Raw genomic sequence first — 51,457 nt, 5'->3', positions numbered from 1 at the left:
CTGCTTCGAGATGAGGACTCCCACCCCCATGAGGGGTTAAGGCCCCCTGTAGACGACGGGGTTGATAGGCCGGATCTGGAAGCCCTGTGAGGGGTGGAGGTGACCGGTACTAATAGGCCGAGGGCTTGTCCATAGCTGCTTGCGTCCACTGTGCGGGTTCTGAAACAACAACCCGCCCACACCACACCAGTCGTGATCTGGGTGGGGTGGTGTGGGGGAGAGTTTCATAGTGTTTCGGTGGTCATAGCGTTGGGGAAACGCCCGGTCTCATTCCGAACCCGGAAGCTAAGCCCGACCGCGCCGATGGTACTGCACGGGGGACCGTGTGGGAGAGTAGGTCACCGCCGAACAATTCTTGGATTCAACCCCTGGGCTGGCGCCCAGGGGTTGAGTCATTTCCCGGGGCCTTGCAGACTGGGGCAATGGTCGAGGAGATAGCCGCGCTTCGCTGGGATGAACCGTCGGACGGTGACGGCGCCCCCGCTGTCGTCCTGCTGGATCAAACTCGACTGCCCACCGACGAGGTGGAGTTGGTCTGCGCCGATGTGCCGGCGCTGGTGCGGGCGATTCAGACGCTTGCCGTGCGGGGTGCCCCTCTCCTCGGTATCGCCGGGGCGTACGGCGTCGCCCTGGCGGCTGCGCGGGGCGATGACGTCGACCAGGCGGCGGAACTGCTCGCCGGCGCGCGCCCGACCGCCGTCAACCTGGCGTATGGCGTACGGAGGGCGCAGGGCGCCTTTCGCGCCGCCGTGGAGGCGGAGAAGGATCGCGCCGGGGCGGCCGCTGCCGCGCTTGCTGAGGCGCGGGGATTGCACGCCGACGATGCACGGGCCAGTGCGCGAATGGCGGAGCACGGGCTGCGGCTGCTCCGCGAGCTGGTGCCCCGCGGCGGTTATCAGGTACTCACGCACTGCAATACCGGTCGACTCGTGTCCGGTGGTGGGGGTACGGCGCTGGCCGTCGTGCTGGCCGCGCACCGGGCCGGGGAGCTGCGGCGGCTGTGGGTGGACGAGACCCGTCCGCTGCTGCAGGGCGCCCGGCTGACGGCGTACGAGGCCGATCGGGCCGGCATGCCGTACACGCTGCTGACGGACAATGCGGCCGGGTCGCTCTTCGCGAGCGGGCAGGTGGACGCGGTCATCCTCGGCGCGGACCGGATTGCGGCGGACGGTTCGGTGGCCAACAAGGTCGGGACGTACCCGCTGGCGGTGCTCGCCCGCTACCATCGGGTTCCGTTCCTCGTCGTCGCGCCGACGACGACGGTGGACGTCAGTACGCCGGACGGCTCGGCCATCGAGGTGGAGCAGCGGGCCGGGGGTGAGGTCACGGAGTTCTCCGTGCCGCACGCCGCGGGCTCCGGTGCGGGGCGGGCCGCCGTGGCGTACGCGGTCGCACCTGCGGACACGCAGGCGTACAACCCGGCGTTCGACGTCACCCCGCCGGAGCTGGTGACGGCTCTGGTCACGGAGCGTGGGGTGGCCTCGCCGGTGACGGGGGATTCACTCGCGGAGCTGGTTGCGCGTTGACCGTGGGTGATCGTCAGGGGAAGAGGCACGTCGCGGCGGTGGCCGGGGCGTGACCTGGGACACGGGATTCTCTCTATGGGATGTGTAAATGGGATGATGTCGTCATGAAGGGACGCGTTCTCGTCGTCGATGACGACACCGCACTGGCCGAAATGCTCGGCATCGTGCTGCGCGGGGAAGGCTTCGAGCCGTCGTTCGTATCCGACGGTGACAAGGCGCTTGCCGCGTTTCGCGAGTCGAAGCCCGACCTGGTGCTTCTGGACCTCATGCTGCCCGGCCGGGACGGGATCGAGGTCTGCCGCCTGATCAGGGCGGAGTCAGGTGTGCCGATCGTCATGCTGACGGCGAAGAGCGACACCGTGGACGTGGTGGTGGGCCTGGAATCCGGGGCCGACGACTACATCGTCAAACCGTTCAAGCCCAAAGAGCTGGTGGCCCGTATCCGGGCCCGGCTGCGCCGGTCGGAGGAGCCGGTGCCGGAGCAACTGGCGATCGGCGATCTGGTGATCGACGTCGCCGGGCACTCGGTGAAGCGCGGCGGCGAGCCGATCGCGCTGACGCCGCTGGAGTTCGACCTCCTGGTCGCGCTGGCGCGCAAGCCGTGGCAGGTCTTCACCCGTGAGGTGCTGCTGGAGCAGGTCTGGGGCTATCGGCACGCCGCCGACACGCGCCTGGTCAACGTCCACGTGCAGCGGCTGCGCTCGAAGGTCGAGAAGGACCCGGAGAAGCCGGAGATCGTGGTGACCGTCCGCGGTGTCGGCTACAAGGCGGGACCGAGCTGACGTGTTCCGCGTGCTGCCGCGGGAGGGCGTGCCCGGCGGGCCGGTGCAGCCGTTCGTCCGGCTGTGCGTGCGCTGGGTACGCCGCCCGTTGCACATCGCGACGAAGCTCTACCGGCGGAACATCCAGTTGCGGGTGGTCGCCACCACGCTGCTGATGTCGCTGGGCGTCGTCGTGCTGCTCGGCATCGTCGTCATCGGGCAGGTCCGCAACGGCCTGCTGGAGGCGAAGCTCGGTGCGGCGCACGGGCAGGCGCAGAGCGGCTTCGCACAGGCGGAGATCCGGGGCGCCTCGGGGGAGCCCGGCAGCGGCGGCGAGACGTCGGCGGCCGTGAACTCCGCGGAGTGGCGGGCGGCCCTGGTGGAGCAGCTCATGGGCAGCGGCCAGGGGGTGGTGTCCGTCCTGGTGATGAGCTCCAGCGTGAACAACGAGGCCACCGGCTCGTCCGACAATCCCCGCGGCTCGCTGGTCTCCGACGACACGTCGGTGGACAGCATTCCCGCCGATCTGCGGGAGAAGGTCGACCGCGGCGGCGGTTCGGGCATCTACGAGCAGTACGCGCGCGTCTGGAAGCGCGGCTCCGACCAGAGCGAGCCGTCGCTGATCATCGGCAAGCGGCTGAACGACCCGAACAACAACCCTTACCAGCTCTACTTCGTGTTCCCCTTCACGCAGGAGGAGAAGACGCTGAGCCTGGTGAAGGGCACCCTTGCGACCGCCGGGGTGTTCGTGGTGGTGCTGCTCGGCGCCATCGCCTGGCTTGTCGTACGGCAGGTGGTCACGCCCGTGCGGATGGCCGCCGGCATCGCCGAGCGGCTGGCGGCGGGCAGGCTGCAGGAACGGATGAAGGTCAGCGGCGAGGACGACATCGCGCGGCTGGGCCAGTCCTTCAACAAGATGGCGCAGAACCTCCAGGTGAAGATCCAGCAGCTTGAAGAGCTGTCGCGGATGCAGCGCCGCTTCGTCTCCGACGTCTCGCACGAGCTGCGCACCCCGCTGACGACGGTACGGATGGCCGCGGACGTCATCCATGAGGCGCGCGAGGACTTCGATCCGGTGACCGCGCGCTCCGCGGAGCTGCTGCTCGACCAGTTGGACCGGTTCGAGTCGCTGCTCTCCGACCTGCTGGAGATCAGCCGCTTCGACGCGGGCGCCGCGGCGCTGGACGCCGAGCCCGTCGACCTGCGGGAGATCGTGCGGCGCGTCGTGGGCGGGGCGCAGATGCTGGCGGACGCCAAGGGCGGGCGGCTGCTCGTCAAGGGCGACGAGCAGCCGGTGATCGCGGAGGTCGACGCGCGGCGCGTGGAGCGCGTGCTGCGCAACCTGGTGGTCAACGCCGTGGAGCACGGCGAGGGCCGCGACGTCGTCGTGCGTCTCGGCGGGTCGGAGAGCGCCGTGGCGGTGGCGGTGCGCGACTACGGCGTGGGATTGAAGCCCGGTGAGGCGACGCGGGTGTTCAACCGCTTCTGGCGTGCCGATCCGGCCCGTGCCCGGACCACGGGCGGGACCGGTCTGGGACTGTCGATCGCCCTGGAGGACGCCCGGCTGCACGGCGGCTGGCTGCAGGCGTGGGGCGAGCCGGGTGGCGGGTCGCAGTTCCGCCTGACGCTGCCGCGGACGGGTGGGGAGCCGCTGCACGGCTCCCCGGTGCCGCTGGAGCCGGAGGACTCGCGGGCGCGCCGGGCGGCGCGCACGGTGCAGGAACCGGGTGCGGTGAGGGTGGTGCCGGCCGGCGGGACGGCGGGTGGCGGACTGCTGGGGACCGTACCGGCGCAGGGCGGGCGCGGGACGGCCGCCACCGCGCGGACGGCGGCGCCGCGGCCTTCGGCGCGGGCGGAGGCGGATCCGACGGCGCTGCCGGGCAGCGGGCGCCGGGTCAGCGGGTATGCCGCGGCGGCCGACGAGTCGCCGGGAGCCGAGGGTGGGGATGGGTCCGGGAACGGGTCCGAGGGCCCGCCCGGGAGCGGCGAGGGCGGCGGTGAGGTCCCGAGTGAGGTCGGCAGCGAAGGGGAGCGCGGTGGTCGCGTCTAGGCGTACGGGAGGGACGTCGGGGGTACGAGGGCGGGGGCGCCGGACGGCGGTCCGGACCCCGGGGCCGTACCGGCGGCGGGGGACCCGTACGCGCCGCTACGCCACGGCCGCGCTGCTCGGCGCCTTCCTGCTCCTCGCCGGCTGCGCGTCGATGCCCGACAGCGGGGGCGTGCACCAGGTGCCGCTCTCGGAGCAGCGCGATGATCCACGCGCGCGTACGTACGCGGAGCGGCCCGAGCCCGGTGCCCGGCCGCAGCGCATCGTGTCCGACTTCTTGGAGGCCCTGCGCAGCGACGACTACGCCACCGTCGCCAAGGCGTATCTGACGAAGAAGGCGCGGACATGGAGTCCCGGCGAGACGACGGTCCTCGCCGAGGCGCCCACGGTGGCGGAGCAGCAGCCGGCCGGGCCCAAGCCGGTGAACGGCGACAAGATGACCACGGCGGTCGTCCAGCTTCGCGGCGACAAGGTCGCGTGGCTCAACGACGCCGGCACATACACGCCGGACGAGCGTCCTTACAGCCTGAACATCGAGCTGTCGCGGGAGGGCAAGTCGGGGCAGTGGCGGATCGCGGATCCGCCGCGGGGACTGGTGATCAGCCGGGCGGACTTCGAGCGGACCTTCCAGTCGGCCAGTACGTACCACTTCACGGCGCGCAGCGGGGACACGCTGGTGGCCGACCCCGTGTACGTACGGCGGCGGATCGACCCGGTGACGGACGCGGTGCGCACGCTGCTCGACGGGCCGGGCGGGCTGATCGGGTCGGTGACGGAGACGACGTTCCCCGCGCGCACCACGCTGGCGAAGCACCAGCGGCTGGCGGTCGACGAGGAGGGCACGCTGCGGGTGCGGCTCGCGCTGGAGCGGAAACCGGGGCTGCACACGTGCGAGCGGATGGCGGCGCAGGTACTGCACACCGCGGAGAGCCAGGAGGGCGTGCGCGTCAACCACGTGGAGCTGCTGACGGCCAGGGACACCAAGATGTGCGACCTGAGCGCGGCGGCGGGCGAGCGCTATGCGCCGGACGGACGGGCGCGGCATCCCTCCTCGCTGTACTTCATCGACGGCGAGAACCGGCTGGTCCGGACTTCCTCGGGGCCGGACGGGGGCGAGGCGGGGCCGGCGACGGTGATCAGCCCGCTGGGCGACGGCAAGCCGGCGATCGGCTCCGCGGCGGTGGCCCGTTCGGAGAAGAAGGCGGCCGGGGTCACGGCCACGGGGCGCGCGCTGTACGTGTCGTCGCTGAACGAGTCCTCCGCGCTGGGTGAGCCGTTGCTGACCAGCGACGCCACCGAGAAGCAGGCGGAGCGCGGCGACGGGCTCACGGCGGCGAGCTGGGACGGGCTGGGCGACCTGTGGGTGGCGGACCGCGTCGGCGGCGAGTCGCGGCTGTACTGGATGAAATCCGGCTCCGGGGACCCGGTGCGCATCGGCGTCACAGGGCTGGAGGGGCGGATCGAGGCGCTGCGGATGTCGTCGGAAGGGGCGCGGATCGCGCTGGTCGTCAGCAAGGGGTCGGAGAGCCGGCTCGTGCTGGGGGCGGTGTCCGTGAAGGACGGCGTGCCGGTGGTGGCGCAGTTGCGCGACACGGGGGCGCTGGAGGAGGTGCGCGCCGTGTCGTGGGCCGGCGAGAGCCGCCTGCTGGTCGTGGGGCGCGAGTCCGAGGGCGTGCAGCAGATGCGCCTGGTGTCGACGGACGGGTCGGCGCCCCCGGCGGCGGAGCTGGGGCAGGGGCTGACCGGGGTGACGGCGGTGGCGGCGGCGGAGGACGGCACGAAGCCGCTGGTGGCGGCGGTGGACGACGGGATCGTGCGGCTGCCGCAGAACGCGTACTGGAAAGCGGTGCTGGGCGGAGAGGGCGGCACGGCACCGGTGTACCCGGGGTAGGCGCCGCGGGCGTCGGCCGCCGGGTTGTCCACAGCCGCAGGGTTATCCACAGGGGTCGCGGGTGTCGGTGGCGGCGGGCACGGTGGACGCATGCGGGGGACAGGGCGGGAACTGGCGGGGTTGATGCTGCCGGACGGCTGCGCGGGATGCGGGGCCGGGCGGGGCGCGGGGGTGCTGTGCGCGGGGTGTGCGGCGGAGCTGACGGCGGGGGCGGTGCGGCGCGTGGTGCCGCGGCCACGGCCGGCGGGACTGCCCGCGGTGTACGCGGCGGCGGCGTATGCGGGCGCGGTCCGGGCGGCGCTGCTGGCGCACAAGGAACGCGGTGCGCTGTCTCTGGCCCGCCCGCTGGGCGCGGCTCTGGCTGCGGGTGTGCGGGCCGCGGAGGCCGCCCAGAGGGCTCGGGGCGGGGCGGGCGTACGGGCCCGGCCCGGTTCCGGGGCTTCGCCGGCTGCGGGTGGCTGCCGCGCCCGGGTGCCGGCTCGCGGTGAGGCGCCGGCCCGCGACGCGTGTGCCCCGGCGGCGGGCACCGGTGCGGGGGCTCCGGGGTCCGGGCGGGCGCGGCGGCGTGGCGCGGTGCGGGTGAGCGGGGCGAGGGGGGAGCGCGTCGTGCTCGTGCCGGTGCCGTCGGCGCGGGGGGCCGTGGTGCGGCGGGGGCACGATCCGGTGCGGCGTCTCGCGCTCGTGGCCGCGGAGCGGTTGCGGCGTGGCGGGGTACGTGCAGAGGTGCTGCCCGTGCTGCGGCAGCGGCGGGCGGTGGCGGACCAGGCGGGGCTGAGTGCGGTGGCGCGGCGGCGGAACCTCTCCGGGGCGCTGGAGGTGGTGCGGGGCGGCGCGCTGCGGTTGCGGGCGCCAGGATGCCGTGCCGTGCTCGTCGATGACGTCCTGACGACCGGGGCGTCGCTCGCCGAGGCTGCGCGGGCCGTGCGGGCGGCAGGCTTCGACGGCGGGCTCGCGGCGGCCGTCGTGGCCGCGCCGTGCAGTGCGTTCGAAGCCGGTCGCGCGTGTCCGCTCCCTTGACTTCGATCTTACGTTTCCGCAGGTAGAAACGGGGGAGAAGCACCCGATCGGAGCACAGTGGTCTCAGGGGGTGCCGCAGCATCTCAGGCGAGCTATGTTCGATTGTGAGGAGGCTGTGAGGACAGTGGATGGGCCGAATCCGCTGGATCCGATGGGGTGTCGATCTTGTCGGTGGGGGAGGAGGAGGTGAAAGCCGGTCCTCCGTGAGAGGGGCCGGCGGCAGAGAACCCCGAGGCTCCGGCACCCACCGGAGCCCCAGCTAGCGCACCAAGGGACCGGCTTCGCCCGTCAGCTAGTGGTACGCGGAGCCGTTCCAGAACGGAGTTCTGCGTGGACATCGTCGTCAAGGGCCGCAAGACCGAGGTTCCCGAGCGGTTTCGTCGGCATGTGGCCGAGAAGCTGAAGCTGGACAAGATCCAGAAGTTCGACGGCAAGGTGATGAGCCTTGACGTCGAGGTGTCCAAGGAGCACAACCCGCGGCTGGCCGACCGCTGCGACCGGGTGGAGATCACGGTTCACTCCCGGGGGCCCGTGGTGCGCGCCGAAGCGGCCGCGGCTGACCCGTACGCAGCCCTGGACCTGGCGACGGCCAAGTTGGAGGCGAGGCTGCGCAAGCAGCATGACAAGCGCAAGAGCAGGCGGCCCGGAAAGGCCCGCCGCACGGCCGCGGAGGTGGGCGAGGTCGTCGCGAACGCGGCGCAGCTCACCGACGACGGGGAACTGGTGACCCCGGCCATGGAGACGCCGGCGGAGAGCGAGCCACGGCAGAACGGCTCCCGGCTCCGTCGCCGCGGACCGCTGGAAGTGGACGGCGACGGCCCGCTGGTGGTGCGGGAGAAGACCCACGCCGCACCGCCGATGTCGCTGGACCAGGCGCTGTACGAGATGGAACTCGTCGGGCACGACTTCTATCTCTTCGTCGACTCCGACAAGAAACTGCCCAGCGTTGTCTACCGGAGGCACGCCTACGACTACGGCGTGATCCACCTCGACCCGTATCCGATCGAGGAGTCGCTGCCCGACGGTGCGGGAGACGCCCTGGGCGGCTGAAAGCCGACGGTAGGCGGGCGGCGGGGGCGTCCCCCCGCCGCCCGGGCGTGAAATCATGTGCGCGCACGGCAAAGTCGGTGCCTGGGGGCAAGTGTGGCGGAGTTCGAGCTGAGCGGAGCTGGCGAGCCGAAGGCGACGGTCGGTCCCCGCGAGGAGCCGATCCGGGTCCTCGTCGTGGACGATCATGAACTCTTCCGCCGTGGCCTGGAGATCGTCCTCGCGCAGGAGGAGGACATCCAGGTCGTCGGTGAGGCGGGTGACGGCGCCGAGGCCGTGGACAAGGCCGCAGACCTCCTTCCCGACATCGTGCTGATGGACATCCGGATGCCGCGGCGCAGCGGCATCGAGGCGTGCACGGCGATCAAGGAAGTCGCCCCCAGCGCGAAGATCATCATGCTGACGATCAGCGACGAGGAAGCCGACCTCTACGACGCGATCAAGGCGGGCGCGACCGGTTATCTGCTCAAGGAGATCTCCACCGACGAGGTCTCCACCGCGATCCGCGCCGTGGCGGACGGGCAGTCGCAGATCAGCCCGTCCATGGCGTCGAAGCTGCTGACCGAGTTCAAGTCGATGATCCAGCGCACCGACGAGCGGCGTCTCGTGCCGGCACCGCGGCTGACCGACCGGGAGCTGGAAGTGCTCAAGCTCGTGGCCACCGGGATGAACAACCGCGACATCGCGAAAGAGCTGTTCATCAGCGAGAACACGGTGAAGAACCACGTGCGCAACATCCTGGAGAAGCTGCAGTTGCACTCCCGGATGGAGGCCGTCGTGTACGCGATGCGCGAGAAGATCCTCGAAATCCGCTGACGCCTCCCGGGCGCCGCGGCCGGCGACAGGATCCCCGCCGCCCGCACCTTGCCGCCGCTCCCGGCGGCCGGCCGGTCAGCCCGCGGTCACGGCCTTCTCCGCCGCGCGCGTGAGCGGCGTGTGCAGCTCCGGCGGGCTGACCCGCTCCACCCGCACCGACTGCGCACCGACCCAGCTCGCCGCCTCCGCCAGCGCCGCCGCCGTGGGCTCCACGGCCTTCGCCGGTGTGACGCCGTTCGGCCGGTCGGCGCCCAGCGTCACCTGGCGGGCCACGAGCGTGCTCCCCTCGCGTCCCGGGTCCACCCGCCCGATGAGCCTGCCGCCGGCGAGCACCGGCATGGCGAAATACCCGTGTATCCGCCGGGGCTTGGGCACGTACGCCTCCAGCCGGTGCGTCAGTCCGAAGATCCTCTCCGTGCGCGGGCGGTCCCAGACGAGGGAGTCGAACGGGGAGAGCAGCGTCGTCCTGTGCCGCCCCCGCGGAGCGTCTGCCAGCGCTTCCGGGGCGGCCCACGCCGGCTTGCCCCAGCCCTCGACCTCCACCTCGACCAGATCCGTGTCACCGATGACGGCGGAGACCTGCTCCCCCTTGAGGCGGTGATAATCAGCCAGGTCCGCGCGCGTGGCCACGCCCAGCGCCCGGCCGGCCTGAAAGACGAGCCGGCGCAGGCACTCCTCGTCCGGCAGGTCGTCGTGGAACAGGGCGTCCGGGACGGCGCGCTCGGCGAGGTCGTACACCCGCTTCCAGCCGCGCCGGGCGGTGACGACCACGTCACCGGCGTCGAGCAGCGTCTCCACCGCGATCTTCGTCTCCGACCAGTCCCACCACGGGCCGCCGTTCTTCGCCCCGCCCAGGTCCGTGGAGGTCAGCGGACCGTCCGCGCGCAGCCGGTCCACGACGGCGGCGCGGGAGCCCTCCGGGTCCCGGAGACGGTGCCAGCGGTAGCCGCGCGCGCGGCGCTCCCGGCGGCGGAAGGCGAACAGCGGCCACTCCTCCATGGGCAGGATGCAGGCGGCATGCGACCAGTACTCGAAGGCGGTCGTCCCCGACCAGTACGCCGATTCCACCGCCTCACGGCCGACCGCGCCCAGGCGCGCGTACGGCACCAGCTCGTGCGACCGCGCCAGCACCGAGATCGTGTCCAACTGCACCGCGCCCAGCCGCCGCAGCACACCGCGGACCCCCGCGCGGCGGTCCGGTGCGCCGAGCAGCCCCTGGGCGCGCAGGGCGATACGGCGGGCGTCGTCGGCGGAGAGGGACACGTTCGTGGTCATGCCGGCGAGCGTAGAGCCTGCCGCTGACAACGCCGGCCCGCAGCCCTCCCGGCGGCCTTCCCCGGCCGTCCTCTCCCGCGCCCGGCCCGGGGTCAGCCAGCGGCGCCGGCCGCATCCGCCGTACGCGCCCCGTACGGCACCTGTGGGGCCAGGCCCATGTCCGACGGCAGCAGCGACGCCACCCACGCGTCCCGCCGCACGCCGCGGTGGATGAGCCGGGAGCGCAGCACGCCCTCCATCGTGAAGCCGGCCTTGCGCGCCACCGACCGCGACCCCTCGTTACCCACCTGCGCCAGCCACTCCAGCCGGTCGGCGCCCAGCTCCGTGAACGCCCACCGCGCCAGCGCCGCCACCGCTTCGCCCGCATACCCCTGCCCGCGGTGCCGCGGGGCGGTCCAGAAGCCGACCGAGCGGACGCGCTCCTCGGGCCCGGCCGTGCGGCCGACGCCGGCCGAGCCCACCAGGGCGCCGCTTTCCAGGTCGGTGAGGACCAGGTCGTACTGCCGGTCCTCGCGCCAGCCCGCCGGGATGATCTTCCGTACGTACTCCTCCGCGTGCTCCCGCTCGTACGGCGACGGGACCGGCAGCCAGCGCTGGATGCCGGGGTCCTGGCAGGCGGCCAGGACGGCGTCGATGTCACCGGGCTCCGCGGGGCGGAGCAGCAGGCGTTCGGTGACCAGCGTGATCGGGTCCATGGGGAGAATTGTCCGCTCCCCGGGCGGGCATCGCCAGCAGCCCAGTTGGACACCCCGTGCACCGTCGGACACTCACCGCGACGGCGGCGGCTCCGGCTGCGCCGGCAGATAGGGCAGCCGCGACTCCAGCCCCACGTCCGAGGGCAGCAGCGAGCCCACCCAGGCGTCACGCCGTGTGCCGTGGTTGACGAACCAGGAGCGCAGCGTGCCCTCCATCGTGAACCCCGCGCGCACCGCCACCGCCCGCGACGCCTCGTTGCCCACCTCGGCGAACCACTCCACCCGGTCGATGCCCACGTCCGTGAACGCCCACCGCACCACGGCGGCCACCGCCTCCGCCGTGTACCCGCGCCGCCGCTGCTCCGGCGCGGTCCAGTACCCCAGCTCCGCGACGCGCTCCGCGTGCCGCGACGGTGTGAAGCCGACGAGTCCCATCGAGCCCACCAGCGCTCCGCCGTCGCGCGCGAAGACACCGAAGTTGTACATCGTGTCCTCGCGCCAGCCCGCGGGGCTGACCTTCAGGATGAAGTCCTCGGCGTGCGCGCGTCCGTACGGCGACGGCACGCGCGTCCAGCGCTGCACGTCGGGGTCCTGGCAGGCGGTCAGGACGGCGTCGACGTCGCCGGCTTCCATGGGCCGCAGCAGCAGCCGGTCGGTGTCCAGTGTGACGGGATCCATCCCCGGATTCTCCGTCCGCGCTCCCCGCCCCGCCACGGCTTTTCCGCCCCTCCACCTCCGTTGACGCACCCCTGTCGCGGCGGCCCGCCGGGCCCCTGGCGGCACTTTCCGGGGGGTTCGCGCGTTGACACGTACGGTGACGGCACCTAACGTCCCTGGGCTGGACCTCCCGGGGCGCCCGCGTCCTCGCATACGATGGCCGGTGCGGCCGTGGGCTCCGCGAGGCCCGAGAGGAGCCCCAGAGGACAGGGGCCGCACCAGCGCACCCGACCGTGCCAGGCCCGACCGGCAAGGAGCCAGCCCAAAGTGTCCGTCTTCGGAAAGATCATGCGCGCAGGCGAAGGAAAGATCCTGCGCAAGCTCAACCGCATCGCGGACCAGGTCAACTCCATCGAAGAGGACTTCACCGACCTCTCCGATGCGGAGCTGCGCGCACTGACCGAGGAATACAGGCAGCGGTACGAGGACGGCGAGTCCCTCGACGACCTCCTGCCCGAGGCGTTCGCCACCGTACGCGAGGCGGCCAGCCGGATCCTGGGCGAGCGGCACTACGACGTCCAGATCATGGGCGGTGCGGCGCTGCACGAGGGCTACGTGGCCGAGATGAAGACCGGCGAGGGCAAGACGCTGGTCGGCACCCTGCCCGCGTACCTCAACGCGATCTCCGGCAAGGGCGTGCACATCGTCACGGTCAACGACTACCTCGCCCAGCGCGACTCCGAGTGGATGGGCCGTGTCCACCGCTTCCTCGGCCTGTCGGTCGGCTGCATCCTCGCCAACATGCCGCCGGCGCAGCGCCGCGAGCAGTACAAGTGCGACATCACCTACGGGACGAACAACGAGTTCGGCTTCGACTACCTGCGCGACAACATGGCGTGGTCGAAGGACGAGCTGGTCCAGCGCGGCCACAACTTCGCGATCGTCGACGAGGTCGACTCCATCCTCATCGACGAGGCCCGTACGCCGCTGATCATCTCCGGCCCCGCCGACCAGGCCACCAAGTGGTACGCCGACTTCGCCAAGCTCGTCACCCGGCTGTCCAAGGGCGAGCCGGGCGACCCGCGCCTGGGCAAGCAGGAGACCGGCGACTACGACGTGGACGAGAAGAAGCGGACCGTCGCCATCCATGAGGCGGGCGTCGCCAAGGTGGAGAACTACCTGGGCATCGACAACCTCTACGAGTCGGTGAACACCCCGCTGGTCGGCTATCTGAACAACGCCATCAAGGCCAAGGAGCTGTTCAAGAAGGACAAGGACTACGTCGTCATGAACGGCGAAGTCATGATCGTCGACGAGCACACGGGCCGTATCCTCGCCGGCCGCCGCTACAACGAGGGCATGCACCAGGCGATCGAGGCCAAAGAGGGCGTCGACATCAAGGACGAGAACCAGACGCTCGCCACGATCACCCTGCAGAACTTCTTCCGCCTCTACAAGCGCCAGGACCGCGACGGCAAGGAACAGCCCGGCCTCGCCGGCATGACCGGTACGGCCATGACCGAGGCCGCCGAGTTCCAGCAGATCTACAAGCTCGGCGTGGTGCCCATCCCCACCAACCGGCCGCTGGCGCGGAAGGACCAGTCCGACCTGATCTACCGCACGGAGGAGGCGAAGTTCTCCGCCGTCGTCGACGACATCTCGGAGAAGTTCGAGAAGGGCCAGCCGGTGCTGGTCGGTACGACGTCGGTGGAGAAGTCGGAGTACCTCTCGCAGCAGCTCAGCAAGCGCGGCGTGCCGCACGAGGTGCTCAACGCCAAGCAGCACGACCGCGAGGCCGTGATCGTCGCGCAGGCCGGCCGCCGCGGCGCGATCACCGTCGCCACCAACATGGCCGGCCGCGGCACCGACATCAAGCTGGGTGGCAACCCCGAGGACCTCGCCGAGGCCGACCTGCGCCAGCAGGGCCTGGACCCGGTCGAGCACGCCGAGCAGTGGGCGGCGGCGCTGCCGGCCGCGCTGGAGAAGGCGGAGGCGGCGGTCAAGGCCGAGTACGAGGAGGTCAAGGACCTCGGCGGGCTGTACGTGCTGGGCACCGAGCGGCACGAGTCGCGGCGTATCGACAACCAGTTGCGCGGCCGTTCCGGCCGTCAGGGCGACCCCGGCGAGTCCCGCTTCTACCTCTCCCTGGGCGACGACCTGATGCGGCTGTTCAAGGCGCAGCTCGTGGAGCGCGTCATGTCGATGGCCAACGTGCCCGACGACGTGCCGATCGAGAACAAGATGGTCACCCGCGCCATCGCCTCCGCCCAGTCGCAGGTCGAGCAGCAGAACTTCGAGACGCGCAAGAACGTCCTGAAGTACGACGAGGTGATGAACCGCCAGCGCGAGGTCATCTACGGCGAGCGCAAGCGGGTGCTGGAGGGCGAGGACCTGCACGAGCAGGTGCGCCACTTCATGGACGACACCATCGACGCCTACATCCAGGCCGAGACCGTCGAGGGCTTCGCCGAGGAGTGGGACCTCGACCGGCTCTGGCGGGCCTTCAAGCAGCTCTATCCCATCTCCGTGACGGTGGAGGAGCTGGAGGAGGCCGCGGGTGACCGGGCGGGCATCACCCCCGAGTTCATCGAGGACATGGTCAAGGAGGACGTCCACGCCCAGTACAACAAGCGCGAGGAGCAGCTCGGCCCGGAGATCATGCGGGAGCTGGAGCGCCGGGTCGTGCTGTCGGTGCTGGACCGCAAGTGGCGTGAGCACCTCTACGAGATGGACTACCTCCAGGAGGGCATCCAACTGCGCGCGATGGCGCAGAAGGACCCGCTGGTGGAGTTCCAGCGCGAGGGCTTCGACATGTTCAACGCCATGATGGACGGCATCAAGGAGGAGTCCGTCGGCTACCTGTTCAACCTGGAGGTCCAGGTCGAGCAGCAGGTCGAGGAGGTCCCGGTGCAGGATGCGGCGCCCGCCGACGCCGCACCGCAGGACGCGGTTCCCGCTCCGGCGATCCTCGCCAAGGGCCTCGACCAGCCGCAGCGCCCCGACCGGCTGCACTTCTCCGCGCCCACCGCGGAGGGCGGTGTCGCGGAGGGCGAGCTGGCGACCGACGGCGCCCCGGCGGCCCCCGCGGGCGCAGGCTCGGGCGACGGCCGCACCCGGGCGGAGCGCCGCCGGGCCCAGAAGGGCGGCTCGAAGGGCAAGCGGCGCAAGAAGTGACGGCGTAGCACGTCGCCCTACGGCGGGGCCGGTCCGGTGGGACCGGCCCCGTCGTCGTCTGCGGCGGCCATGCGGCGTGCCCCCGGCAGGCGGGCAACGGCCGCCCCCCGGCCGCCGTACGGTACGGGTCCGCGGCGCCCGTGCCGTGCCGGCGGGGGCGCCGCGGACTCATGCCGGGCCGTGCCGCGGGCTCGGGTCCATCTCGACCGCGGCGCAGCGCCAGCGGCGGTCCGGGCCGAGTTCCAGGCGGAAGGCCAGCGCCCGCAGCCGGTCGCCCACGGCGACGCGGGCGAACGCCTCGATGGCATCGGGCGCGGGGCGGCAGTAGCCGCAAGCGCGCAGCTCCGGGCGGCGTCCGTGGCGCAGGGGCGGGTCGTCGGCGAAGGCGGCGAGCTGGTCGTACGCGATGCCCACCGTGTGGCCGAGCAGCCAGTGCATCGGCCGCCGACCGCTCAGCACGAGCACCAGCCGCTCGGCGAACCACTCGTGCGGGCGCGGATCCCCGGGCGGGCGGTACGCGGGCGGGGGCCCGGGGCGCCGGGTGTCGCGCCGGTTCGGCGGGGCGGTGCGGCCGCGGGGCCGCCGGCCCGGGCGGGCCGCGGGAAGCCGGGGTACGGAGTGCGGGTCCCGGTGCGCGGGGTCCGGCCCGTCTTCCGGGCCGCCGGCGGATTCCTGCCCGGGGTCTCGCGGCGGCGCGCACGCCGGGTCGACCGCCTGTCCGTCCGGCCGGTCCCGGGCCGGTTCGCGCGCTGTCCGGTGAGCCGGGCCGTCCGCGGCGTCGCGGGCCGGCCCGTGCCGGGTGCCGGTGCCGTCACCGGACGGCTTCTGCGGCCCCGCTGTGCGGTCGGGCCGGCCGGCGGCCGGCCGGGCGTGTGTGGTCGTCACGCTGTCACCCCCGTGATGCGTGTGGTTCGTGATGCCCGAAGGTCTACCGGCGCACCGCGCCGCCCGCAACGCCCGCCGTCCTCTTCCGGGCCCCGCCGAAGGATTCACCTATCCAGGTGACCGCCCCCGTCGGCGCCCGCCTCCGGGGCCTTCTCGCGCCTGGCGCGCGCCTCGTTCACGGTGTCTTCGTCCCCGGCGCGGGCAACCCATCCGGACGGGCGACCGCCGCCGTATAGTTCGCCCATGCGCGTGTACGTCCCCCTGACCCTGCCCGGCCTGGCGCGGGCGCACGAAGCCGGTGAGCTGGGCCCGGCGCCGATGGTGGCCTATGCCGTGACGCCGGCGCTGCGCGAGTGGTACGTCTCGGACAACCTGGAGGAGCTGGAGTACGCGGCGCTCACCCGCGCCGCCCAGGCGTCGCTGCGGCTGCTGGCGATCGCCCCCGCCCCCGGTGCCCCGCCGCGCCGGGTCGTGGTCGCGGCGGAGTTGCCCGAGGGCGCCGCGGCGGCTGACCCCGATCGGGGGATGGACCCCGCCGCCATCGGTGAGGTGCGGATCGCCGCGGCCGTGCCGCTGAAGCTGGCGGCGGCGGTGCACATGGACGCGGACGAGGCGGAGGCGGACGTCGCGGCGGCCGTGGCCGCGCTGGGTGCTGCGGACGCGGGGGACGACGACGCGCGGTTCACGGTCGACGGCGCGGAGGACCACGAACTGCTCTGGTACGGGGTGCAGGAGATCGACAACCTCATCGGCTGACGAGAAAATCCCGGGCGGGTTGTCAGACCGGCCGGTTACCGTTCTGGTGTGCGCACACACCTCGTCTGGGACTGGAACGGCACGCTCTTTCACGACATCCACGCGGTGATAGAGGCGACGAACGCCTCCTTCACCGAGCTGGGCCTGCCGCCGATCACGCTGGAGCGCTATCGCGAGCTGTACTGCGTCCCGGTGCCGCGGTTCTACGAGCGGCTGATGGGCCGGCTGCCCACGCCCGAGGAGTGGGAGGTCATGGACGAGGCGTTCCACCGGCACTACTGGGTGCGTGCCGAGGGCGCCGCGCTCGCCGAGGGCGCGGCGGAGCTGCTGGCGCAGCGGCGGGCCGCGGGGCAGACGCAGTCCCTCTGTTCCCTCGCGCCGCACGAGCAACTGCTGCCGATGGTGCGCTCGCGCGGCATCGAGAGCCACTTCGTCCGGATCGACGGCCGCACCGGCCCGTCCGACGGCGGCAAGGCGACGCACATGGTGCGCCACCTCGGCGCGCTCCAGGGCATAGACCCGTCCCGGACGGTCGTCATCGGCGATGCGGTGGACGACGCCACGGCCGCGCGGCACGCGGGTGTACGGGCCGTGCTCTATACCGGCGGTTCGCACAGCCGGGCGAGCCTGGAGGCCGCGGGCGTCCCGGTGGTGGACAGCCTGGCCGAGGCGGTCGCCGCGGCGGACGAACTGGCCGCGTAGCGGACCCGGGAGGCACTCCGGCACCGGGCCGCCCTCCCCGGCCCGTACGCCCCGGCGGGTGACGTTCGCCACTCTGCCGCACACCGTTCTCGAACGGGTCATGCGGAGGGCTTTAGTCCAGGTGAAGGACGCCGGGCAGGCTGGAGATGCTGTGCAGAACGTCAAAGAACAGGGCCTGTGTTTGTACACATTCGGCCGTGGACGGCGCCTGGCCCCGAGGGGATAGCCTGGTGGGCGTGATCAGCCCGATATCTCATGGGGGCGACGGAGATGGGGCCCGCGGGGCCCCCACCGCGCTCCTCCCGGCGTCGGTCGGCGCCGGGGACCCCGACCGGGGGACGGCTGATCGGCGAAACCGGTGCCGCCGCCCGATGATGGCTGGAAGCGGACCGGTGCGTTTCCCGTTCCGGCACGATGCCGCGCATGGCCCGGAGGCATCCGGGCCGCGGTGCCGTGCCCGCTCGTCAGCAGGGCCGGGGTGCGCTCCCGGCCCACAAGAACCGTCACGCAACGGCGCGCGACAGGAGCCTGAGGACCATGCAGACCAAGCTGGCTGAAGCCAAGAACGAGCTGCTCGCGCGGGCGGCGCGGGTGGACGGGACGGGCGAGGGGGGATTGCCTGCCGAGACTCTCGACGCGTACCTCCAGCGCTATTACCTGCATACTGCGGCCGAGGACCTGCTCGGCCGTGACCCGGTCGACGTCTTCGGCGCCGCGCTCTCCCACTACCGCCTGGCTCAGAACCGTCCGCAGGGCACCGCCAACGTGCGGGTGCACACGCCGACGGTCGAGGAGAACGGCTGGACGTCCAGTCACAGTGTCGTCGAGGTAGTGACTGATGATATGCCCTTTTTGGTGGATTCTGTCACCAACGAGCTGACGCGTCAGGGCCGCGGCATTCATCTGGTGATCCACCCGCAGATCGTCGTCCGCCGGGACGTCACCGGCCGCCTGCTGGAGGTGCTGGACGCCGGCCGTGACCCGAACGCCTCGCCGCCCTACGCGCGCGGTCTCGAAGACCTGCCGCACGACGCCGTCATCGAGTCCTGGATCCACGTCGAGATCGACCGGGAGTCCGACCGCCAGGACCTCAAGCAGATCACCGCCGATCTGCTGCGGGTGCTGTCCGACGCCCGCGAGGCCGTCGAGGACTGGCAGAAGATGCGCGACTCCGCCCTGCGCATCGCCGACGACCTCGACGAGGAGCCGCTGCCGGACGACATCCCCGCGCAGGAGGTCGAGGAGGCCCGGGAGCTGCTGCGCTGGCTCGCCGCCGACCACTTCACCTTCCTGGGCTACCGCGAGTACCGCCTGACGGTCAACAGCGACGGCGAGGAGCTGACCGCCGTCCCCGGCACCGGCCTCGGCATCCTGCGCGCCGACCCCTCGCACGCCGCGTACGGCAAGGGCGAAGGCAGACCGCAGCCCGCCTCCGAGTCCTTCCACCGGCTGCCCCCCGACGTCCGCGCCAAGGCCCGCGAGCACCGGATGCTGGTGCTCACCAAGGCCAACAGCCGCGCCACCGTGCACCGTCCGGCCTACCTCGACTACATCGGCGTGAAGAAGTTCGACGCCGACGGCAACGTCATCGGCGAGCGGCGCTTCCTCGGCCTGTTCTCCTCCGCCGCGTACACCGAGTCCGTACGCCGCGTGCCCGTCGTCCGCCGCAAGGTCGCCGAAGTCCTCAGCCGCGCCGGCTTCACGCCCAACAGCCACGACGGCCGCGACCTGCTGCAGATCCTGGAGACCTACCCGCGCGACGAGCTGTTCCAGATCCCCGTATCGGAGCTGCAGTCCATCGTCATCAGCGTGCTGTACCTCCAGGAGCGCCGCAGGCTGCGGCTGTTCCTCCGGCAGGAGGAGTACGGGCGCTACTATTCGGCGCTCGTCTACCTGCCGCGCGACCGCTACACCACCAGCGTCCGGCTGCGGCTCGTCGAGATCCTCAAGGAGGAGCTGGGCGGCACCTCCGTCGACTTCACCGCCTGGAACACCGAGTCGGTCCTGTCCCGGCTGCACTTCGTCGTCCGCGTCGACCCCGGCACCGGGCTGCGCGAGCTGACCGAGACCGACGTCCACCGGATCGAAAACCGCCTCGCCGAGGCGTCCCGCTCCTGGAACGACGGCTTCACCGAGGCGCTGATCGCCGAGTTCGGCGAGGAGCGCGCCGCCGAGCTGGCCCACCGCTACGCCGGCGCCTTCCCGGAGGGCTACAAGGAGGACTTCGCGCCCCGCACCGCCGTCTCCGACCTGCAGCACTTCGAGAAGCTCAGCGCGCGGGGCGGCACGGAGGACTTCGCCCTCAGCCTGTACGAGCCGGTGGGCGCCGCGCCCAACGAGCGCCGGCTGAAGGTGTACGGGACCGGCGCGACGCCCTTCTCGCTCACCCGGGTGCTGCCCGTGCTGCACAACCTCGGCGTCGAGGTCACCGAGGAGCGGCCGTACCTGCTCCGCTGCAACGGCGTCGGCACGGACTCCTGGGTCTCCGACTTCGGGCTGCGGTTCCCGCCGTCGCAGAACGGCGGCGGCCTGGAGGTCGGCGAGGACGCGCGCGAGCGCTTCCAGGAGACGTTCGCCGCGGTGTGGAACGGCGAGGCGGAGGACGACGGACTCAACGCCCTCGTGCCCGTCGCCGGGCTGACGTGGCGGCAGGCGATGGTGCTGCGCGCGTACGCCCGCTATCTGCGCCAGGCCGGCTCGAAGTTCACCCCGGCGTACATGGAGGACACCCTCCGCACCAACGTGCACACCACCCGGCTGCTGGTCAGCCTCTTCGAGGCGCGTCTGGCGCCCGAGAGGCAGCACGCCGGGCGGGAGCTGACCGACGGCATCCTGGAGGAGCTGAACGGCGCGCTGGACCAGGTGGCCTCCCTCGACGAGGACCGCATCCTGCGCTCGTTCCTCACCGCCATCCAGGCCACCCTGCGCACCAACTACTTCCAGACCGACAACGGCGGAAAGCGGCACTCGTACCTGTCCTTCAAGCTCGACCCGCAGGCCATCCCCGGACTGCCCGAGCCGCGCCCCGAGTACGAGATCTGGGTGTACTCGCCGCGGGTCGAGGGCGTGCACCTGCGCTTCGGCAAGGTCGCGCGCGGCGGGCTGCGCTGGTCCGACCGGCGCGAGGACTTCCGCACCGAGATCCTGGGCCTGGTCAAGGCGCAGGAGGTGAAGAACACCGTCATCGTCCCCGCCGGCGCCAAGGGCGGCTTCGTCGGCAAGCGGCTGCCGGACCCGTCGGCGGACCGCGACGCCTGGCTGGCCGAGGGCATCGCCTGCTACAAGACGTTCATCTACGGCATGCTCGACATCACCGACAACCTGGTCGGCGGCGAGGTCGTGCACCCGAAGAACGTGGTCCGGCACGACGAGGACGACACGTACCTGGTCGTCGCCGCCGACAAGGGCACCGCGACCTTCTCCGACATCGCCAACGAGGTCGCCGTCTCGTACGACTTCTGGCTGGGCGACGCCTTCGCCTCCGGCGGCTCCGCCGGATACGACCACAAGGGCATGGGCATCACCGCCCGCGGCGCCTGGGAGTCGGTCAAGCGGCACTTCCGCGAACTGGGCGTCGACTGCCAGACGGAGGACTTCACCACCGTCGGCATCGGCGACATGTCGGGTGACGTCTTCGGCAACGGGATGCTGCTCAGCGAGCACACCAGGCTGATCGCCGCCTTCGACCACCGGCACATCATCGTCGACCCCGACCCGGACCCGGCCGTCTCCTACGCCGAGCGCCGCCGGCTCTTCGAGCTGCCGCGTTCCTCCTGGGAGGACTACGACACCGCCAAACTCTCCGAGGGCGGCGGGGTGTTCTCCCGCAGGGCGAAGGCGATCCCGGTGAACGCCAAGATGCGCCGGGCGCTCGGCATCCGCGACGGCGCCGCGAAGATGACGCCCGCCGAGCTGATGAAGGCGATCCTCCAGGCGCCCGTCGACCTGCTGTGGAACGGCGGCATCGGTACGTATGTGAAGTCCTCGGCGGAGACGCAGGCCGACGCCGGCGACCGGGCGAACGACGCCATCCGGGTGGACGGCGCCGCCGTACGGGCGCGGATCGTCGGCGAGGGCGGCAACCTGGGGCTGACGCAGCTCGGCCGGATCGAGTTCGCGCGCGCCGGCGGTCCCGACGGCAGGGGCGGCAAAATCAACACCGACGCGATCGACAACAGCGCCGGCGTGGACACGTCCGACCACGAAGTGAATATCAAGATCCTGCTCAACCAGCTCATCGGCGACGGCGACATGACCGTCAAGCAGCGCAACCTGCTGCTGGGCGAGATGACCGACGAGGTCGCCGCGCTGGTGCTGCGCAACAACTACGCGCAGAACACCGCCCTGGCCAACGCCGTCGCGCAGGCCCCCAGCCTGCTCCAGGCCCACCACCGGTACATGCGCAAGCTGAGCAAGGAAGGCGCGCTCGACCGGGATCTGGAGTTCCTGCCCGGCGAGAAGCAGGTGCGCGAGCGCCTCACCGGGGGACAGGGCCTCACCCAGCCCGAGCTGGCGGTACTGCTGGGCTACACGAAGATCACCGCCGCCGAGGACCTGGTCACCACCACCCTGCCCGACGATCCGTACCTGGAGCGGCTGCTGTTCGCGTACTTCCCGCGGCCGCTGCGCGAGCGCTTCCCGGAGCAGATCCGCGCACACGCGCTGCGCCGCGAGATCGTCACCACGGTGCTGGTCAACGACACGGTCAACACCGGCGGTACGACGTTCGTGCACCGGCTGAAGGAGGAGACCGGCGCGTCGACCGAGGAGATCGTACGGGCGCACACCGTGGCCCGCGCGATCTTCCACCTCGGCGACTTCTGGGACGAGGTCGAAACCCTCGACAACGTCATCGCCGCCGACGTCCAGACCCGCATCCGGCTGCACTCCCGCCGGCTGGTCGAGCGCGCCACCCGCTGGCTGCTCAACAACCGGCCGCAGCCGCTGCAACTGGGCGAGACCATCGACTTCTTCAGCGAGCGCATCGGGCAGGTCTGGGCGGCGCTGCCGAAGCTCCTGCGCGGCACGGACCTGGAGTGGTACGAGCGCAACCAGAACGAGCTGACCGACAACGGCGTCCCGGCCGAGCTGGCGCAGCGGGTCGCCACGTTCTCCGCGGCGTTCCCGGCGATGGACATCGTCGCCGTCGCCGACCGCACCGGCCACAAGCCGCTGGACGTCGCGGAGGTGTACTACGACCTCGGCGACCGGCTGCACATCAGCAAGCTGATGGACCGCATCGTGGAGCTGCCGCGGGCCGACAGGTGGCAGTCCATGGCCCGCGCGGCGATCCGTGAGGACCTGTACGCGGCGCACGCCCTGCTCACCGCGGAGGTGCTGTCGGCGGAGCCGGAGGCGGAGGGCGAGGCGATCACGCCGGAGCTGCGGTTCAAGACGTGGGAGGAGAAGAACGCGGCGATCCTGGGCCGGGCGCGCAGCACGCTGGAGGAGATCCAGGGATCGGAGTCCTTCGACCTGGCGAACCTCTCGGTGGCGATGCGGACGATGCGCACGCTGCTGCGGACGAACCGGTAGGGGCCCGTCGGAGCGGCGGGCGCGCGGTGGCGGCAAGGCGTGCGGGCAGCCGGTGAAGCGCGCCGGCGACGTGGCCGACGCGGGGCGTTACGCGAAGTCCGGGACGGGTGAATGACGTAGTTTGTCCCGCATGGGGCAGACAGCCACGGACCAGCGACGGCCGCGCGTCGGCCCCGGTACGGCGGCCGTCGTCGCCGCGTACCGCCGTGCGCTCCCCCGTGCCGTCCGCCGCCACCTCGCCGTCCTGGCCGCCCCGCACCATGCCGACCGGCTCCGTGCCGCCCTCAAGGCCCACCGGGAGCAGGTCGCCACCGACGTCCCCGGCCGGGTCGTCGTCACCGTCGACGGCCGGCCGCGCATCGCCCACCTGCAGCGCGCGCTCTCCCCGGTGCAGGCCCGCCGCGTCGGCGTGCTCGCGGTCACCCGGGCGCTGCGGACGGCCGGGGTCCCGTACTTCGCGGTGCGGGGCCGGGCGTGCGGGCCCGCGATCGTCGCCGTGCCGGCGGCCCAACGCCGCCGGGCGTGCCGGGCGCTGGCCCGGCTCTGCCGGGTGCAGCCGGCATACGTGACGGTGGTGGCGGGCGCGGGCGCGGGCGCGGGGTCAGGGAAGGGCGCGGCGGCGCGCGGCATCGGGCGCAGGGCCGGGCTCGCGCAGGAGCGTGCGGCGGCCGGTTCGTACCCGCGGCTCGTGCCCGGTTACGAGCCGGGCGTCTGGCAGCAGTGGGAGAAGGCCGACGTGCTGCGCCTCACGTGGTTGCGCACCGAGCCGGGCCGGCGGCTGGTCATCGGTGACGCATCCGGCTGCGAGGTCGAGTTCTGGCACGCGGACCCCGCCGGCGACCGGCTCCTCGCGCCGCGCCCCGGCCGCGTCACCGACAGCGTCCCGGCCGGCGCCACCACCGTGAAGATGACCGACCGCGGCTCCTGGGGCTGCGGCCGGCTCACGCTGCGCACCCGCGAGGAGTTCGTGCATCCGCTGCCCGACGACGTCACGTACGCGATCGACGCCGTCTACACCTGGACCGACCCCGAACTCCGTTACGCGCTGCGCTCTCTCGCCACGTACGCGCCCTGGATCCGCCGCGTCCACCTGCTCACCGACGACGGCGCCCCGCCGTGGCTGGACACCGCGCACCCGGGGCTGGCCGTGGTCGGGCACCGCGAGGTCTTCGCCGACCCCACCGCGCTGCCGACGTCCAACCCGCGCGCCGTCGAAAGCCAACTGCACCACATCGACGGCCTCGCCGAGCACTTCCTGTACTTCGGCGACCGCCTCTTCCTCGGCTCCGAGACCGTCCCGGAGAACTTCTTCCTCGCCAACGGCCTCACCCGGTTCTTCGTCTCACCCGCGAAGGTGCCGCTGCGGCACGCCCCGCACCCGCTGCGGCGCAGCGTGCTGTGCGAGATCGAGCGCGAGTTCGGGGACCGGCACGTCGCCACCGCGGCCCACCGCGACCCTCTCCGCGACGACCTGGCGATCCCGTCGTCCCTGTACCACCACTACGCCGCCCACACCGGCCGCGCCGCCGCCGCGACCCTGCGCTCCGCGGACGTCGACCTGGCGGCGGCCCGCGCGGACGTCGCGCTGCGCGGGCTGCTCGCGGCACGGGACCGGACGGTGATCCGGGTCGGGGGCACGGGGGAGCCGGGGCTGCTGGGGGCGTTCCTGGAGGCGTACTTCCCGGTGCCGAGCGCGTACGAGGTGCCGTGGTGAGGGCGGAGGCGCGGGAGAGGTGAGCGCGGTGGCGGGCGGCTGCCGCCGCGCGCCGAGGTGGACGGGCCGGACGGAGGCGGCCCTTCACGCCCGGGTGGTGGGTCCGGCGGCCTCCGGACGCGGAGCTGCCGCACCGGCTGGGCACCCATACGTGTGCGGGGACGGGACGGTTCGCGGCGGAGGGCGTCACGCGGAGGTGGGAGGCGCTGTGCGCGGACGTGGTTGCGGCGCGGGAGGGGAGGAGTGCCGCGGTGCCGTGAGGGTGCCGCGGAACCGGTACGCCGCGGGGTGCCGGGTGGACGTCCGGGGACACGCGGGCGCCGCCGGCGGGCAGGGGCCGGACAGCGCCGCGGTCAGCGGCAAGTACCGGTGCAGGGCGGCGCACAGCAGTGCGACGGGCGCGAGCGCCAGCAGACCGCGGAGCAGTGCGGGACCCGGCTCCGTCGCCGTCGAACCGGCCAGCGCCGCCAGGGCCCCGGCCGCCGCCCCGATGGCGCCGTGCGCCGCGTGCGCCCCCAGCGCCTCCCGCACCCGGACCAGTCCGCGCCGCCTCCACCGCACCAGTTGCAGCGCGTGCCCCGCTGCGGGTCCCGCGGCGGCGGCGCAGGCCAGCAGCGGCAGGGTGGCGCCGGAGCCGCGCCACCGGACGACGAGCGCGAGGGCGGCGGCGGTGACCAGAAGCACGACCAGGTGCGTACCGAGGAGTTCGCGGCGACGGCCGCGGGCGAGGTCGAAGGAGCAGCCGGCGGAGTAGACGAGTTGCAGCGCCCCCGCGGCACAGAGCCACGGCACGAGGGCCGCCGCGGAGTCCCAGCCGGGGCCGAGGAGCAGCGCGAGCGCGGCGGGCCCCGCACCGGCGGCGGCGCCGAACCCGGCGAAGGCGGCGGCGGAGGCGGCGGTGACGGCGAGGCGGGCGGCGGCATCGCCGGCGTGCCGGGCGGAGCCGGGGGCGTGGCCGTGCCGTGCGGGACACTCCGGCGCCGGGCGGCCCGGTTCCCCGCCGCGGTCGCCGCCCTGTTCCTCCCCGTCCTGTCCCTCCCCGTCCCGTTCACGGCCGCCGTGGCCCTGCCCGGCGTCCAGGCGCAGGTCGTGACCCTGTCCCCCGTACGCGGCCCAGCCCTCGGCGGTCGCGCGGTTCAGCACCCTGCCGTACACCGAGACCGGCACTTCGCACAGCACCGCGGCGCGCGAGAAGACCCCGGCCGCGCCCGGACCCAGCAGGCTGCAGACCGCCCACAGCGGCGCGCCCGTGACGACCAGCCGCAGCGCTCCGGCCCCGGCCGCGAAGGGCGAGCGCCGGATCAGCGCCGAGGCCCGCACCGCGGGGCCGTCCGGCAGCGGCGTACGGAACAGGACGAGCGCCGCGGCCACGAGCGTCAGCGCGGCGGAGACCGGCAGCATGGCGGCCAGACCGAGGGGGTTGACACCCGCGGCGAGCAGCAGGATGCCGGTCGCGGCGCCGGCCGCCTGGCCGCCGGCGTCCGTCAGGAAGGCGGCGGCGGTACGGCCCGAGCGGCGGAGGGCGACGACGGCGACCTCGGCGGCGGGGTGGCAGAGGAAGGCGCAGGCGAGGAGGCGCAGGAGAGGGGTGGTGTCGGGGGTGTGCAGGACCAGGGCGGGCAGCGGGGCGGCGAGTTGCGCGACGGTGAAGCCGGCGAGCCCGGTGACCCCGGCCAGCCGGAGCCCGGCGCGGGTGGTGGGCCGGGTCGGCGGCCCGGGGCGGCGCGGGAGGGTGGCGATGCCGGTGCCGGCGAGGTGCGCGACGAGGTGGACGGCGGTGAGGACCACGGCGTACACGCCGAGGGCGCCGGGGGTGACGTGGCGGGCGGCGTAGGCGACGCAGCAGAGCTGGAGCAGCAGCCCGGCCGCGGCACCCGCCACGCGCCAGCCGCCGTCCGCCCCCCCCCGCTCCCGCGCGCCGCGTTCTCGCAGCCGCCCCCGCTCCCGGCGCCCGTGTTCCCGCTCCCGGCGCCCGCGTCACCGGTCGCGACGGACTCGCGCCCGCTCGCCGGGGTCCCGCTTCCGTCCCCGCTCACCGTCCCACCGCCTGGCGCCCCGTCCCCGGCACCCGCCCCGCGGCCCTCGCGGCACACCGGGCGACCCCGTACGCGGGGACGAGGGCGCTGAACCGGGGCACGGGCACATCCCTGGGCGGGCGGCGGCGGAAGGACGGTCCGCTGGTCGCCATGTCCTTGTTTCTGCTTTCCGCCACGGTAGCGGCGGCGCCACGCACTCCCCGCTACGACGGTACGGCCGCCCGGGTGAATCCCCGGACGGCCGTATTGCGTGCGTGTGTACGTCCCTACTTCACGGCGCCCGCCATCACGCCCGAGACGAACTGCCGCTGGAAGGCGAAGAAGACGACCAGCGGGATGATCATCGAGATGAACGCGCCGGACGCGATCAGCTCGATGTTGCTGTCGAACTGCCGCGTCTGCTGCTGCACCGCCACCGTCAGCGGCGGCTTGCCCGGGTCGGCGAAGACCAGTGCCACCAGCATGTCGTTCCACACCCACAGGAACTGGAAGATGCTCAGCGCCGCGATCGCCGGCCCTCCCAGCGGCATGACGACGCGGAAGAACAGCCGCAGCTCGCTCGCCCCGTCGATGCGCGCCGCCTCCAGCAGCTCCCGCGGGATCTCCGCGAAGAAGTTCCGCAGGAGGAAGATGGCGAACGGCAACCCGAACGCGGTATGGAAGAGCACCACGCCCGTGATCGTGTGGAACAGGTTCAGATCCTTGTACAGCGACGCGATCGGGATCAGCGCCACCTGCACCGGCACCACCAGCAGGCCCACCACCGCAAGGAACACCCAGTCGCGGCCGGGGAAGTCCATCCACGCGAAGGCGTAGCCCGCCAGCGCGCCGATGACCACCACCAGCAGGGTGGACGGCACGGTGATCCAGATCGTCGTCGGCAGCGCGCCCATCACGTCGTCGTTGCCGAAGAGCTTGTCGTACGTCTCCGTGGTGAGCTGCCCCGGGTCGCCGAAGACCTTCCACCATCCGGTGGTGGCGATGTCCGCCGGATCACGGAACGACGACAGCAGCAGGCCCACCGTCGGGGTCAGCCACAGGAACGCCACGATCACCAGGAACGCCCGGACCGCGCCGCCGCCCAGGTACCGGCCGATGCGGGAGGCGACCGACTCCTTCGCCGGCGCCTCGCTCTTCGCCTCCCGCGGTTCCGGCTTCGGTGCGGTCTCCGCCGCTGCTGCGGTGGTCATCGGCCGGACTCCTTTCGCAGGCGGCGGATATTGAAGATCATCACGGGGATGACGAGGAGCAGCAGCACGACGGAGATCGCGCTGCCCACGCCCAGGTCGGGCCGGGTGCCGGCGAACGCCTGCTGGAACAGCTCGACGGCCAGTACGTTGCCGTCCTCCAGCCGGGCGCTGGGCACGATGATGTAGACGAGGTCGAAGATCTTCAGCACGTTGATCATCAACGTGACGAGTACGACCCCGAGCACGGGCGCCAGCACCGGCACCGTGATGCGCCGGAACACCTGCCACTCGTTCGCGCCGTCGACGCGCGCCGCCTCCATCAGCTCCCGCGGCACCGACGCCAGTCCGGCCGCGATCAGCACCATCGCGAAGCCGGCCCACATCCACACGTACGCCGCGATCACCGCCGGCGTCACCAGCGAGGGACCGAGCCAGTCGACGCCGCCGTACGCCTCCGCGAAGTTCGAGGCGGGCAGCCGCAACTGCGCACCGTCGGCCGCGGCCGGCAGCGTGAACGTACCGTCGGACGCGGTCGTGGCCGAGGCGACGACCTTGCCGTCCTTGACGGCCTCGACCTTGATGTCCTTCAGCGCCTTCTCACCGCTGTCGACGACGTCGGGCTCGCCGCCGCCGGGCTTGAAGTCCAGCCACACCGTGCCGCTCACTCCGTCGCCGGCGGCCTGCGGCTTCGCCGCCGGCTGCTCGTCCGCCGCGTCCTGCGGCTTCACCGCGACCAGCGGCAGCAGCGCCGTCTGCCCGGCGCTGACGGTGGCGTCGCTGGTGAAGGGCCCCTTGTCCGGACCCTTCAGATCGCTGTTCGGGCGCGGGCGGGCGCCCGGCCAGGGCGCGGGGTCGCTGAACGTGTCGTGGATCGTCGTCCACGCCGCGTTCGCGGCGCCGCGCTCCGGCTCGTTCTGGTAGACGAGGCTGAAGATGACGCCCGCCGCCAGCATCGAGATCGCCATCGGCATGAAGACGACCATCTTGAACGCCGTACCCCACCGCACCTTCTCGGTGAGGACGGCGAAGATCAGGCCCAGCGCCGTGCAGATCGCGGGCGCGACGAGGACCCAGATCAGGTTGTTGCGCAGTGCCGTGCGGATCCGGTCGTCGCTGAACAGCTCGGTGTAGTTGTCCAGTCCGATGAACTTGTCGCCGGAGATGTCGAAGAGGCTGCGGTAGACCGAATACCCGATCGGATACAGCACCAGGGCGCCGAGCAGGACCACGGCCGGCAGCAGGAACGCCACCGTGATCCAGCTCTTGGTCCGTACGACGGACCTGGGCGGCTTGCTCTGCTTCTGCTGCGGTGACGAGTTCTCTTTCGACGAGCTGTCCGGCGGGGCGAGGGGGGAGGGCGCGGCGGACTCCGCCGCGCCCCCCGCCGACGAGGTCGACATCAGGTCTCCCTGCTCCGTTCGTCAGCTCTTGTACGCCGCGGCAGCGGCTTTTTCGAGGTCCTGCTGGGCGCCCTCGACGTCCTTGGGATCGGCCAGGAAGTCCTGCAGCGCCTTCCACTCGCCCTTGCCCGCGGTGCCGCCGAAGTCGGCGGGCGCCTGGTCGGACATGTCGAAGCGGAAGTCGTCCCCGGCGTCGATGAGCGCCTGGGCGATCTCACGCTGCACGTCGTTCGGGTACGACCCCATGTCCATGTTCTTGTTCGGCGAGATGAAACCGCCGGGCTCCGCCCACGCCTGCGCCGCCTCCGTGGACGACAGGTACGTCAGCAGCGCCTGCGCGCCCTTGGAGCCGGTCAGCGTCACGGCCGCGTCGCCGCCGGTGACCACCGGCTTGTCCGAGCCGACCGCCGGGAACGGGAAGATCTTCGCGTCCTCGCCGACCTTCGCGTCGGTCTCGTTGACGAAGGCGCCGACGAAGTCGGCCTCGAAGACCATGGCGGCCTTCGGGTTGTCCAGGTCGGCGAACGGAGCGGTCGCCGAGTCCGGGAACGCCATCTTCGTCGCCTTCTTGGCGCCGCCCGCGATCAGCGTGTCATTGCCGAACAGCTCGCCGAGGGTGGTCAGGGCGTCCTTCACCGACTTGTCGGTCCACGGGATCTCGTGTGCCGCGAGCTGGTCGTACTTCTCCGGACCCGCCTGGGAGAGGTAGATGTTCTCGAACCAGTCCGTCAGCGTCCAGCCGTCCGCACCGCCGACCGCCACCGGCGGCACGCCGGAGTCGGAGACGAGCTGCGCGGTGTCCAGGAAGCCCTGCCAGTCCTCCGGTTCCTGGGCGCCCGCGTTCTCGAAGGCCGTGGTGTTGTACCAGACCAGAGACTTGTTGGCCGCCTTGCAGTACACGCCGTACTGCTCGCCGTCCACCGAGCCCAGATCCTGCCAGCCCTGCGAGAAGTTCTTGCCCAGCTCCTTCTTCGCGGCGGCGTTCAGGGGCTTCGCCCAGCCCTCCTTGACGAACTCCTGCAACACGCCCACCTGCGGCGCGAACACGACGTCCGGCGGCTTGCCGCCGGCGACCTGGGTACGGACGAAGGACGCGACGTTGTCGCCGGTGGGCACGTACTCCACCGAAGCGCCGGTCTGCTCCTCGAAGCCGTCGAGAACCTTCTCGAAGTTCTCCTGCTCCGGCCCCGTCCATACGGCGCCGACGCGCAGCGACTCACCGTCCAGCTTCGGCAGCTTGACGCTGGAACCGGACTTGTCCGACTTCCCGCCGCCACCACCGTTGTCGTCGTCGCCGTCGCTGCCGCACCCGGCGGCGGTCACGGCGAGCGCGCCGGCGGCGACCATGGCCACCGCGGCACGCACGACTCTCACCTGCTGCATCCCAGCCTCCCCAGGAACGCGGGGCAGATGGGGTTGTCCCGTGCCGGCACAGTCCTGCCCCGCGAGGGCTGTGCCGTTTTACCGGTGCGAAATGCTGTGGGGTATGTCCTACGCCCGGACCGGCGGCGTCGCAATAGTGCCTGGTACGCAATCCCTCTCAGCGGCCGTTTCGTGATCCGTCCGTGATGGGGAAGCGTTCGGGAGGTGAAGGCGGGAACGGGGTGCCCGAAGCCGGAGGAGGCGCAAGAACCGCTGGTCAGAGGGGTCTTGAGGGAAAAAAGGTGCGGAAGCGCGGGGTGGGGCGAGAGTTCGGCCGGTGGAGGGAAGGTGTGCGCGCTGGAGGGAGGGCGGAGACGAGCGGGATGGCAGATTGTTGCTGGGGGGACGGGTGGGGCGGATGGTGCGAGTGGGACGTTGAGGGCAGGGGGGTGCCGCTGCGGGCGCGTACGAAGGGTGCGAGGTACGTACACGCCGACCGTCCGGCCGCGGTGCGAAGACCCGGGGAAGGCGGTCCGGAGACCGCGGGCGCTACGGCGACGGGGCGCGGCTGTCGTCCGGCTGGGCGGCGGACGCACCGGCGGCGCGCTGGAGGGCGCTGGCGAGGAGGGCGAGGTCCGTGGGGCCGTTGCCGAGTTCGCGTAGCGGGCGGCTCGTCGGCGGTGAGCCCATGCGGGCCCACTCCAGCGGGACCACGGTGGGCCGCGCGGTCGCCGTACGGGGGATCCGGCCGGTGACCCGGGCCGCCTGGAACGGCACGGGCTCCGCCCCTCCGGTGCAGAACACCCCGCGCCCGGGAGGCACCTCGTCGCCGCCGAGCACGACGTGGTGCGCGGCGCCGGAGACGGCGGCGGTCGCCGCGGTCGCCCCGGGCTGCGCGGAGGCGGTGACGAGATGCATGCCGAGCGGGCCGCCGTCGCGGGCGATGGCCTCCACGACGCGGACGACCGACCCCGCGGCGGGGCGCGCGGGGCTGCCGAGCGCGGGGGCCACGAGGGCGTCGTAGTCGTCGACGAGCACCACGACGGCGGGCGGGGCGGGGCGTCGCGGCGCGGTGGCGCCGTCCGTGCGCGGGCCGGCACCTGCCCCGGTCCCGGCGCCTGCGCCGGCCGGTGTGCCCGTACCGCGTCCCGCTCCCGCGCCGGTCCCCGCCCCTGGCTCCGGCACCGTCTCCCCGGCGGCGGACCGGGGGCGCAGGCGCAGGGTGCTGCTCTGCGGCGTCTGTATGTCCGCCGCGCCGCCCGGCCGCGGTTCGCCCGCCGCCCGCGGCCCGGGGATCGCCGGCCCCTGCGGCGCCGGCTCACCCTCCGGCGCGTACAGCGCCGCCCGGCGCTTGAACTCCGCCCCCAGCTCCTGCGCGAACTCCCGCATCCGCACCGGGTCGGACGCCACCAGGTACCCCGAGACGTGCGGCAGGTCGGCCGCCGCGCCGAGCGCGTCGCCCCGCTCCCGCCCCGCGCCGTCGACCAGCACCAACTGGAGCCGCTCCGGCGGCTCCCCGGCCGCCAGCGCGGCGGCGAACGAACGCAGCAGCTCCGACTTCCCGCCCCGTGCGGCACCTTCGACCGCCAGCGGACCGGCGGCGAGATCCGCCATGAGCCGCCCGGCGGGGCCCGCGCCGAGCACCGCGCCCACGCGCGGGGCGCCGGCACGGGACTCCAGCCAGCGGGCGGTGAGCGCGGTGGGGGTGGCGCGGGCGAGGTCCAGCTCGTCCAGGAGGCGTACGGCACCGGGAAGGGTGCCGCGGCGGGCGGGGTGGGTGCCGTCGGCGTCGTCGCGCTCGCCGTACGGGGCGAGGGCGCGGGCCAGCCGCTCCGCCCACGCCGCCGACACCGCGTCGACCGTCCCGGCCGGTCCCGCGGCGCCCTGCCCGGAGGCGGCGGCTTCGAACCAGCCGCCGGGCGCGGCGGGTTCGCCGGGGGCCGCGAAGCCGTCGCCGCGCAGGCGGGCGCGTCCGGTCCCGTAGGAGGTCGCGGGGGAGGGGTCGCGGGCGGCGTCGTACGGATCCGCCGCGGGCCCGTCCGCCGGCCCGGGCGGCGCCGCGGCCCCGGGAACGCCCGGCTCCGCGGCGGCGCCCGGCGTGCCCTCCGGCCGCTGGAGGAGGCGCAGGCCGGTGGCCACGTCGCCGCTGAGCAGCCCCACCGCGCCGCAGGCCGCGAAGGCGGGCGCGGCGTCGCCGGCCGCGGCGTAGGTGGCGGTCAACGGCGAGGCGGGGGTGGCGGGTGCCGTCTCGGCGAGGCACACCACGTGCACACCGGCGGCGGGTCCGTGCTCGGCGAGCCGGGCGAGGGCGTCGCGGGCGGCGGCCGTGCCCGGATCGCCGTCGACGACGATCACGCTGCGCGTCCCCGGCACCGGTTGCTCCAGCCGCCGCTGCAGCTCGCCCACGCGCGCGACCGCCTGCTCCCGGTCGTACGCGACCAGCAGCCGGCAGTCCTGGCCCTGCCGCGGCCGGACGTGCGGGAGCCAGCCGGCCCACGACCAGTCCCCGACCCGCGACTCGTGCGGCCGGGCCGGGTCGGCGGCGACCAGCACGAGTTCGAGCGTGTCGGGTCCGTGCAGCGCGGCGAGCTGGGCCACGACCGAGCGCGCGAGCCCGGCGAGCCGCCCGCGCGGCCCGGCGAGCGCGAGCGACCCGGCCCGCCGCAGGTCGACGGTGAGGGGAGCGGTGCCGCCCCCGGTGCGGAACTCGGTCCCCAGCCGCACCACGAGCGCGTCGGCGTGCGAGCTCCCGCGGGAGAAGACGAGCCCGCGCGCACCGGGGCGCTCGGTGTCGTCGGGGTGCTGGGGGTGAGGCGCGGGGGTGGTGCCCGAGCGGTCGCCGGGGGTGGGGGCGGAGGTGGGGGACGGGGGGGTGGGACCGGCGGGGGCGCCGGGTCCGTACGCGGCCTCGTCGGCCAGCGCCGCGAGCAGGATGGTGGCGGCGTCCGGATAGCGCTCGTGCAGGTCTGCCGCGCCGCTGTGTGCGCGGACGGTGCCGGTCGCCCGGGCGGCGGCTGCCAGCGCCACGGCCCCCTCCCGCCCTCCGAGCCGGCGGGCCCAGGCCCGGATCCCGCGCCGCGGCGGCTCCGGTACGGATGCCGCTTCCCCGGCCCCGCCGCGGGAGCGCAACTCCGGCGGCACGACCGTGCCCCGCGTGGGCGTACCGCCCCTGCGCGACGAGAAGTCGCCCGGTCCCCGCGCCCTCTCCGCGCCGCTACGCCCCCGCGCCCGGCCGGCACCGGACTCCGCCGCCCCGCGCCCGGCGTCAGCGCCTCCGTCCGCTCCCGGCCCGGAGTCCGCCGCGGCCGAGCCGGGCGCGGCCGGTGCGTCGCCCGCGCCGTCGTGCGCACCGGGGCCGCCGCCGCGGCCGGGACCGGCCGCCGTGCCACCGGATCCCGCGCTCTGCGCGCCGTACGTGCCCCCGCGGTCGTGCGCCTCGTCCGCGTCCGTGCCCCCGTACTGCGGGCCGCCGCCCGCCGGCCAGCCGGCGCCCAGGCCCGTCGTCGTGCCCCGCTCCCCCGGCCGGCGCTGCTCCGGGACCCGGCTGTGCTCCGCCGACGCCTCCCCCGGTGCCTGCCCGGCCCCCGGCCCCGCCGGCGCGGAGAGCCGCAGCGCCGACTCCCCCACCCGCAGCACCGCGCCCGCCCGCAGCGGCACCGGGGCGGTGCCCACCGGGGTGCCGTCGACCGTCGTTCCGTTCGTGGAGCCGAGGTCCGCCACCGTGACGCCGCCGTCCGGCGCGACCGTCAGCGCGCAGTGGAGGCGGGAGACGTCCGGGTCGTCCAGGGGGACGTCGGCGTCCGCGGATCTGCCGATCCGGATCTGGCCGCCGTGCAGCAGGTGGACCCCGCCCGCGTCGGGGCCCGCCACCACCCGCAGGCTCGTGACCGCCGTCGCGTCCGCCTCCGCCGGCCGGTCGTGGCCCGGGTCGGCGGGGCCGCCCAGGCTCAGGACCGCGCCGTCCACCAGCGGGGGCTCCCCGAGAAGGGTGCGGTCCGGGTCGAGGAGCCGCCGGCCCGCGTACACCGCGACGCCCGCGCCTCCCCCCGTGCCGCCCGCGGCGCCTCCGCCGCTCGCGGCTGCCGCCGCGGCGTCGAGGAGGCCGCCGGCCACGGCGCCCAGTGTCGTGCCGGCAGGTGCGGTGACGATCACATCGCGACCGCGGGCGGCGGCGCCGCCGCGTGTCGCCTGGACGGTCAGCCGGATCTGCATGCCGGTCACCGCTCCCTTCCCTGGGCAGGGCCGATTCGAGGGCCGCGGTCATATTCCCATCTCCCACCGACAGCCCGCTGCGGGGCCGGTGTTGGTGGATCTTGTATGGCCGCTTCCTGCCCCGGCTCCGACTCAGAATTTGCCGTTACGGACCACTGTTGACGCCTTCGTCAGTCCTACGGGGCAACCAACGACCGGAGGCTGACGTCCTTTCTTCGCACAGGCGTCACGGAACGGCTGCCCACGGGGGATACGGCAGCACGGCACGGGTGAGAGCGGGCCGCGAACGGGTACTGCGTCGGCAGGGGGTGCCGGAACCACCGGGGGTCGGCAGAGAAGCAGGAGGCGTCTTCCGGAAAACCCGTGGCCAGGGAGGGCACCGGGAAGCCGGCCCCGGTGCCGGGCGAGCCCGGCGGGTGCCGTGGCGACGCCACTAGAGTGGTGCAGATGGCCCACGAACCGACCGGTCCGGGGCCGGCAGGAACGATCACGACCAGGGAGCGCATGACGTGCGGCCGGTAGGCAGCAAGTACCTCCTCGAAGAGCCGCTCGGGCGCGGCGCCACGGGGACAGTGTGGCGTGGCCGCCAGCGCGAGACGGCGGGGGCGGAAGCCGCTGTGGCGGGCAGCCCGGGCGAGGTGGTCGCCATCAAGGTCCTCAAGGAGGAGCTGGCGGGCGACCCCGACGTGGTGATGCGCTTCCTGCGAGAGCGCTCCGCGCTCCTCCGCCTCACCCACCCGAACATCGTCCGCACCCGCGACCTCGTCGTCGAGGGCGATCTGCTGGCCCTCGTCATGGACCTCGTCGACGGCCCCGACCTGCACCGCTACCTGCGCGACAACGGCCCCTTCACGCCCGTGGGCGCCGCCCTGCTCACCGCCCAGATCGCGGACGCGCTGGCCGCCAGCCACGCCGACGGCATCGTCCACCGCGACCTCAAGCCCGCGAACGTGCTGCTCGCCAACGGCACCGGGCCCGACGGGGCCGACCGGATGCAGCCGATGCTCACCGACTTCGGCATCGCCCGGCTCGCGGACTCCCCGGGGCTGACCCGCGCCCACGAGTTCGTCGGCACGCCCGCGTACGTGGCCCCCGAGTCCGCGGAGGGCCGCCCCCAGACCTCGGCCGTGGACGTCTACGGCGCCGGCATCCTGCTGTACGAACTGCTGACCGGCCGTCCGCCCTTCGGCGGCACCTCCGCCCTGGAGGTGCTCCACCAGCACCTCAACCAGGAGGCGCAGCGCCCGCCGGGCCTGCCGGACCCGATGTGGACCGTCGTCCAGTCCTGCCTGCGCAAGAACCCCGACGAACGCCCCAGTGCCGAGAACCTGGCCCGCGGGCTGCGCACCGTGGCCGCCGGCATCGTGGCCGGCGCCACCCCGGAGCAGGCGACCGCCGCCCTCGGCGTCGCCGCGCTGCTCGCCGCCGACCCGCACCCGGCGCAGGTCCCGGGCACGGGCGCCGGAGCCTCCGACCCCACGCAGATCCTTCCGGCGGGCAGCGGCAGCGGCCCCGGGCAGCAGGGCGCGTACGACCCGAACGCCGCCACCAGCGTCCTGCCCGCCGGCGCGGCGGGAGCCGCCGCCGCGCACGGCCCGCAGGCTCCCGGCGGTGAGGACGGCACCCGCGTCATGCCCGTCGCCGAGGGTCCGCCGCAGCAGGAGGGCCCGCACCCCTGGGAGACCCAGATGCGCGCCGCCCGCGACCGCGGCGAGCAGACCCAGCAGATCGGCTACCTCGACCCCAGCGAGGACCCCCTGCGCCGCCGCCCGCCGCGGCGCGTCCAGCGACGCGAGCCGCCGCCCGAGGCGTACGCCGCCCCGCCGCCGCGCCGTGAGCCGCCGCCCCAGCGCTACGAGCCACGGCCGCAGCAGCCCGCGCCCCCGCCCCAGCAGCCTCCGCGCGAGCGCCGGCGCAGCGCGAACCCGATGCGCATCCCCGGGCTCGGCTGCCTCAAGGGCTGTCTGTTCACGGTCCTCATCCTGGTCGTCGGCTCGTGGCTGATCTGGGAGCTGACCCCCGTCCAGGACTGGATCTCGGAAGGCACGAGCTTCTGGGACCAGGTCTCGGACTGGGCCACCGACCTCAAGGACTGGATCTCCGACTTCAACGACGCCGCCGAGGACGCAGAAAAGACCAAGGACGACATCAACGACGGCGTCAACGGCGTCACCGAGGGGCTCGACGGCCTGGGGGACGGTGCGGGCCAGTGACCACCGGGGCCCGCCCCGGCCCGTGAACCGCATGCCGGCCGGTGAGCATGCCGACAAGTCGACACCCACGGGGGGTTTCCGCGCCGGTCCGGCACCCAACGTCCGCGACGCCGCGTAGCTTTGACGTCATGGCACGCAGAATCGGCAGCCGATACGCCGCCCATCAGGTGATCGGACGCGGCAGCGCGGGCACGGTCTGGCTCGGCGAGGGCCCGGACGGACCGGTCGCCATCAAGCTGCTCCGCGAGGACCTGGCCGAGGACCGGGAGCTGGTCGAGCGCTTCCTGCAGGAGCGCACCGCGCTGATGAGCCTGGACCACACGCGCGTCGTCGGCGTCCGCGACCTCGTCGTCGACGGCCGCGACCTGGCGCTGGTCATGGACCTCGTCCGCGGTACGGACCTGCGCACCCGGCTGGACCGCGACCGCCGGCTGCTGCCGCAGGCCGCCGTCGCCATCGCCGCCGACGTGGCCGAGGCGCTCGCCGCCGCGCACGCCGCGGGTCTCGTCCACCGGGACGTCAAGCCCGAGAACGTCCTGCTGGACTCCGACGCCCCCGCCGGCCCCGGCGGCGCGCCGCCGGCGCTGCTCACCGACTTCGGCGTGGCCAAGCTCATCGACGCCCCCAGCCGCGCCCCGCAGCCTCCCCCCACGTCCGGGGGGCGTGGGGGGACCCCCACTCCCGCCCGCGGGCGCGGCGGCACCGCCGCGGGCACCCGGGTGCCGACCCAGCGCCGCGTCATCGGCACCCCCGACTACGTCGCGCCCGAGATCGTCGAGGGCCTGCCCGCGCGCGCGGCCGTCGACATCTACGCCCTGGCCACGGTGCTGTACGAGCTGCTGGCCGGCTTCACGCCGTTCGGCGGCGGGCACCCCGGCGCCGTGCTGCGCCGGCATGTGACGGAGACCGTCGCCCCGCTGCCCGGCATCCCCGACGAGCTGTGGGAGCTGCTGCTGCAGTGCCTCGCGAAGGCGCCGGCCTCGCGGCTGCGGGCGGTGGAGCTGGCCGCCCGGCTGCGCGAGATCCTGCCGGATCTGGACGGGCTGCCGCCGCTGGACGTCGAGGAGTCGGCGGACGGGACGGACGACCCGGGCGGGTCGCCGCACACGATGCGGCTCGGCGTGGACCGCGCGGCGGCCCCCGCCGGGGCCCTGGCCGGAGCCGGCGAGCCGGGCGTGACCGGCGCCGGGGGAGCGCCGCTGCGCGGCTCGGTGCCGCTCGTACGGTCCGCGGCGCCGGACTCCAACCGGGACACCCATACGAGCATGCGCATGCCCAGCGCGGACGAGCTGGCCGGCGGCGCCCGCGGCACCGCGCGCGTGCCGCGGCTGGCCGGCCAGCCGCGGCCGGGCTCGGCCCGCGCCGCCCGCGCGGGCACGAGGCGGCGCGAGGGCGGTGCCCCCGCGCCCGTCGGGCGGAAGGGGCGGCTGAAGCTCACGGTCGCGGCGGCGGTCATCGCCATCGCGGGCGTCGGCGGCTGGCTGGTCGCGTCGGGCGGCGACGACGGCGGCGGGAACGGCGGTGGCGGCGACCGCTCCGCCACCTCGGAACCCTGACCCCCTCCCGTACGCCTCCCCGCGGCGCGGGCCCCGCACCGCGGCCCGGGACCTGCGCCTGTCCGCACCTCCTCCGGCGGTCCAGCGGGCCGCTCCCCGGTCCGCCCGGCCGGCCCGGTCCGCCGGATCCGCCTTCGCGGATACGCGCCACCTGCGGTCGGAGTATCCAGCGGTACTCTGGTGGCGTGGCAGCACCTGATGTATCCGAATCGCTCAAGGCCCTCAGCTCGACCATGGACTCCATCGAGGCCGTGCTCGACCTCGACAAGCTGAGGGCAGACATCGCCGCGCTCGAAGAGGAGGCCGCGGCCCCCGCCCTCTGGGACGACCCCGAGAACGCGCAGCGGGTCACCAGCCGGCTCTCCCTCCTGCAGGGTCAGTTGCGCAAGACCGAAGAGCTGCGCGGGCGGATCGACGACCTCGAGGTCCTCTTCGAGCTCGCCGAGAGCGAGGGCGACGCCGAGACGCAGCGCGAGGCCGAGGGCGAGCTGTCCGACGTCCGGCGCGCGGTCGAGGAGCTGGAGGTGCGCACGCTGCTGTCCGGCGAGTACGACCAGCGCGAGGCGATGGTCAACATCCGCGCGGAGGCGGGCGGCGTGGACGCCGCCGACTTCGCCGAGCAGTTGCAGCGCATGTATCTGCGCTGGGCCGAGCACAAGGGCTATCCGACGGAGGTGCTGGACACCTCGTACGCGGAGGAGGCCGGCATCAAGTCGACGACCTTCGCCGTCAAGGCCCCGTACGCGTACGGCACCCTCTCCGTCGAGCAGGGGACGCACCGCATGGTGCGCATCTCCCCGTACGACAACCAGGGGCGCCGCCAGACGTCGTTCGCCGGCGTCGAGGTGCTGCCCGTCGTGGAGCAGACCGACCACATCGACATCCCGGAGAACGAGATCCGGATCGACGTCTTCCGCTCCTCCGGGCCCGGTGGGCAGTCCGTCAACACCACGGACTCCGCGATCCGCATCACGCACCTGCCGACCGGCATCGTCGTCTCCTGCCAGAACGAGAAGTCGCAGATCCAGAACCGCGCCGCCGCCATGCGTGTGCTGCAGGCCCGCCTGCTCGCCAAGCGCAAGGAGGAGGAGCAGGCGAAGCTCAACGCGCTCAAGGGCGACAGCGCCGGCTCGTGGGGCAACCAGATGCGGTCGTACGTGCTGCAGCCTTACCAGATGGTCAAGGACCTGCGCACGACGCACGAGGTGGGCAACCCGCAGGCCGTGCTCGACGGCGAGATCGACGGCTTCCTGGAGGCCGGCATCCGCTGGCGCAAGCAGCAGGAGCAGGCCGCCGCAGACGGCTGAGTTCCGCCGGTCGCCGGGGCGGGTGCGCGGTCTGTTCATCCGCTGCAATTCCACCGCTGACCGCGGGCGTTGCGCGTGCCGGTGCGAGTGTCACAGTCGTGCACCACTTACCCCGGACATTGGCCGGAAAAAGGTACAACCACGTCTCAACTCGCTTGACGCTCCACGGAATACCGGAGAGGCTTGCCGCCGAGCTTTGTAGGTGTGTGGGGTTCGTGTGACTCAGGGGGGTAAGCCCGCCGCGAACAGGCCCCGTACCGACGCCAGCCCACTGACGAGTACGGCTACTGGGGGTAGCGAGGAATGACGAACAAGGTGCGTGTACGGGTGGCGCGAGTCGCCGCCAGCGCGCTGATCGCCGGCGGGGCCTCCCTTGCCGCCGCCGGTGCCGCACAGGCCACCGGCGACGACGGCGGCGACACGCGGGTCGAGATCGAGGTCAAGTCGGGTGACAGCCAGGGTGGCGACGACACCGGTGGCGTGATCGCCGGTCTCATCGAGGGCAGCACCGGCGACTCGGACGGCGACACCGGCGAGACCACGGGTGAGACCACCGGCGAGACGACCGGTGAGACCACCGGCGAAACGACGGGTGAGACCACCGGCGAGACCACGGGTGAGACGACCGGTGAGACCACCGGCGAAACCACCGGTGAGACGACCGGCGAGACCACGGGTGAGACCACCGGCGAGACCACGACCGACGGCGGTGCCGACGACGGCGGTTCCGGTGACGACGGCGGCTCCGGCGACGACGGCGGCCAGCAGACCACCGGCGGTCAGCAGACCACCGGCGGCACCGGCGGCGGCGACGACTGCGAGCTGGACGGCGACAGCGTGATCTGCGAGGCCGAGTCGACCTCCGGCGGCAGCGAGCCCTCGCCGGCCGGCGACAGCAAGCCGCAGGAGCAGCTCGCCGACACCGGTTCCAGCGGCACCACGTACCTGCTCGTGGGTGCGGCCAGCATCATCGCCGGCGGCGTCGGCTTCCGGCTGCTGCCGCGGCTGATGACCCGCAACGAGACGGCTGCCTGAGCCACGGCGCACGCCGCACAGGCGATACGAAGGGCCCGGAGCGATGCGCTCCGGGCCCTTTCGCGTGCTCCGGTTCGCGGTGTCCGGCACCGCTGACCAGTGGAATGTGGTACAGATCACAGTTACGGGCCCGGCCTGTGTGTGCCCCGTCCCGCCTCGCGGACCCCGCGGCGGCTACGCCGTCCGCTGCTGCAGGAACAGCACCGCCGCCACGGCCGCCAGCAGCGCCAGCAGTATCCACACCGTGGTCGACGTCACGCCGGGCCAGCCGTTCTCCTGGCGCATGCGCTCCCTGCTCGCCCGGCAGACGGAACAGCGGCCCTCGCTCACGGGCCCCGCACAGTTCGCGCAGACCAGCCAGTCGCGTGTCATGTGCCTCCTCCTCCCGCTTCGCTCATCGTGCCCCGCCGACTCCACTTCTCCCCCTACCACTGTGCCAGGTCCGGACCGAATCGGCGCGCGTCAACGGATTCCCCGCCCGCACCCCGGGCGGTTTGTCCGTGACGAAACGCACCAACCGCCCACGGCGACTGCGCACGCCCTCCGCATTCGCGTAAGGTCACCTGCGACCGCGACAGGGAGCCCAGCGTGATCCGATTCGACAACGTCACCAAGATGTACCCCAAGCAGAACCGCCCCGCGCTCCAGGACGTCTCGCTGGAGGTCGAGCGCGGCGAGTTCGTGTTCCTCGTGGGGTCGTCGGGCTCCGGCAAGTCCACCTTCCTGCGGCTCATCCTGCGCGAGGAGCGGACCACCCACGGTCAGGTGCATGTGCTCGGCAAGGATCTCGCCCGGCTGTCCAACTGGAAGGTCCCGCACATGCGGCGCCAGTTGGGCACCGTCTTCCAGGACTTCCGGCTGCTGCCGAACAAGACCGTCGCGCAGAACGTCGCGTTCGCCCTCGAAGTGATCGGCAAGCCCCGCGGGCAGATCCGCAAGACGGTTCCCGAGGTGCTCGACCTCGTGGGCCTGGCCGGCAAGGGCGACCGCATGCCCGGTGAGCTGTCCGGCGGTGAGCAGCAGCGCGTGGCCGTCGCGCGGGCGTTCGTCAACCGGCCGATGCTCCTCATCGCGGACGAGCCGACGGGCAACCTCGACCCGCAGACCTCGGTCGGCATCATGAAGCTGCTCGACCGCATCAACAGGACCGGTACCACGGTGATCATGGCCACGCATGATCAGCAGATCGTCGACCAGATGCGCCGGCGCGTCATCGAACTCGAGTTGGGGCGGCTGGTACGCGACCAGTCGCGCGGTGTGTACGGATACCAGCACTGAGCTGCTGCCCCCGGAGCTGAAAGGACGGGCATGCGCGCCCAGTTCGTCTTCTCGGAGATCGGTGTCGGTCTCCGCCGCAATCTGACGATGACCTTCGCGGTGATCGTCTCCGTGGCCCTCTCGCTGGCCCTCTTCGGAGCCTCCTGGCTCATGGGCAAGCAGGTCGACACGATGAAGGGCTACTGGTACGACAAGGTCAACGTCTCCATCTTCTTCTGTAATGAAGTGGACGCCGAGACCTCGCCCAACTGCGAGAAGGGCGCGGTCACGGCGGAGCAGAAGAAGGAGATCCAGGACGACCTGAAGGCGCTGGACGTCGTCGAGAGCGTCCAGTACGAGTCCAGCGAAGAGGCGTACAAGCACTACAAGGAGCAGTTCGGCGACTCCCCGCTGGCCTCCTCCCTCACGCCCGACCAGATGCAGGAGTCCTTCCGCGTCAAGCTGACGGATCCCGAACGGTACGAGGTCATCACCAGCGCCTTCGCCGACAGACCGGGCGTCCAGGAGGTGCAGGACCAGCGCAATGTGCTGGAGAGCCTGTTCAACCTCCTCAACGGCATGACATACGCGGCGATCGGCGTGATGGCGCTGATGCTCGTCGTGGCGATCATGCTGATCGTCAACACCGTACGGGTGTCGGCGTTCAGCAGACGGCGGGAAACCGGGATCATGCGGCTGGTGGGCGCGTCCAGCGTCTACATCCAGTTGCCGTTCATCGTCGAGGCCGCCGTCGCCGGGCTGATCGGCGCGAGCTTCGCCGCGGTGCTGCTGGTCGGCGGCAAGCACTTCCTGATCGACAACTGGCTCGCGGACAAGATCCTCCTGATCAACTTCATCGGCTGGGACGAAGTGATCCGGGTGCTGCCGCTCGTCGTGGCGATCGGACTGCTCATGCCGGGTATCGCCGCCTTCTTCGCCCTGCGCAAGTACCTCAAGGTCTGACAATCGGGGCGGGTGTGTCGTAGGCCACGTGCGTGCTGTGGAGGGGTCAACTCCCCATACGGCACCCGCCGCTGTCCTACACTCAGCGGCATGTCGGGCTCGTCTGACAGCGACAGGCCCCGCAGCGCCTTCCGCCGCGGGGCCTCCCTGACGTTGGTCTTCGTCAGCGTCCTGGCCACCGGCGCCGCCACCGGATCCTGGCCCGGCGAGGCCGAGCGCCCGCCCAGGGTGCTCACCGGCAGCGTCGCCGACGAGCAGGTCTACGAACCGCGCACCGGTGAGGGCGGCACCGCCGACTCCGCGGGAGAGCTGGTCAGCCGCAGCGGAGACCGCTGGTCGACGGCGTACAGCGCGCGTGAGTACGAGTCCGTGCAACGGATGCTGGCGGGCAAGTACGTCGGCGTCGGCCTGTGGATCAAGACCGGCGGAGCCGGCGAGGTGAAGATCGCCCAGGTCGGCGAGGGCAGCCCGGCCGACGAGGCGGGCATCCGCGCCGGCGACACGCTGCGCGCCGTCGACGGCACCCCGGTCGCCGGCCGTCCCGTCACCGAAGTCGTCGCGCTGCTGCGCGGCGAGCAACTGGGGGAGGGGGCGCGTGGCAGCACGGTGGTGCTTGCGCTGCAGCGCGGCGAGCGGCGCTGGGCGCGGCCCGTGCGCCGGGTGGAGCTGAGGGCCGAGCCCGTGACCGTACGGCAGGACAGGCCCGAGGACGACGGTGCCGCGGCCCCCGTGATCCGGGTGGAGAGCTTCACCCGCGGCAGCGGCGCGGAGGTGCGCCGGGCGGCGGCCCGGGCCCGCGGCAGCGACGGCCTCATCCTCGACCTGCGGGGCAACTCCGGCGGCCTGGTCGTGGAGGCCGTCGAGGCGGCCTCGGGCTTCCTCGACGACGGGGTGGTGGCGACGTACGACCTGGAGGGCCGCCAGCAGGCGCTGTACGCGCGGCCGGGCGGGAACACCGTGACGCCGCTGGTCGTCCTCGTCGACGGCGGCACGATGAGCAGCGCCGAGCTGCTGGCCGGGGCGCTGCAGGACCGCGGGCGCGCCGTCGTCATCGGCACCCGCACCTTCGGCAAGGGCACGGTGCAGATGCCGAAGGCCCTGCCGGACGGCTCCGTCGCCGAGCTGACGGTCGGCGAGTACCGCACCCCGGCCGGGCGCAGCCTGGAGGGCGTCGGCGTCACCCCCGACCTCGACCTGGCCGTCACCGGCGACCGGGACGCCGAGGCGGAGGCCCGCACGGTTTTGAGTGGCCTCGGGAGCGGCGTCTAGGCGACAATGGCCCGGCTATGGCTAAAGAGACGGGTCGCAAGCTGATCGCGCAGAACAAGAAGGCGCGGCACGACTACCTCATCCTCGACACGTACGAGGCGGGGCTCGTGCTGACGGGTACCGAGGTCAAGTCGCTCCGCCAGGGGAGGGCCTCGCTGGCCGACGGCTTCGCACACCTCGACGGCGGCGAGATCTGGCTGCACAACGTGCACATCCCGGAGTACTCGCAGGGTACGTGGACGAACCACACCGCGCGCCGCAAGCGGAAGCTGCTGCTGCACCGGGCCGAGATCGACAAGCTGATCGGCAAGACGCAGGAGACCGGGCTGACGATCGTGCCGCTGGCGCTGTACTTCAAGGACGGCCGGGCGAAGATCGAGATCGCGCTGGCGCGCGGCAAGCGGGAGTACGACAAGCGGCAGGCGCTGCGCGAGAAGCAGGACAACCGCGAGGCGCAGAAGGCGATCTCCGCGGCCCGGCGGAGGTTCCGCGGCTGACCTGCGCGGACGCACGCCGCACGGTGGGGGAATGCGCTGGCATGCGGCGGCGTTCTTCGACTATCCTGTCAGTGGCGGCTCAGCGTGGGCTGCGCACCTTGACAACACCACATGGGGATGATCGGTTTCGACAGCGGCTGTCGGAACAGGAGAAGCGAGCCGAGGAAGCGGCCATGATCTCGTTAACCACAGGCCGAAACAAATAATCGCCAACACCAAGCGCGATTCCTTCGCCCTCGCTGCCTAAGTAGCGACCTGCGAAGTGTCAGCCCGGGGCTGTTCCCGACCCGGATCCTGGCATCAGCTAGGGAACTCCACTGCTAGACCCGGTCACGGGGTGTAGCAGGACACACCACAGTGACTGAGCCCGTCGGAGACTTGTCCGCGTGATCTCCGGGGCCGAGAAAAACGAAGCGGACTGCGCTCGGAGAAGTCCTGTCCCTGCACCGTTGGACGCGGGTTCGATTCCCGCCATCTCCACGAAGACGAGAGACGACGTGCGCCCGCGGTGACCGCGGGCGGCGTCGTCTTCGTCGTTTCTGCGCGGCTTCGCCGCGCGGGTCAGGGCCGCTGGCGAAGGTGTGCGGTCAGAGCGGTGGCGGGGTGTCGGGGAGGCGCTCGACGGCCAGGAGGGCGGCGTCGTCGGCCAGCCGCCGGCCGGTGTGCCGGAAAAGGTCCGCGCGCAGCCCTGCGACGAGGTCGTCCAGGGTGCCGTCGGTGTGGCGGGCGGCGCTGGCGGCGAGGTCGAAGAAGGCGCCGTGCTCGTCACGGGCCTCGATGAACCCGTCGGTGTAGAGCAGCAGCCGCTGGCGGGGGCGGAAGTCGATGGTCTGGGGGACCGGCAGCGTCTCGACCAGCCCGCCGAGCCCGATCGGGACGCCCGGCCGCTCGGGCAGGTGGGCGGTGACGGTGTGGCCGTCGATGATGAGCGGCTCGGGGTGGCCCAGGTGCACGATGCGCGCGACGTGCTCGTCCGGCGGGATCTCCACCAGCAGGGCGGTGGTGAAGCGCTCACTGAAGAGCTCCGCCGGGTCGTCCCGCCTGATCTCCCGCTGGGCCGTCTCCTCCAAACGCCCGGCCACCTCGCCCAGGGTGGGCTCCCGGTAGGCGGCCTCGCGGAAACACCCGGTCAGCACGGCGGAGACCCCGATGGCGGGCAGTCCCTTGCCCCGTACGTCGCCGATGAGCAGTCTGACGCCGTACCTGGTGTGCAGCACCTCGTACAGATCCCCGCCGATCCGCGCCTCGGCCTCGGCGGCGAGATAGACGCCGCGTACGACGAGCCGGCCGATCCGCGGCAGCGGGGGCCGCAGCAGCGCGAGCTGCGCGGCCTCGGCCACCGAGCGGACCTGCTTCAGCTCCGCCTCGCGCCTTTCCCGGATGACGGCCGCCGCGATGCTGGCCACGGCCACGGCGGCCAGGGCGGCGAGGGTCACGTCGGCGCTGATCTCGCCCAGGACGCCGTTGGAGTCCTCCAGCGCCACGGTCAGGGCGATCACGGCGGCGCCGACCGCGGCGGTGACGCGTACGGAGGAGATCGCCGCCGCCACCACGGGCGCGGCGCCGAGCAGCGGCGCGGTGTGCAGCCAGGGGGGAGCGGCCATGTCGACGGCAACGACGATGACGAGGATCAGCAAGGGGTACAGGATGTACGGAATCGGGAAGACGCCGTGCCGGGCGCGGTCCTCGGCGCCTCCGGCGTCGCGGCGGTGGCCGCCGCGCGGCGGGAGTCGCATGTGCGGGCGCCCTTCGGTCAATTTGCTCGTTATGTTCTGATTTATTCGAGAATAGATCACGGCAGGGGAGGCGACCCCACCGTGCGACCGATCAGGGGCGGGGACAGGGCTGCCCTCGGCTACGGGCAGGCGGCGGGCCCGGGCCGGCCGCTCGCGGGCCGCGTCCGCCGGCGGTACGGTCAGCGGCTTCCCGGCGTGGCGCGCAGCGCCAGGGCCTCGGGCGCGACGATCTCCACCTCGCCGCCGGCGTACCTCAGCACCCCTTCGCGGCGCAGTGCGGACAACGCCCGGTTCAGGGTGACGCGGGTGACGCCGAGGTGGTCGGCCAGGGGCTGCTGCCCGCCGGGGAGGGGGACGCGGGTGGAGCGGAGGCGGGCGGCTTCGGCCAGCAGCCAGGCCGCGAGCCGGGCGGGGGTGGGGAGGGTCGCCGTCGCAGTGAAGCGGGTCTGCTGGTCGCGGGCCTGGGCGGCGAGGGTGCGCAGGACGTGGGCGCGTACGGCGGCGGCGTCCTCGACGAGCGCGAGGAAGTCCGCGCGGGGCAGGCTGCGTACGGTGCAGGGGGTGAGGGCGGTGAACGTCGCGGTGTGGCCGCGGTCGTCGATCACCGCGACCTTGTCCAGCGCACACGGCCCCGCCCACGCCCCGACCCGTACCACCCGGCCGGCCGCGGACACGACGGTGGCGGCCACCCGGCCGTCGAGGAGGAGCAGCAGGTGCCCGGCGGGATCCCCGGCCGCGCGCAGGACATCGCCGGCGGCGTAGCGGCGGGGAACGGAGCGGCGCCAGAGGGCGCGCAGGCGGGCAGGGGGGAGGTCGCGGAGCAGCGGTACACCCCGGAGGACGGCGGACGCCCCGGCGTCCGGCGCGGCGGCCCGGTCCGGCGCGGTGGGTCCGGGGCCGGGGCCGGGGCCGGGGCCGGGCGACGCGAGTCCGGGGTCCGCCGACGCGGGACCGGGGTCGGGTGCCGCGGCGGGTCCGGGGTCCGGCTCCGGCGGTCTTCCGTTTCGTGTATCGGGTGATACAGATCCCCTCACACCCCCGACCGTACCGTCCCTCCCATGCTCGTACTCGAACTGCGTTTCGCCTCCACCCCCGACCGCCTCGCCGCCCGGCCCGCCCACCGCGAGCGGCTCGTCCGGCTCCACCGCGACAAGACCCTCCTCGCCGCCGGCCCCTGGGCCGACGACTCCGGGGCCCTGCTCGTCTTCGACACGACCCGCGACCGGCTCGGCGCGATCATGGCCGACGATCCGTACTACCGCACCCCCGGTGTCGAGGTCGTCGGCGTCCGCGAGTGGACCCCCGTCGTCCCCCTGTGACCCCGTCGCCCCGCCGAGCTCCCCGGCCTCCGCCCGTGCGCCCGCCCCTTGACCTCGACCTTGGTTCACCCTGCACGCTGTCGGCGTGACCCGCCCCCTCGTCCCGCGCGCCTACCGCCCCGTGCTCGCGCACCCCCGGCTGCGCCGGCTGCTGCCCGCCTTCGTGGCCTCGGACTTGGGCGGCGGGATGAGCATGGTCGCCGTGGCGTGGCTGGCCCTCGTCATCGCCCCCGACGGCCGCGAGGGCCTCGTCGTCGGCGCCGCGCTCGCCGCGTACGCGCTGCCGGGGGCGGCGGGGGTGCTGCTCCTCGGCCGGTGGCTGCGGAAGCTGCCCGCGCGGCACCTGCTGACGGCCAACTGTGCGCTGCGCGGAACCCTGTTGGGCTGCGTCCCGCTGGCCTGGGGCGCCGGGGTCCTGGACCCCGTGACGTACGTCGTGCTGCTCGGCTGCTCGTCGGTCCTGACCGCCTGGGGCAACGCCGGGAAGTTCACGCTGGTCGGCGAAGTGCTGCCGGAGCAGCACCGGCTGGCCGCCAACGCCCTGCTCGGCGCCAGCATGTCCATGAGCATCGTCGCCGGCCCCGCCGCGGCCGGGTTCCTCGCCACGGCCGTCAGCCCGGCGTGGATCATCGGCCTGGACGCCCTGACGTACGCGGTGCTCGCCGTGCAGACCGCCCGGCTGGGGCCGGGCATCGGGGAACGCCCCGACGCGGAGCCCCGTCCCGCCGGCCGCGGGCTGCGGCTCCTCGCCCAGCAGCGCGAACTGCTCGCGATCCTTCTTCTCACCTGGCTGTTCTTCGCCCTCTACGGCCCCGTCGAGGTCGCCCTGCCGCTCTACATCACCGGTGTGCTCGACGGCGACGCCGGGCTCCTCGGCCTCTTCTGGACCGCCTTCGGCGTCGGCGCGGTCGTCGGCGGGCTGACCGTCGGTGCGCTGCGGAAGCTGCCGCTGTGGCCGGTGACGCTCGGCATCGTCGCGGGCTGGGGGGCGACGCTGCTGCTCCCGTACGGGCTCGGGGCCGGGACCGCGACGGCGATGGCGTGCTTCGCGCTGGGCGGCGCGGTGTACGGCCCGTACCCGGCACTGTCGTTCACCCTCTTCCAGAACCGCACTCCGGAGGGCTGGCTGACCACGGTGCTCGCGGCGCGCGGCGCGGTGCTGCTCACGTCGACACCGACCGGCGCGGCGCTCGGCGGGCCGCTGGTCGCCGCGTTCGGGTCGCGCGCGGTGCTGGCGGGGTCGGGAGCGGCGACGGTGGGGGTGGCGGCGGTGGGCACGGCGGTGTGGCTGGCGACGCGGGGGGCCGGGGCGGGGCGGAGGCGGGCGACGCGACGGATGGCGACGGGGCGCGGGGGGACGGGGCGCGGACGGTGGGGTGAGGTGGCGGGTTGGTGGGATGGCGGGATGGCCGGTTGGCGTGTCAGCGGGGTCCGGGGTCGGTGCGGTCGGCCATGGGGCCGGACAGCGTCCTGACACGGGGGGAGAGTTGAGTCCGGGGGGAGGGGTCATGGGGCCGTGCATATGGGACGGTGCTACGCGGCGGTGCCGGTCAGGGACGGTGCTACGGGGCGGTGGCGGTCTGGGGCGCGGGCACGCGCCCGAGCAGCGTCACCGCGAGAGCGCCCAGCGCCAGCGACCCGCCCAGCCACAGCACTGACCCCGTACCGAAGCCGTCGACCATCAGGCCACCCGTGAACGCCCCCAGGGCGATGGCCCCGTTGAACACGGCCACGAAGAGCGACGTCGCGCCCTCGCGGGCCCGGGGGGCGGCCAGGCCCAGCCAGGTCTGCGTACTCACCGACACACCTCCGTACGCGAGGCCCCACACGACCAGCAGGGCCGCCGCACCGGCGACCGACAGCCCGACCAGCGGAACGGGCAGCAGGGAGCACGCGAGGGTGAGGCCGATCACCAGCACGGTGCCGCGCAGCCGCCGGCCCACGCGGGCGCCGGCCGCGAAGTTGCCGGCGATACCGGCGATTCCGTACACCAGCAGGAGGGTGCCGATCACCGAAGGGCCGACGCCCGCGAGGTCCTCCAGGAGGGGACGCACGTAGGTGTACGCGGCGAAGTGACCCGTCACCAGCAGGAAGACCACGGCGAGCCCGGTGGTCACGCGGCTGTTGCCGACCAGCCGCAGCACGCCGCCGAGGGCGACCGCCTCCGCGGCGGGCAGCGGCGGCAGCAGCACGGCCATGGCCGCGGTCACGAGGAGGGCCAGCCCGGCGACGGCGAGGAACGCGGCGCGCCAGCCGACGAGTTCACCGACGTACGCGCCGGCCGGCACGCCCACGACCGAGGCGACGGCGACGCCGCTGAAGATGAGCGAGGTGGCCGGCCCGACGACCGCGGGCGGCACCAGCCGCACCCCCAGCCCGCCGGCGAGCGACCAGACGCCGCCGAGCCCGATGCCGACGAGCACCCGGGCGGCCATGATCACGGCGAAGCTCGGCGACCAGGCGGCGAGCGCGTTGGCCGTGGCCAGGAGCACCATCAGGGAGCAGAGGACGAAGCGCCGGTCGAGCCGGCCGACGGCCGCGGTGACGAGCGGAGCGGAGAAGGCGGCGACGAGGCCGGTGACGGTGAGCGTCAGCCCGGCGGTGCCTTCGCTGACGTACAGCGAACCGCTGAGGGGTGTGAGCAGACCGACCGGCAGCATCTCGGACGTGACCACGGTGAAGGTGCCGGCCGCCACGGTCGCCACCGCGGGCCACCCGCCGTGGGCGGAGGAGGGTGGCGCGGCGATGGGTACGGACAGCGCGTCGACTTTTGCCATGGGCTCAGCCAAGCCGGGCGGCCGGTCGGGGAACAAACGCGAAATGTTCATGCCGGGTTGGGCCGAGCGTGTCGAAGGGTGGCGTGTGAGGGAGCTGAACGGAGGGGTGGCACTGGTGCGTTACTGCGGCCTCACCGGAGGGGGCGCGCAGGTCAGGGGGCACGGGCGGGGAACCGGAGGGCACGGGCGGGGTGGAGACCGGTGAGCTGAGGTGGGTGTCGATCCTCGCGGAGGGGCTGCGCCTCGGAGGAATCGGCGAACGGCTTTACGTATCGGGAGGGAGGGCCGAGGTCGCCACGCGCGGGAACGAGGCACCGGCGCGGGCCTGGTGAACGACGGCGACGGGCGGGCCTGGTGGACGGCGGCGACGGGCGGGCCTGGTGGACGGCGACGACGGGCGGGTCAGGGGCGGGGGCGCCGGGGCGGAGGTCTGGGCGGGGCGGGGTGGGGGCGGCGGGTCCGGGGTGGGGGTTGGTGCGTGGGTGGGCCGGTGTGCGGGGGTGCCCGTGCCGGGGGGATCCATCGTTCGCCCGGGGCCGTACGTCCCCTCACGCCCGCCCAAGGGTATGCGCCTGCTCTGACAGTGGGCCCGGGTCGTCGGTGTCGGCGGCTGGCCGGCGTGGTGGGTGGAGCGGGTGCGGGGGTACGCGCCGGGCGGAACGGTGCTGCGCCGAGCAGGCCGGAGTACGGGGTACGTGCCGGGGCGGGCGGCGGTGCGTGAGGTAGGCCGGTGTGCGGTGAGGCCCCACCTCGGGGTGGGTGCCCGCCCGTGACGGAGGCGCATGCGGGGTGCCCACGACGGGGTGGGTGCCCGTCCGCGACGGGGACGG

Annotated in this window: 35 protein-coding genes, 2 rRNA genes and 1 other RNA gene; 25 read left to right on the top strand and 13 right to left on the bottom strand. The window is 73.3% G+C overall.

Annotated features, from left to right (window positions below):
* The 9 genes from I003_RS0124085 to I003_RS0124045 form a co-directional block, all read left to right on the top strand.
* A 23S ribosomal RNA gene (locus I003_RS0124085) occupies positions 1–133 on the top strand; the annotation flags it as partial.
* A 100-nt stretch (positions 134–233) separates the two neighbouring features.
* Positions 234–350 (top strand): 5S ribosomal RNA (rrf, locus tag I003_RS0124080).
* A 72-nt stretch (positions 351–422) separates the two neighbouring features.
* On the top strand, positions 423–1,526 hold the full coding sequence (gene mtnA / locus I003_RS0124075) for an S-methyl-5-thioribose-1-phosphate isomerase (RefSeq protein WP_037721563.1): 1,104 nt from the start codon (positions 423–425) through the stop codon (positions 1,524–1,526).
* Positions 1,527–1,630: 104 nt separating this feature from the next.
* Positions 1,631–2,308, top strand: coding sequence for a two-component system response regulator MtrA (gene mtrA / locus I003_RS0124070; RefSeq protein ID WP_018840454.1), 678 nt, complete (start codon positions 1,631–1,633; stop codon positions 2,306–2,308).
* Position 2,309: 1 nt separating this feature from the next.
* Complete coding sequence (gene mtrB, locus I003_RS0124065) at positions 2,310–4,337, top strand: MtrAB system histidine kinase MtrB (RefSeq protein WP_027773854.1); 2,028 nt, start codon at positions 2,310–2,312, stop codon at positions 4,335–4,337.
* Positions 4,324–6,225: an LpqB family beta-propeller domain-containing protein gene (locus I003_RS0124060; RefSeq protein ID WP_027773853.1), complete on the top strand. Its 1,902-nt coding sequence runs from the start codon at positions 4,324–4,326 to the stop codon at positions 6,223–6,225. The genes mtrB and I003_RS0124060 overlap by 14 nt, the downstream gene beginning before the upstream one ends.
* 606 nt (positions 6,226–6,831) lie before the next feature.
* The gene (locus tag I003_RS37025) at positions 6,832–7,242 is read left to right on the top strand and encodes a ComF family protein (protein WP_486584357.1); all 411 of its coding nucleotides are present in this window, start codon (positions 6,832–6,834) and stop codon (positions 7,240–7,242) included.
* A 330-nt stretch (positions 7,243–7,572) separates the two neighbouring features.
* The gene (hpf, locus tag I003_RS0124050) at positions 7,573–8,292 is read left to right on the top strand and encodes a ribosome hibernation-promoting factor, HPF/YfiA family (protein WP_027773851.1); all 720 of its coding nucleotides are present in this window, start codon (positions 7,573–7,575) and stop codon (positions 8,290–8,292) included.
* A gap of 93 nt (positions 8,293–8,385) precedes the next feature.
* Positions 8,386–9,105, top strand: a complete 720-nt coding sequence (locus tag I003_RS0124045; RefSeq protein WP_027773850.1) for a response regulator — start codon at positions 8,386–8,388, stop codon at positions 9,103–9,105.
* A 75-nt stretch (positions 9,106–9,180) separates the two neighbouring features.
* Here I003_RS0124045 and I003_RS0124040 read toward each other — a convergent pair whose 3' ends face one another.
* From I003_RS0124040 to I003_RS0124030, 3 genes are all read right to left on the bottom strand, one after another.
* Positions 9,181–10,380 (bottom strand): DNA glycosylase AlkZ-like family protein, encoded by a 1,200-nt coding sequence (locus tag I003_RS0124040; protein ID WP_027773849.1) that lies wholly within the window; start codon positions 10,378–10,380, stop codon positions 9,181–9,183.
* A gap of 92 nt (positions 10,381–10,472) precedes the next feature.
* Complete coding sequence (locus I003_RS0124035; protein ID WP_027773848.1) at positions 10,473–11,075, bottom strand: GNAT family N-acetyltransferase; 603 nt, start codon at positions 11,073–11,075, stop codon at positions 10,473–10,475.
* A gap of 72 nt (positions 11,076–11,147) precedes the next feature.
* Entirely contained in the window at positions 11,148–11,753 is a 606-nt protein-coding gene (locus I003_RS0124030; protein WP_027773847.1) for a GNAT family N-acetyltransferase, read from the bottom strand.
* A gap of 306 nt (positions 11,754–12,059) precedes the next feature.
* Between I003_RS0124030 and secA the strand changes: the two genes are divergently transcribed.
* A complete protein-coding gene (secA, locus tag I003_RS0124025) occupies positions 12,060–14,906 on the top strand; it encodes a preprotein translocase subunit SecA (protein WP_027773846.1) in 2,847 nt (948 codons plus the stop codon).
* A gap of 168 nt (positions 14,907–15,074) precedes the next feature.
* Here secA and I003_RS0124020 read toward each other — a convergent pair whose 3' ends face one another.
* The gene (locus I003_RS0124020; RefSeq protein ID WP_027773845.1) at positions 15,075–15,791 is read right to left on the bottom strand and encodes an Rv3235 family protein; all 717 of its coding nucleotides are present in this window, start codon (positions 15,789–15,791) and stop codon (positions 15,075–15,077) included.
* Positions 15,792–16,034: 243 nt separating this feature from the next.
* On the opposite strand from I003_RS0124020, the gene I003_RS0124015 reads away from it, so the two are divergent.
* The 4 genes from I003_RS0124015 (at position 16,035) to I003_RS0124000 (ending at position 24,498) form a co-directional block, all read left to right on the top strand.
* The gene (locus I003_RS0124015; protein WP_027773844.1) at positions 16,035–16,547 is read left to right on the top strand and encodes a DUF6912 family protein; all 513 of its coding nucleotides are present in this window, start codon (positions 16,035–16,037) and stop codon (positions 16,545–16,547) included.
* A 48-nt stretch (positions 16,548–16,595) separates the two neighbouring features.
* Positions 16,596–17,249 carry an HAD family hydrolase gene (locus tag I003_RS0124010; RefSeq protein ID WP_027773843.1) on the top strand — a complete coding sequence of 218 codons (654 nt, stop codon included), beginning with the start codon at positions 16,596–16,598 and terminating at the stop codon, positions 17,247–17,249.
* A 537-nt stretch (positions 17,250–17,786) separates the two neighbouring features.
* Positions 17,787–22,784, top strand: coding sequence for an NAD-glutamate dehydrogenase (locus I003_RS0124005; RefSeq protein WP_027773842.1), 4,998 nt, complete (start codon positions 17,787–17,789; stop codon positions 22,782–22,784).
* A gap of 130 nt (positions 22,785–22,914) precedes the next feature.
* The gene (locus tag I003_RS0124000) at positions 22,915–24,498 is read left to right on the top strand and encodes a stealth conserved region 3 domain-containing protein (RefSeq protein WP_027773841.1); all 1,584 of its coding nucleotides are present in this window, start codon (positions 22,915–22,917) and stop codon (positions 24,496–24,498) included.
* A gap of 186 nt (positions 24,499–24,684) precedes the next feature.
* Here I003_RS0124000 and I003_RS33035 read toward each other — a convergent pair whose 3' ends face one another.
* The 5 genes from I003_RS33035 to I003_RS33030 form a co-directional block, all read right to left on the bottom strand.
* Positions 24,685–26,379, bottom strand: a complete 1,695-nt coding sequence (locus tag I003_RS33035) for a lipopolysaccharide biosynthesis protein (protein ID WP_486584356.1) — start codon at positions 26,377–26,379, stop codon at positions 24,685–24,687.
* Between the two features lie 421 nt (positions 26,380–26,800).
* On the bottom strand, positions 26,801–27,724 hold the full coding sequence (locus tag I003_RS0123990; RefSeq protein WP_027773840.1) for a carbohydrate ABC transporter permease: 924 nt from the start codon (positions 27,722–27,724) through the stop codon (positions 26,801–26,803).
* Positions 27,721–29,124, bottom strand: a complete 1,404-nt coding sequence (locus I003_RS0123985; protein ID WP_027773839.1) for a carbohydrate ABC transporter permease — start codon at positions 29,122–29,124, stop codon at positions 27,721–27,723. Before I003_RS0123985 ends, I003_RS0123990 begins: the two co-directional genes overlap by 4 nt.
* A gap of 21 nt (positions 29,125–29,145) precedes the next feature.
* Entirely contained in the window at positions 29,146–30,507 is a 1,362-nt protein-coding gene (locus tag I003_RS0123980; protein WP_027773838.1) for an ABC transporter substrate-binding protein, read from the bottom strand.
* Between the two features lie 528 nt (positions 30,508–31,035).
* Complete coding sequence (locus tag I003_RS33030) at positions 31,036–34,698, bottom strand: FHA domain-containing protein (protein WP_037721568.1); 3,663 nt, start codon at positions 34,696–34,698, stop codon at positions 31,036–31,038.
* Positions 34,699–35,207: 509 nt separating this feature from the next.
* Between I003_RS33030 and I003_RS0123970 the strand changes: the two genes are divergently transcribed.
* The 4 genes from I003_RS0123970 to I003_RS0123955 all read left to right on the top strand — a co-directional run bounded on the left by I003_RS0123970 (position 35,208) and on the right by I003_RS0123955 (position 40,809).
* Entirely contained in the window at positions 35,208–36,911 is a 1,704-nt protein-coding gene (locus tag I003_RS0123970) for a serine/threonine-protein kinase (protein ID WP_027773837.1), read from the top strand.
* 128 nt (positions 36,912–37,039) lie between these two features.
* Positions 37,040–38,467, top strand: a complete 1,428-nt coding sequence (locus I003_RS0123965; RefSeq protein WP_027773836.1) for a serine/threonine-protein kinase — start codon at positions 37,040–37,042, stop codon at positions 38,465–38,467.
* Positions 38,468–38,652: 185 nt separating this feature from the next.
* Entirely contained in the window at positions 38,653–39,774 is a 1,122-nt protein-coding gene (gene prfB, locus I003_RS0123960) for a peptide chain release factor 2 (protein ID WP_037721558.1), read from the top strand.
* 303 nt (positions 39,775–40,077) lie between these two features.
* Positions 40,078–40,809, top strand: coding sequence for a hypothetical protein (locus tag I003_RS0123955; protein WP_199784347.1), 732 nt, complete (start codon positions 40,078–40,080; stop codon positions 40,807–40,809).
* A 174-nt stretch (positions 40,810–40,983) separates the two neighbouring features.
* Here the strand turns inward: I003_RS0123955 and I003_RS0123950 are convergent, their stop codons facing one another.
* A complete protein-coding gene (locus I003_RS0123950; protein ID WP_027773833.1) occupies positions 40,984–41,181 on the bottom strand; it encodes a hypothetical protein in 198 nt (65 codons plus the stop codon).
* Between the two features lie 216 nt (positions 41,182–41,397).
* Here I003_RS0123950 and ftsE point away from each other — a divergent pair, with 216 nt between their 5' ends.
* From ftsE to ssrA, 5 genes are all read left to right on the top strand, one after another.
* Positions 41,398–42,087, top strand: coding sequence for a cell division ATP-binding protein FtsE (ftsE, locus tag I003_RS0123945; protein ID WP_027773832.1), 690 nt, complete (start codon positions 41,398–41,400; stop codon positions 42,085–42,087).
* A 30-nt stretch (positions 42,088–42,117) separates the two neighbouring features.
* Positions 42,118–43,029, top strand: coding sequence for a permease-like cell division protein FtsX (gene ftsX / locus I003_RS0123940; RefSeq protein WP_027773831.1), 912 nt, complete (start codon positions 42,118–42,120; stop codon positions 43,027–43,029).
* Between the two features lie 153 nt (positions 43,030–43,182).
* The gene (locus tag I003_RS0123935; protein WP_027773830.1) at positions 43,183–44,298 is read left to right on the top strand and encodes a S41 family peptidase; all 1,116 of its coding nucleotides are present in this window, start codon (positions 43,183–43,185) and stop codon (positions 44,296–44,298) included.
* A gap of 17 nt (positions 44,299–44,315) precedes the next feature.
* On the top strand, positions 44,316–44,795 hold the full coding sequence (gene smpB / locus I003_RS0123930) for an SsrA-binding protein SmpB (protein WP_027773829.1): 480 nt from the start codon (positions 44,316–44,318) through the stop codon (positions 44,793–44,795).
* Between the two features lie 113 nt (positions 44,796–44,908).
* Positions 44,909–45,278, top strand: a transfer-messenger RNA (tmRNA) gene (gene ssrA / locus I003_RS35120).
* Positions 45,279–45,382: 104 nt separating this feature from the next.
* Here the strand turns inward: ssrA and I003_RS0123925 are convergent.
* Positions 45,383–46,531: a PP2C family protein-serine/threonine phosphatase gene (locus tag I003_RS0123925; RefSeq protein ID WP_027773828.1), complete on the bottom strand. Its 1,149-nt coding sequence runs from the start codon at positions 46,529–46,531 to the stop codon at positions 45,383–45,385.
* Positions 46,532–46,710: 179 nt separating this feature from the next.
* Positions 46,711–47,565, bottom strand: a complete 855-nt coding sequence (locus I003_RS0123920; protein WP_027773827.1) for a Crp/Fnr family transcriptional regulator — start codon at positions 47,563–47,565, stop codon at positions 46,711–46,713.
* Between the two features lie 24 nt (positions 47,566–47,589).
* Here I003_RS0123920 and I003_RS0123915 point away from each other — a divergent pair, with 24 nt between their 5' ends.
* Together I003_RS0123915 and I003_RS33025 are read left to right on the top strand one after the other, a co-directional pair.
* Complete coding sequence (locus tag I003_RS0123915; RefSeq protein WP_027773826.1) at positions 47,590–47,850, top strand: YciI family protein; 261 nt, start codon at positions 47,590–47,592, stop codon at positions 47,848–47,850.
* An 85-nt stretch (positions 47,851–47,935) separates the two neighbouring features.
* Positions 47,936–49,324, top strand: a complete 1,389-nt coding sequence (locus tag I003_RS33025) for an MFS transporter (protein ID WP_486584355.1) — start codon at positions 47,936–47,938, stop codon at positions 49,322–49,324.
* Positions 49,325–49,412: 88 nt separating this feature from the next.
* Here I003_RS33025 and I003_RS0123905 read toward each other — a convergent pair whose 3' ends face one another.
* A complete protein-coding gene (locus I003_RS0123905; protein ID WP_037721566.1) occupies positions 49,413–50,555 on the bottom strand; it encodes an MFS transporter in 1,143 nt (380 codons plus the stop codon).
* Positions 50,556–51,457: the final 902 nt, after the last annotated feature.

It is taken from the genome of Streptomyces sp. CNQ329, from assembly GCF_000482585.1.
Note: the sequence above shows the minus strand (reverse complement) of the source record. Positions and strands in the feature narration are given on the sequence as shown.

Excerpts from the sequence above, each read along its gene's own strand:
- I003_RS0123980 (WP_027773838.1), bottom strand. The coding sequence starts at position 30,507 with ATGCAGCAGGTGAGAGTCGTGCGTGCCGCGGTGGCCATGGTCGCCGCC.
- I003_RS0123965 (WP_027773836.1), top strand. The coding sequence starts at position 37,040 with ATGGCACGCAGAATCGGCAGCCGATACGCCGCCCATCAGGTGATCGGA.
- I003_RS0124000 (WP_027773841.1), top strand. The coding sequence starts at position 22,915 with ATGGGGCAGACAGCCACGGACCAGCGACGGCCGCGCGTCGGCCCCGGT.
- mtrA (WP_018840454.1), top strand. The coding sequence starts at position 1,631 with ATGAAGGGACGCGTTCTCGTCGTCGATGACGACACCGCACTGGCCGAA.
- I003_RS0123985 (WP_027773839.1), bottom strand. The coding sequence starts at position 29,124 with ATGTCGACCTCGTCGGCGGGGGGCGCGGCGGAGTCCGCCGCGCCCTCC.
- I003_RS0123990 (WP_027773840.1), bottom strand. The coding sequence starts at position 27,724 with ATGACCACCGCAGCAGCGGCGGAGACCGCACCGAAGCCGGAACCGCGG.
- I003_RS0123925 (WP_027773828.1), bottom strand. The coding sequence starts at position 46,531 with ATGCGACTCCCGCCGCGCGGCGGCCACCGCCGCGACGCCGGAGGCGCC.
- I003_RS33030 (WP_037721568.1), bottom strand. The coding sequence starts at position 34,698 with ATGCAGATCCGGCTGACCGTCCAGGCGACACGCGGCGGCGCCGCCGCC.
- I003_RS0124035 (WP_027773848.1), bottom strand. The coding sequence starts at position 11,075 with ATGGACCCGATCACGCTGGTCACCGAACGCCTGCTGCTCCGCCCCGCG.
- ftsX (WP_027773831.1), top strand. The coding sequence starts at position 42,118 with ATGCGCGCCCAGTTCGTCTTCTCGGAGATCGGTGTCGGTCTCCGCCGC.
- I003_RS0123915 (WP_027773826.1), top strand. The coding sequence starts at position 47,590 with ATGCTCGTACTCGAACTGCGTTTCGCCTCCACCCCCGACCGCCTCGCC.
- I003_RS0123955 (WP_199784347.1), top strand. The coding sequence starts at position 40,078 with ATGACGAACAAGGTGCGTGTACGGGTGGCGCGAGTCGCCGCCAGCGCG.
- I003_RS0124040 (WP_027773849.1), bottom strand. The coding sequence starts at position 10,380 with ATGACCACGAACGTGTCCCTCTCCGCCGACGACGCCCGCCGTATCGCC.
- I003_RS0124030 (WP_027773847.1), bottom strand. The coding sequence starts at position 11,753 with ATGGATCCCGTCACACTGGACACCGACCGGCTGCTGCTGCGGCCCATG.
- mtnA (WP_037721563.1), top strand. The coding sequence starts at position 423 with ATGGTCGAGGAGATAGCCGCGCTTCGCTGGGATGAACCGTCGGACGGT.
- I003_RS0123950 (WP_027773833.1), bottom strand. The coding sequence starts at position 41,181 with ATGACACGCGACTGGCTGGTCTGCGCGAACTGTGCGGGGCCCGTGAGC.
- smpB (WP_027773829.1), top strand. The coding sequence starts at position 44,316 with ATGGCTAAAGAGACGGGTCGCAAGCTGATCGCGCAGAACAAGAAGGCG.
- I003_RS0124005 (WP_027773842.1), top strand. The coding sequence starts at position 17,787 with ATGCAGACCAAGCTGGCTGAAGCCAAGAACGAGCTGCTCGCGCGGGCG.
- I003_RS0124015 (WP_027773844.1), top strand. The coding sequence starts at position 16,035 with ATGCGCGTGTACGTCCCCCTGACCCTGCCCGGCCTGGCGCGGGCGCAC.